The following is a 55,771-nucleotide window of genomic DNA, read 5'->3' on the forward strand; positions in this document are numbered from 1 at the left end:
GGACACGCATATCGTGCCGATCCTCGTCGGCGATCCGGACCTGTGCAAGCGGGCCTCGGACCATCTCCTTGCAAAGCACGGCATCTACATCCAGCCGATCAACTATCCGACCGTGCCGCGCGGCACCGAGCGTCTGCGGGTTACCCCGACGCCGCTGCACGACGATGCGCGGATCGACCATCTCAAGGATGCCCTCATCGAAACCTGGAACGCGATCGGAATTCCGTTCGCATCCCGGCAAGCCGCCTTGCAGGCAGCTGAATAGGACTCCGACGAAATCCGTTCGATCGTGTCGCGATAACGGATTTGAGACCGTGTCTGCGCCGCTTGGAGCTACGATACCGTCTCCGGCTCGATCAGCCGGATATGGTATCATCCCGGCTGACCTTTGATAGTATCGCTTTCGAAGGTCTCTCGCCCTAGCTGGCAGCGCTTGTCCCGAGTGCGGCGCGAAAAACGGCATGCAGCCGAGCTACCTCACGCCACCCTCCGTGCGTGGGAGGAACGATCTTGCCTGCCTATCCTGCTGGAACCAAACGATATTGGCAGCTGTTAATGGCCAAAGATCAACAGGTTCCAACAGGAGACACCCAATGATCCGGGTCCGCCATCTAATGCTTGCCAGTGTCATCCCTCTCACGCTCGGCCTCGCGGCCTGCAGCGACTCCGATGAGGCGAGCGACAACTCCGCGACAGAGACGACCAACACCGACGCTTCGGCAACGAGCCCGGATACCGGGACTTCAACCGACAGCTCGATGAGCAGCAGCGATTCGATGACGAGCGGATCGGCTGACACAACGTCCGGCAGCGCGTCGGATACGAATATGGCGACGGATGTCGGAAGCGGCGATGGTTCGACCGGCGGTCAGGGCTCGTCGAACACGCCCGAGGAAAACGCCACCCAATCTGGCGATACCCAGCAGACCAACCAGTAATCGATCGCTTATCGACGGACTTTCAGCAGCGGCGGCGCGGGCTTTCCCGTTCCGCCACTTTTCTATTGCGCGGGAGGCAGAACAGGGCGCGACATTTTCGCGATACTGCGACGCTCCAAGACGTAGACGACCAGCCCGGACCCGACAACCACGGCCATCCCGAGCCATTTGAGCCCGTCCGGCCAGTCGCCGAAAAACACGTATCCAGCGATGATCGCGAAAACGAGCTCCGTGTAGCCGAACGGGGCGAGGACAGCTGCGGGCGCACGCGCATAGGCTTCGACAACCAGAAGATGGGCGATCGTGCCGACGGCGCCGACGCCCAGAAGCAGAAAGATCGCCATAGATTCCTGAGGCCAGGAAAAGACGAGGATTTCGACATCGAACGGCGTCGCGACCAGCATGATCGCCGCCACGGTTATCGAGCCCCCTATTCCTGCATAGAACATCATCGCAAGCGGCTCGGCGTCACGCGAGGCGAAGCGGCTGAGGATGATATAGAGCGACACGAGAAACGCCGTTGCCAACGGAAGAAGCGAGAGAAACCCGAAAATTGCATAGGTCGGCCGTATGATGATCAGCGCGCCGCAGAAGCCGACGACAATGGCCAGAATTCGCCGCCAGCCGATCGTCTCGCGCAGGATTGGCACCGCCAGCAACACCTGCAGCATCGGTGCGACCATGAAGACGGCAACCGCGTCGGCAAGCGGCATGAAGCCAAGTGCCGCGAAAAACAGGATACCACCCGTTCCAAGCAATGCGCCGCGAAACAGGTTGAGCAAAGGCTGCGAGACCCGGATCATGGCAGCGCCGCCGCGCATCACCATGAACGGTATCATCCACAAGGACTGCTGCACGAGCCGGACGAGCGCGACCTCCGCAGCCGAGACCCCATAGCTGTTGATCAACACCTTGCCACCAGCATCGAGAAGGGGGAAGACAGCCGTCGAGACCAACAGGATCGCGACACCGCGCATCACCCGGACCGGTTCATCCGCGACTTTTGCACTCAGGGTCATGGCGCTCACTCGGAAAAGACTGCGTTCCTCTTGCCATTCAGGGCGGCGGAAAGCCATGCAGGCCATCATTTCATTTCGTGATATGGCCTTCGCATAACGTGATGAATGGCCAGACGAATGGACCCTGCCTCCATGCCCGATACCGATCTCAAGGTTCTGATCGATGCCGATGCCTGTCCGGTGAAGGACGAGGCGATCGACATTGCCTGCCGCTATGGAGCGCAGCCGATCCTGGTGTCGAATGGCGGCATGCGTCCATCGCGATTTCCGGATGCGAGGATCGTGACTGTCGCGTCCGGCCCCGATGCCGCAGATGACTGGATCGTGGAGAGCGCCGACCCTTCGAGCCTCGTCATCACGACCGATATCCCGCTTGCAGCCCGCGCGCTGGAAAAGGGTTCCCACGCCCTGCGTCCCACCGGCCACGCCTTCACCCCGGAATCGATCGGCGAGGCTCTTGCGATGCGCAGTTTCGCCGAGCACCTACGCGAAACAGGCGTGTCCAAGGGTTACAATGCTGCATTCACCGGCGCCGATCGCTCCCGCTTCATGAGCGCAATGGATCTGGTGATGCGGCGCTTGGCGCGCGGTTGAGGCATCGGACCGAAATTACGCGGCGGTTTTCGGAAACGCCGATGCGAAGTCATTAAATCTGAGTATCAGAACCCGTTCCGCTACTGGATCTGTCGCGTTATCGGAACGGTACGCTTCGAGAAGATAACTTGTGGTATGTGTCCGCAAACCCTGCCTTCGCATGCCCGCGACCCTGTTCCGCAGCGGAACAACACAAATACAACAGCTGCCGACTGATCGCTTCTCGCCAATTGCCCCCTTGAGCAGCGCAGCTTAATATCAAGGCACAGTGTCCCGATTGACGTCTGAAGTGGCATTTCCTCCCTAGACTTGAACCGCGCTGGTGTTCCGGTCGCGGTTTCTTTTTGTCATGCAGCCGGGAATGGCCTCCAGACGCGCCTCAGGCCCGATCGTCGCCCCCCCTCTCGCCCAAAGACTCATCCGCCTCGCTGCGCCGAGACTCTGCATTTGGCGCTTTTTGCGGAAGTTCGATCTCGAACCGAGTGCCGGTCGCCCCGGTCTGAGCGAGGCGCAGGTCGCCGCCATGGGCTTCGACGATTTCCATGGCGATGGCGAGCCCCAGCCCGGTGCCGCCCGATCGCGCCGAGCCTCGAAAGGCCTGGAACAGATTATCCTTGGCCTTTTGCGGCACCCCTGGCCCGGTATCCTCGACAAAGATCACGTTTTTTCCGCTTTTGAGCCGCTCAGCGCCAACCGTAAGCCGGCGAACCACCCCAACGCCGGCCATGTCGTCGGAGCCGAGCGCCTGAACCGCGTTTCGACACAGATTGGTCAACAGACGATGGATCTGTTCGGGATCGGCCATCACTTCGAAATGGTCCGGAACGGCGTTGACGAAGTCGATCTCCGAATGATCGGTGCCAAGGCCCAGCAAATCGCAAACGTCGATGACGGTCGCCTTGAGATCGACCTGACGCCATTCAGGCGTGCGTTCCACGGCGCGGCCATAGGCCAAGACGGACTGGGTGTAGTGCAGCGCCCGGTCGAGGCTCTTCATCAGCATCGGCGCCATCCGCTGAACCTTCGGATCGGGCAAAGTGACGAGGCGGTCGGAAATCATCTGGGACGATGCGAGGATATTGCGCATGTCGTGATTGATCTTCGAGACCGCGAGACCGAGATTGGCCAGCCGCCGCTGTTCTTTCAGCGTTTCCGCAAGCTTTGTCTGCATGGCCGCGAGCTCGCGCGATGCGACGCCGATTTCGTCGGCTCTGTCCTCGGGCACGATGATGCGCTTGGGATCGGAGGGGCGTTCGCCGAATTCGACCATGGCACTCGTCATCCGGCGAATCGGCAAAACCATCATCCGGTTGATGGCCGCCCAGAGCAACAGCGCGGTGATGGCCGCGAGGATGGTGGAGAACATAAGAACCCGGCCCGCATAGACGAACATCGCACGGCGCAGATCGCCGTCGGCCAGGACCACTTCCGTGCGGAAGGAACCATTCGCAGGTGATCCGAGAACGCGCAGAGTGCGGCCACCGCCGAAAGCGAACTCCCCGAAGGCTGCCTGCACGCTTTGAAAGAAGGTTTCATCGTCGAGCAGAACCGTCCGGTCGACCGGCGGGATGGTCGGGTCGCGTGCGATCAACCGGTTGCTCACCCCGTCGGAAATCGCAACGAGACGCAGGCCGAGAACATCGAGCAGGGCTGCCTGCTGAATTGACGGAATCGCCCCGGCACCGCTCGCTCCGGGCTGCCCCGGCCCGGCGGTTGCAATTGCCGCGACCGCCGCGCTTTCGAGCTTTTCCTCCAGATAGCTGGATCTGAAGCCGGACAGCAGCGGCACGAAGATGACGAACTCCGCCAGCATCACCGCAATGGCAGCGAGAACGAGCACCTTGGTGGACAGCGAGCGCGCAACGGCGCGGCCGCCCGCGGGCTGCACTCGCTCGAGCTTGACGCTCTCGCTGGTCTGCGGATCGCTCAAATTGCCGAAGGCCTTCCCCTAGCGAGCCGGAAATCACGTTCGATACGATGCCGACCCAACTTCAGTCTTTCCCCAAAGACTGCGACCGTATTTAGCCGAAGCGGCGCAAAAAAGCGACGGCATTCCGCACGACCGGCTTCTTTGTATAGCTCGAATAATAGGATGTCGCGGCTCGTTTGGCGATTTCCGAAAGGGTTGGATAGGGGGAAACGAAACCCTGGAGATCGGACAGTTTCATACCCTTCGAGACGGCAAGGGCGAGGAGATTCGTCATTTCTCCAGCTTTCGCGCCGGCAACGCCCGCACCCAGGATCTTGCCGCGCTTTCCGACGACGATCTTGATCAGGCCCTCGGTCTCGCGTTCGGCCTGTGCGCGATCATTGTCGGCATAGGGCCAGGTTACCGTCGTCACGTCCTGGCCCGCGTCCCGGGCCTCCTGTTCCGTCGGGCCGACCTGACCGAGCTCCGGTTCGGTATAGGTGACATGGGGCATCTCTTCGTGCTTCGTCTTGATCGGCAGGCGAAACAGGAGGGGCCGAAGCACAAGCCCGCCGTGATAACCGGCGACATGGGTGAATTGCGGCCCGCCCGCGACGTCCCCGATCGCATAGACGCGCTTGTTCGTCGTCCTGAGATCCTTGCCGACCTTGACGCCGGATCGCTCATATTCGATGCCGGCTGATTCGAGATCGAGCGCGTCCACATTCGGCTGGCGCCCGACAGCCACGAGAAGATGGCTGCCCGAAACCGTGAAGGTTTCGCCGTCACGCTCCGCTGTCACCTCGATCTTGCCTTCGGTGCCAGCCACCTTCACGACCTTCGCGCCAGCCTCGATCCGGATGCCCTCTTTCGCGAGACGGTCGAGCACGACCGTGACAAGCTCCGGATCATCCTTGCCCATCGGCTTGGCGCCCTCGACCACCGTCACCGTCGCGCCGAGACGCCGATGGGCCTGCGCCATTTCCATACCGATAGGCCCGCCGCCGATCACGATGAGATGCTCGGGACATTCCGTCAGATCGAACAGCGTCTCGTTGGTCAGATGCGGCGTTTCCTTCAGCCCGTCGATCGGTGGCACGAAGGGCCGGGAACCGGTCGCGACGACAAAACGGCGCGCCTTGATTTTCCGCCCATTGACCTCGACCGTCTCGGCGTCGAGAAATCGGGCATCGCCCTTGATCACGGTCACACCCAGCCCCTCGAACCGTTCGACCGAGTCGTTCGGCGCGATGGCGGCGATGACGCCGTGAACATGTCGGTTGACGGCCGAAAAATCGATCTCGGGTTCGCTTGATGCGATGCCGAATCGATCGGCCTTGCGAAAGGTCTGCGCCGTCTTTCCGGCGGCAATCAGCGCCTTGGACGGAACGCATCCGTAATTCAGGCAGTCGCCACCCATCTTGTCGCGCTCGATCAGCGTAACGGAAACCCCGAAGGAGGCAGCAGCCGCCGCCACCGTCAGCCCGCCTGAGCCGGCCCCGATCACGCAGATATCCGGCTTTTCCTGATCCGAAGCCATGTAAAACGCCTTTCTTAAGCCTGCTTCTCGACCGGACCTCGGCCCTTGAGAAACGTCTTCTTGAGAATGAGACCGAGAACCGCCAGCCCGCAAAGTCCGAACAAGGCAATTGTCATTTCCGGTGTTACGAGATCGCCCACCGTTATCGGCCCCTCATGGGTGACATTGGCGACCGCCTGATCGATACCGCTTCCCAGGAACGTATAGACGAACGATCCCGGCACGATGCCGAAAAAGGTCGCAAGGACATAGGTCCTCAGGGAAATGTCCACGAAGGCCGGTGCGATGTTGACCGCGAAGAATGGGAGAACCGGCGTTAGGCGCAGAACAAAGAGGTAGGAGAAGGCATCGTTCTGGAAGCCCTCGGCGAACCGTTTTATGGCTCCGCCCGCTTTCTTGCGCAGGATATCGCCGAAGGCATGGCGCGCGGCGAGGAAAATGCCGGCAGCGCCGATCGTCGCCCCGATCACCGTCAAGACGCCGCCCACAAGCCAGCCGAACAGGAATCCGGCGGCGATCGTGATGATCGAGGCCGCCGGAAACGCGACCGCGACGAGCATGGCGTAGATGATGATATAGCCGAACCCCGCGAGGATGAGATTGTCCGCTACGAAGCTTTTCAGCGCTTCGCGGCTTTCCAGAAAAAACTGCAAGGAGACATAGCGCTGGAGACCGAGCGCATAGGCGAGCCCAAGCACCACGACGATCAGGGCGATCGGCCAAAGCCGTTGGAACCAGGACTTTTTCGCGCCATCGCGCTGCTCTTCGTTCACCGACATCGTCCTCAGTTCCTTTTCCATCGCATCACTTGCTGCTCCCGCCATTTGAAGCCAAGAGCCGAAAACGCCCTCATGATCTACGTTCGATCGAGGGCATTCGGTTCGTTGACTTTCAAGGCGGATCGCTCTTATAAGCGCTCCACGAGCGGGCGGCACCACGTGCGCGGCTTCATTGCGCGCCAAGATCGGCCGATCCGCACCAGTTCAAGAGACTATTCGACACGAAGGGCCCGCATGTTTCGCGACGGCGGGAAAAATCGATGAAGCGCACTTACCAGCCCTCCAAACTCGTCCGCAAACGCCGTCACGGCTTTCGCTCGCGCATGTCGACCGTCGGCGGTCGCAAGGTCATCGCCGCGCGCCGCTCCAAGGGCCGCAAGCGCCTTTCGGCCTGAGGCCAGGTGCCTGCCGACCACCACTTGGACGGAGCGTAACCGCTTTTTCGAAAGCGGTTACCTCGCAGGTGAGAGAGTGACGGTTTGACAGAGGTCGGACGGCTCACGAAACGCTCCGAATTCCTTGCCGCGCGCCGGGGCCGTCGTCTGAACGGCCCTTATTTCTTTGTCGAGACGCGTGTTCGCGACGACGAAGAACAGGCCCGCTTCGGCTTGACGGTAACGAAGAAGGTTGGCAATGCCGTCGTCAGAAACCGGATCAAGCGGCGATTGCGCGAAGCCATTCGCGTCGCGGCAGGATCGGAGATGAAGAACGGCGTGGATTACGTGATCGTCGCCCGTCGAGACGTGCTCGACGTTGCGTTCGAAACCCTGAAAGACGAGTTGTCCCGGCGGTTCAGCCGTATCGATCCAGCCAAATCCGGGCCGTCCAGAAAACAGCGTACAGGCGCGCCGGCGTCAGAGGTCTAGCCCGATGGAAATGAACCGCAACTTTCTGATTGCGATGGCTCTTTCGATCCTTGTCCTGGTCGGATGGCAGTTTCTGGTCATCAGCCCACGCGTGGACGAGCAACAGCGTCAAGCCGAAATCGCGCAGAACGACGGCTCGCTTCAGACGCCGCAGGTGTCAGCGGGAGCAAATCAGCAAAGCCTGACCGCTCCGGCCGGGCGAGAAAGCACGGTCCCGAGCCCGGACCTGCCGCGCGATCAGACGCGCGAACAGGTTATTGCCAGCGAAAACCGCATTTCCATCGATACGCCGGAACTGACAGGTTCCATCAACCTCGTCGGCGCCCGGCTCGACGATCTTCGCCTCAAGCACTATCACGAGACGGTCAACGACTCCTCGCCCACGATCATTCTCCTTTCACCCGAACAGCTGCCGAACGGCTACTTCGCCGAATACGGCCTGATCCAGACGGGCACAGGCCAGATCGTCGGCGCGAATACCCAGTGGCAGGCGGAGGACGGCGCAACGCTCACGCCGGATCAGCCGATCACGCTGACGACGACCACCGAGAACGGTCTCAAGGTGACCCGCACGATCTCGGTCGACGACAACTTCATGTTCACCTATGATGACATGGTCGAGAACACCAGCGGGGAAGCGGTCGAGATCAAGCCTTATGGCCGGATCGCCCGCTATTCCAAGCCCGAGGTCGCATCGGCCTATGTCCTGTTCGAAGGCCTGCTCGGCGTCTTCGGCCAGGAGGGTCTCGACGAGGTTTCCTATTCCACCATCGAGGACGATGGTCAGGTGAAGCAGCCGGTCTCCTCTGGTGGCGGATGGCTGGGCATCACCGACAAATACTGGGCGACGGCGCTCGTCCCGGAGAATGGCCGCGATTTCAATTCCCAGTTCCTGTATGTGAAAAACGGTCGCCCTCATTATCAGACAGAATTCGTCTCCGATCCGATCTCCGTTGCGCCCGGCGCATCGGCCAGCACGGTCAATCGCACCTTTGCCGGCGCGAAAGAGGTCGACAAGATCAACGCCTATGAAGAGACGCTCGATATTCGCCAGTTCGGTCAGCTGATCGACTGGGGCTGGTTCTACTTCATCACCCGGCCGATGTTCACCGCTCTCGACTTCATCTATCGCCTCGTCGGCAATTTCGGCGTCGCGATCCTTGTGGTCACGGTGGTCCTGAAGCTCATCTTCTTCCCGCTCGCCAACAAGTCCTACAAGTCCATGGCGCGGATGAAGAACATCCAGCCCAAGGTCATGGAGCTGCGCGAGCGCTTCAAGGACGACCGGCAGAAGCAACAGCAGGAGATGATGAATCTCTACCGGCAGGAGAAGATCAATCCCGCCGCCGGTTGCTGGCCGATTCTCATTCAGATCCCCGTCTTCTTCGCCCTCTACAAGGTGCTCTATGTGACGATCGAAATGCGTCACGCGCCCTTTTTCGGCTGGATTCAGGATCTGGCGGCGCCGGACCCGACGAGTCTGTTCAACCTCTTCGGCCTCTTGCCCTATGACGTGCCGCACGTCCTGATGATCGGTGTCTGGCCGCTTCTGATGGGCCTCACGATGTTCATCCAGATGCGTCTCAACCCGACGCCGCCGGACCCGACCCAGGCGATGATCTTCACCTGGATGCCGGTGGTGTTCACCTTCATGCTCGCCTCTTTCCCGGCAGGCCTCGTCATCTACTGGACATGGAACAACACCCTGTCGATCATCCAGCAGAGTGTGATCATGAAACGCAATGGCACGAAGATCGAACTGTTCGACAACTTGCGAAACATGTTCAAACGAAAAGAGAAGACATCGTCGTCCTGACGGTGTTCTGACCGGAGCCATGTCATGAACCCGCAGCGCGTGACCCTCATCACCCTCGGCGTTCGCGACATGGCGAAGAGCCGCGCCTTCTACGCGGCACTTGGCTGGCAGCCGGTTCCTCACGAAGGGCCCGGCGTCACCTTCTACCGCATGGACGGCATGGCGCTCAGCCTCTTCGGCCTCGCCGATCTCGCCAAGGATCAGGGCCGCCCCGGTGCGGACCTCGGGGCCGGTGCCGTGACGCTGGCGCAGAATTTTTCCGATGATGCATCTGTAGACCAGGCCTATGAGGCAGCGCTTGCTGCTGGCGCTACCGGTCTCAAGCCGCCGCAAAAGGTATTCTGGGGCGGCTATTCCGGCTATTCCGGCTATTCCGGCTATTACGCGGACCCGGACGGCCATGTATGGGAGCTGGCCCACAATCCATTCTGGCATCTCGACGAGAGCGGACGACTGACCATCCCAGCTGTTTCCTGAAGGCCAAAATAGCAGCCTATCGCGCTTGCGTGTTCGATGTGTGAGCAGCAACGCCTTGGCCTGACGGGCGGCATCAGCTAACAAACGGCTTTGAAAGAGGAGCCTTGGAAATCCGATGAACACCTGAACCGCCTGGACGCAACAGCCTGCCGCTCCTTCGGATACCGGCCCGGCGCGTCCACGATTATCGTTCAGCTGCCACATCGAATTTTGTGAGAGTCGCTCCCATGCACGGACCCGATCCGACCGATCCCAATCCCATGCCCGGCCAAAACCGCGTCGGATTCCTGAAGCCGCTGGTCGACCATCCGCAGATCGAGATCGGCGAGTACACCTATTACGACGACCCGCGCGGGCCTCAGCATTTCGTTCAGACCTGCGTCGGCCATCTGTACGATTTTCTCGGCGATCGCCTGATCATCGGCCGGTTCTGCGCCATCGGCTGCGGCGTCAGCTTTGTCATGAATGGCGCGAACCACGCGATGACCGGGTTTTCGACCTATCCCTTCAATGTCTTCGGCAAGGGCTGGGAGCAGGGCTTCGACCTCACAAGCATCACCGCCGGTCTTCGCGGCGATACCGTCATCGGCAACGATGTCTGGATCGGCGAAAAGGCCGTGATCATGCCGGGCGCCACCATCGGCGACGGCGCGATCGTTGCGGGCCGTTCGGTGGTGACGAAGGACGTTCCGCCCTTTGCGATCGTCGGCGGCAATCCAGCCAAAATCATCCGGCAGCGCTTCGATGATGAGACGATCGCCGCGCTCTGTGATATCGCGTGGTGGCACTGGCCGGCGGACAAGATATCCCGCAACCTCAACGCCATTCGTGGCGCCGATCTTGCCGCCCTGACGAAAGCCTCGGAGACTTCATGAGCGACCAAGCAATCCCGCAAGCCGATTCCGGTCGTAACCGGGGACCGAAACTCTTCGGTCAGCCCTGGGTCTTCGTACGCGGCGTGCCGGCGATGAAGTTCCTGCCGCCGGAAGGACCGCCGGAGGTTGCCTTTGCGGGCCGTTCGAATGTCGGCAAGTCCTCGCTCATCAACGCGCTCCTCGGCCAGAAAGGGCTCGCGCGCACCTCGAACACGCCCGGCCGCACGCAAGAACTCAACTTCTTCGTGCCGGACGGCTTCGGGGGCGAGACCAGCCAATTGCCGCCAATCGCCATCGTCGACATGCCGGGCTATGGCTATGCCCAGGCTCCGAAGGAAAAGGTCGACGAATGGACGGAACTCGTCTTCGACTATCTGCGTGGGCGTTCCACGCTGAAGCGCGTTTTCGTGCTGATCGACTCCCGCCACGGCATCAAGGCGAACGATGCCGAAGTGCTGACCCTTCTGGACAAGACCGCGACCTCCTATCAGATCGTTCTGACGAAGATCGACAAGATCAAGCCGACCGGCGTGCCGAAGCTGATCGCGGCAACGGAGGAAGCGGTCCGCAAGCGGCCAGCGGCCTTTCCGGGCATTCTGGCGACATCGTCCGAGAAGCGGTCTGGCCTCGACGATCTGCAGGCGGCAATCGGGATGCTCGCCGAATAGCGATCGAGCGCCCCCACCGATTGCCAGCCCAATCCATCAGGGCTAACACCATCTGATGTCGCTCAAGCTTGCATTCATGGGAACGCCTGATTTCGCGGTCCCGACGCTCAAGGCCATCCACCAGGCCGGTCACGAGGTGGCTGCTGTCTACAGTCAGCCGCCGCGCAAGGCGGGGCGGCGGGGCCTCAGTGTCACGCCCTCGCCCGTTCACCGCGCAGCCGAAGCGCTTGGCCTTACGGTCCACACGCCTTTGAATTTTCGCGAAGAGGCCGAGCGCTGGGCCTTCGCTGCCTATGAGTTCGATGTCGCGGTCGTCGTCGCCTACGGACTGCTCTTGCCGGAGGCTGTGCTTTCCGCACCCAAGCATGGCTGCCTCAACGGTCACGGCTCGCTTCTGCCGCGCTGGCGTGGAGCGGCGCCCATTCAGCGGGCCATCCAGGCGGGCGATGAAACCACGGGCATGATGATCATGCAGATGGAGACCGGGCTCGACACCGGGCCCGTGGGGCGCACCATGGAAACGGCGATTGGCGAGACGGAGACCGCCGGCGAGCTTCACGACCGGATGTCCGCCATGTGCGCCGACCTGATGGTCGATGCCCTCTCCAAGCTTCAGGCCGGCGTCCTCCATTTCGAGGATCAGGACGCGATCGCCGCGCGCACCGGACGCGATGCATGCTATGCGCGCAAGATCGACAAGGCCGAGGCGCGGATCGACTTCAGTCTGCGCGGCACGGACGTTGCCCGGCAAATCAACGCCTTTTCGCCCTTTCCCGGTGCCTGGACCATGCTGCAGATCGGCGAGAAGAGCGAGCGCATCAAGGTGCTGCGCGCCCGCGCCGAAAATGGCGAAGGCGAACCGGGCGTGGCGCTCGATGACGGGCTTCTGATCGCCTGTCAGTCCGGGGCCGTTCGACTTCTGGAAGTGCAGCGGGCCGGCGGCAAGCCCATGGCGGCGGGCGATCTCTTGCGCGGTGTCGCGGTTCCGGCGGGCACACGTCTCGGCGAAGAGTAATGCCGCGCTACAAGCTGACGATCGAATATGATGGAAGCCCCTATGCCGGTTGGCAGCGGCAGGCGGATGAGCCCTCCGTTCAGGCCGTGATCGAAGAGGCCGCCCACCGGCTTTGCGGCACGAACCCTGTGTTGTTTGGCGCGGGGCGAACCGATTCCGGCGTCCATGCAACGGGCCAGGTGGCCCATATCGACCTGCCGAAGGCCTATGGCGGAGATACGGTGCGCGATGCCCTTAACGCCCATATGCGCGACGAGCCGGTGGTGATCCTGTCAGCCGAAGAGGTGGGCGACGAGTTCGATGCCCGCTTCTCCGCCCGCAAGCGCTGGTATCGCTACCGCATCTTCAATCGCCGCGCGCCGGCTGCGATCCTGCGCGGACAGGTGTGGTGGGTGTCGAAAACGCTCAATGCGGACGCCATGCACGAGGCCGCGCAGATGCTCGCCGGCACCCATGATTTCACGACCTTCCGCTCAACCCATTGTCAGGCGAAGAACCCGATCCGCACACTGGAAAAGCTGGAGGTGACGAGAGCCGGAGACGAGGAGATCCACATCGTCGCGATGGCCCAGTCCTTTCTGCACAACCAGATCCGATCCTTCGCGGGCACGCTGAAACTGGTTGGCGAAGGTCGATGGAGCGCCGAGGATGTGCGGCAGGCTTTGGAGGCAAAGGACCGCAAGGCCTGCGGCCCGGTCGCCCCGCCCGATGGGCTTTATCTCACGGCGGTCGAATATACGAATGAACCCAAGCGCATCCTGCCGCCCTACCCTGGCAAGGTTTGAAAGCCTTTGAAATCCGTTATCGGGAAACGGTCAAACGGATTTCGTATGAGCCCTTGCGGGGATGAACAGCGCTGCGGCGGCGAGGACGATCGAGCCGAAGATCAACCACGAAACCAGATCGCCGAACGCCTGCAAGGTAAGGGCCGAAAACACCAGCCAGATCGCGGGAATCAGCATCAGCGCGGCCATCTGCAACCGGTTCACGATGCCGATCGAAAGAATGCCGAGAAGTGTGATCGCCGTTGGATCTGGCACCGTGCCGAACCACTCTGCGCCCGTCAGCGCGCCCGTTCTAAGATAGCCTATCGCCGGATAGACGATGAGGCCGATGGCCGAGAGCGCGAAGCCGATCCCGATTCGCGGGAAAGCCATGCCGTTCGTATCCGGCGGTTTCGATGCGACGAAGGCGAGAGCGAACGCCTCGATCAGGAAACCGTAATAGCCGGCCTCGGCGATCGGGCTGATCGCCGCATAGCGGGTCTGGAGGAAGGTTGTGGCGACGAAGGCGAGAGCCACCGCTGTCACGACCCAGGCGATGCTTCCGCCACCTTGCACGCCGAAGCGCGCGCGCCGCATGAAAACGGCGACCAGCAGCGCGCCAGCGGTCGCTAGAACGATGGGAAGCGGCCACCAGGCTTCGTTCTGCGCCTCGAACAGGCGGCGATAGGTCCGCTCGGAAAAGAGCAGAAAGTCCTGCAGCCGATAGGTCGTCCAGGTGTCCATGGATCAGACGCCGGCGATCGCCGAGGCGATCTTCTCGCGCATTGCCCCGTCCGGCATCGGCCCCGCGGCCGCACCCACGTTCTCCGTCGCATGACTTGGAATCGTCGTTGCCGGGATCGGCAGCGTCGCTGAGGGATGGGAGAGAATGAACTTCAGGATCAGCTGCGCCCAGCTCGTCGCGCCAAGGTCCGCAGCGAACCCCGGAAGCGGCTCGCCTTCAAGCCGGCGCGTCAGCTGGCCCTGCCGGAAAGGCCGGTTGATGATTGCGACCATGCCACGCTCGCGGGCAAGCGGCAGAAGCCGCTCCTCGGCCTCCCGATCCAACGGATTGTAGGTGAATTGAACGAAATCCAGCGGATGGTCTTCCATGATGCGGGCGAACTCGTCATGGCGCCGTCCGTGCGAGGTGGTGATTCCCACATGGCTCAGATCGCCTGCCTGTTTCATCTCGAACAGCATCGGCAAGTGTTCTTCCCAGGACACCAGATTGTGGACCTGCACGAGAGAAAAGTTCGGCACCCCCCAGAGCGACCGGCTCTCGGCCACCTGCTCTTGTCCCTCCGCACCAAGCGGCGTCCAGACCTTGTCGGCGGAGAACACATCAGGGCGTCCGAGCTTCTCCAGCCCGTAGCCGATCGTGTTCTGGGACGAGCCGTACATGGGAGAGGAATCGATCATCGCTCCACCGGCGGCGAAGAACGCATCCATCACGGCCGCGCATTCGTCGAGGAGCACCGGATCGTTACCCACATTGAAGGTGATCCAGCTGCCGAGACCCACCGCTGGCAGCGCCATATTCGATCCCGGTATCGTGCGGGTCATCGTGTCCGCCGATTGCTGCGCGCGGGCCGGCAGCGCGGATAGAAGCGAGGCCGCCGCAGCCGACTGAAGAAAAAATCGACGGTTCAGATTGCGCATGATTCCATCGCTCCGTGCCGTTTCTGTCATGTCTTCCAGTGCATGAGGAATATGGCGCTCTCACACACGAAAGAAGTCCGCCGCCATCGAAAGGGACATCATGCCTCAACGGACAGGCCGAAAATCGGAACAAAAAGCAGCGCGATCCGGGAACAGGATGGCGGCCAGCGTTGCATGACCGCAACGTGGTTCATCTTGAGTTCACGGCCCGCTGGATAGCCGTATTTGCGACACGCGCCGACGATAGACGCGCGTGCAAGGCCGTCCGAGAAACACGGCCATGAGATAAGAAGCCTGCTGGAGCGCTCATAACATGATCAAGAAGATCGCCGCTGTTCTCTGCCTGTCCGTTTCCCTCGCGGGCTGCACAACCGATCCCTATACGGGTGAGATGAAGATCTCGAACACGTTGGGCGGCGCCGGCCTCGGCACCGGGCTCGGCGCCGCGGGCGGCTATCTCGTCGCACGCGCCACCGGATCGGACGAAGCCACCGCCGCCGCCATCGGCGCCGGAATCGGCGGTCTCGCGGGCGCTGGCATCGGCGCGTATATGGACAATCAGGAAGCCCAGCTGCGCCAGCAACTTCAGGGCACCGGCGTTTCCGTCACCCGCATTGGCGACCGCATCATTCTCAACATGCCGTCCAACGTCACGTTCCCGACCAACCAGTCGCAGATCCTGCCCGCCTTCTATCCGACGCTCGATTCCGTGGCGGTCGTCCTCGAGAAGTTCAACGACACGATCATCAACGTCTATGGTCATACCGACAGCCAGGGCAGCGACGGCTACAATCTCACGCTTTCGCAGCAGCGCGCCGCTTCGGTGAGCCAGTTCCTCGCCAGCCGCGGCGTCAACCCGAACCGCCTCAACACGCAGGGCTACGGCGAGAGCCAGCCGATCGCCGACAACTCCACCGAAGCGGGACGTGCTCGCAACCGCCGCGTCGAAGTTCAGATCTCGCCGCTCTCGACCGGCCGCTAGAGCATGATGCCGAAAAGTTGCATGACTTTTCGGATCACATCATGCGGCAAAACAAAAGCTTAGAGCGAAGTGCCGAGCCAGACTTGTCGCATTTCGCTCTAAATCGAGGGGCGCGTGCCGATCGAACCCGGCACGCGCCCGATTCTGTCCAATCAGCGGGCAATGCCCCTTGTTTTCAAAGCGCTACAGTTCGTCTCCCCGCCGCAAACTCCATCTCGGTCGCGGCGCATCAGACTATGTTGCATTTATGTGACCAAAACCGTGACATTGTCGCAACGATTATAATAAGGTGGCATTACCGGGGGTTAGCGCAAATTCCAGTCCGGCTTCATGATGGTTTGGCGAACTGCATCTGCCCATTCCAACGACCGGATACCTTTCATGAGCAAAAACGCCCTCTCCTCGATGCGCGCCGGCGCCGCCGTGCTCGCGCTCGGAACAGGCCTCGTTCTCGCTGAGAACGGTTTCGCCCAGTCCATCGAAGACAGCCCGTTCGACATCAATCTCACGGTCGATGCGGTCACCGATTACGTCTCCCTTCGCGGCTTTTCCCAGACGGACCGCGAGCCGGCAATTCAGGGCGTTCTCGATGCTTCGCTCTACGACTTTCACGCTGGCTTCTTCACCTCCAACGTTTATTTCGGCACGCCCGAGCCCCATACGGAGTTCGATCCTTACATCGCCTACCGCCCGACCTTCGGTAACTGGTCATTCGACGTCACGGCCTATTACTATTTCTATCTCGACAATGACGACCTGAACTATCCAGAGGTCTTCACGACCGCGTCCTACAATTTCGAGGACATCGCCACGGTCGGCGCGACTTTCGCCGTTGCGCCAAATTATTTCGGTGACGATCGGGAGACCGGCTACTTCTACAAGGCCAATCTTTCGGTTCCTCTGCCGAAGGATTTCACCTTCTCGGGCTCCGTCGGCTATCAGGACTTCGATCGTGGCTTCTTCGATCGGCATCTCGTCTGGGATGCGGGCCTGACCTACACCTTCGAGGATACCTTCTCCTTCGATGTCCGCTATCACGACACCGATCTCAATCCCGACATCCAGTGTACCGGCACTTTCAAATGCGGTGCGACGGTCGTCGGAACACTCAGCTTCACGACCGGCCTGAAGGCCCTGAGCAAGCTGGCGGGCGGCAACTAAATCTCGGCGCGGTTTCGCCGAATATCTTGTGTCCAAACGAAATGCGCCGGAACGGAGGTCATCCGTCCCGGCGCATCGTTCTTTGGATTTCGCTGCTTAAAAGATCAGTAGTTCCGGCCGACATAAGCGCCTGTCGCGCCACCTGCCACGGCACCGACGACCGCGCCGCCGCCACCGCCAATCGCATCGCCGATCACTGCGCCGGAAGCACCCCCGATACCGGCACCAGCGAGCGTGCGTTGCGTCCGGCTACAGCCGACGGATGTGACCAGCGCCATTGCGATTGCGGCGGTGAAAATCATGCGGATCGTCATGGGTGAACTCTCTTCCTCAAGTATGTCATCCAATCTTAGTTTAATACACGAAAATCCTGAAAATACAGCGCGGTCGCAAACCCTGATTTTGTGTCCCGGCTATTCACACTCGCGCAACGACTTGGGACAGCAACCACAACTTACGAGGCCGTCCACGGCACGCTCGAAAGCACAACTGATACCGCCGGATTAATAAATACCCTTCGAGCCAATTCTCGCCCGTCCGAGACTCACACGCCGGCTCGGGCTGCCAGCAAACATCACAAAGCGATGCTTTCAAAAGTCCGCTGGTTATCCCTCATCTTTCAGCGGAAAATTGTGCGCAAGCCGATCCTCGGTGATCGTCACCGCCTTACGAGTGCGCGACGCGGCCCGGATCCTGTTTCATCGAGAAGCCGACGACCCGGTCGAGCGTCTCCGTAAACCGATCGACGGGATAGGGTTTTGCGAAGAAATCCGCATTGATTGGAAGAGTAGCCTTCGTGATTCTGGGGTGGCCGGAGACGATGATGATTCCCATATCCGGAAACTGACGATGAACCCGTTCGGCCAGTTCAATCCCGTTCATGCTCCCCGGCATTTCCACATCGGTGAAAAGAACGCGCACGCTAGGATGCTCGCTCAGCAGCTCGACCGCCTCATCGGCATTCGCCGCCTCATAGGCACGGTAGCCCGCATCTTCCACGATATCGACCGCGTCCATGCGCAGCAGCGGATCGTCTTCGACGACGAGAACTTCAACCATGGATTTCTGAGCGCGGGCGTGATGGGTCATGGTGATATATCGCGTAGCGCGCACAAAGGTTCCAACGCCATCACAAGCCTGTGTTCGCAGCGTATCGGAATTTCCGATTCCCTCCTATGACAAGCGATAAGAATGGATTGGAATCAGGAATGATCAAGGACAGGAGCGATCGTCATCCGAATCATTTCGTTAGCCAGCTACCGGAAGGCCCTGACCATCCAAAGGCTTAATTTTCTGCCTTCGATCATCCCACGCACTCGTAACGGAGTGCCTTGCCTTGCCGCATTCCGGGCGCTATAATTTGGGTTCCCTCCTCTTCACGCTCTGCCAAGAACCAAGGACCGAGTGTGACCCTCATATCATCCGGCCCGTCGAACGACGATCAGAGCCTCGACCGATGTCATCGTGACAAACCGTCAAGTGCCCCGCTTTCGTTCTTCCTCGACATGCAAGTCCGCGCCCGTGCTGCGGATGCCTGTGTCCCGGCCCGACACCCCACCCCGTTCGAAGTCTGACAACACTCATGAAACTCCAAGATCTCAAGAACAAGAGCGCCCCCGAACTGATCGCTTTCGCGGAAGAGAACGAGGTCGAAAACGCCTCCGTCCTTCGCAAGCAAGAGCTGATGTTCGCGATCCTCAAACAACTCGCCTCGCAGGATGAGGAAATCATCGGCGAAGGCGTCGTCGAGATTCTCCAGGATGGCTTCGCTTTCCTGCGCTCGCCGGATGCCAACTATCTTCCGGGCCCGGATGACATCTACGTCTCCCCTTCGCAGATTCGGAAATTCCAGCTGAAGACCGGCGATACCGTCGAGGGCCCGATCCGCTCGCCAAAGGAAGGCGAACGCTATTTCGCACTTCTCAAGGTCAACACGATCAATTTCGACGACCCGGAGAAGATCCGGCACAAGAGCCATTTCGACAATCTGACACCGCTCTATCCGGACCAGCGCTTCAAGATGGAACTTGGTGATCCGACATCGAAGAAGGATCTGTCGGGCCGCGTGATCGATCTCGTCGCTCCGCTCGGCAAAGGCCAGCGCGGTCTCATCGTCGCCCCGCCGCGAACGGGTAAGACGGTTCTGCTCCAGAACATCGCCCACTCGATTACCGCGAACCACCCCGAGTGCTATCTCATCGTTCTCCTCATCGACGAACGTCCCGAGGAGGTGACCGACATGCAGCGCTCGGTGCGCGGCGAGGTGGTCTCCTCCACCTTCGACGAACCGGCGCAGCGCCATGTGGCCGTTGCCGAAATGGTCATCGAGAAGGCCAAGCGCCTCGTCGAGCACGGCCGCGACGTCGTCATCCTGCTCGATTCGATCACCCGTCTCGGCAGGGCCTACAACACCACCGTCCCCTCCTCCGGCAAGGTGCTGACCGGCGGTGTCGATGCCAACGCCCTGCAGCGGCCAAAGCGCTTCTTCGGCGCGGCCCGCAATATCGAGGAAGGCGGCTCCCTGACGATCATCGCGACGGCCCTCATCGATACGGGCAGCCGCATGGACGAGGTGATCTTCGAGGAGTTCAAGGGAACGGGTAACTCGGAAATCGTGCTCGACCGCAAGGTGGCCGACAAGCGCACCTATCCCGCCATGGACATCCTCAAGTCCGGCACGCGTAAGGAAGACCTTCTCATCCAGAAGTCCGATCTCCAGAAGATCTTCGTCCTGCGCCGCATCCTGTCCCAGATGGGCACGACCGATGCGATCGAGTTCCTGAACGACAAGCTGAAACAGACGAAGACCAATGCGGACTTCTTCGATCAGATGAACACCTGACGCGAAATCCGTGAGAGCAGCGCAGGGGCGGGATCCAGAACCCTTTCTTGTGCTGCGAATTCTCCGGGCTGCACTGATTTTCTTGAGAACTGGTCCGCGTTCTCCACTCCCATACTTCGGGCAAGGCTCGCTGAATGCGGGCCCAGCGTCATCTTGTCGGCGAACGTCTTGTCCGAGCCTGATTTCTTGAAACTGCGGAAATACCGGAAAGACGGAGACGCTGCGTGAGCGACAAAGGCTCTTCGGTACCAGGGATCGAACGGCTTTTTGCCGGCGAGAGCTATGGTGCGACAGCCTTCTGCGCGCTCATGGCGCTGGTGCCGTTTCTCATCGTGGAGGGCGCAAAGGCTTTCATCGTCGAAGAGGTCGCGAACAGCCTCGGGACTGACAGGACCTGCATCTCCTTCTCGGGCTATCTCGGAACGGCGGCTTACGCCTTCGGCGCGCTTCTCGGCGGCGATCTCGTGCGCCGCTTTTATCAAAGGCGGCTGTTCCTCACCGTCCACTCGGTTTCCGTTCTCGGCTGGGTTTTCATGTCGGCCTCGCCGTCGCTCGTTCCCTTTGCGGCCGCGCAGGTCGTGACCGGGTTCTGCGGCGGGGCCCTGCTCGTCATCGCGCTGCCGCCGCTTCTTCAAAAATTCCCGGCAAGCAAGATCCCTTACAGCGCTTTCTTCGTGAATTTCGGCCTGTTCGGCGCCGTCGCCGCCGGCCCGCTCGTCGGCGGCCTGGTAACGGCGGCAGGACCCGAGGCTTGGCGCTGGTTCGTGGCGCTGTTTGCCGCCACCGGCACAGTGGTTCTGGTGGCGGCCATGCGGCATCTTCCTGGCGGTCCGCCAAAGGACCCTGAGCGCGATCTCGACCGTACTGCGATCGTCCTTACCTTTTTCGGCACGGTCCTGCCCTTCGTCGCGATTGGCCTGATGCCGGTCTATGGGCTCCTGTCTGTTCCCGTTCTGGCGCTCCTGGTGATCGGGCTTGGCTCTCTCGCAGCCCTCATTCTTGCCCAGTACCGAAGCAGCGAGCCACTTGCGCCGATCCGCAAGGCGCTCAACAGTTTCATGGTGATGGGCCTTGTCATCGCCACCATCGGCGGCGGCGTGTTCATCACCTCGGTTTCGATCCTGTCCACGATACGCCAGCCTCTAACGGCCTCGTCTCTGGAGCTCGGCCTGTCTTTCTGGCCACAGCTTCTCGGCTTGACGATCGCGGCCGCCCTCTTCGGCTTTGTCATACGCACGAAGGCGCTGTTTCCCCTGATCCTCTGCGGCCTCGCCGCCATCCTGATCGGGCCGGCATTACTGCTGACAGGCGCCATGATGGGTGATCTCTGGTTCTCAACCGCCCTGTTCGTCATCGGGTTCGGTGCGGGGGCAACCGTCTCGCCCGGCCTTCTCGTCTCGGCGATCTCGATGCCTGTAAGCCTTCTTGCCGGCGTCATCGCGATTATCGAACTCGCGAGAGCCATCGGCAATTTCATGGCGGCGCCGGTCCTGATCGACGCCTCGCGCATTGTCTACGCGTCAGCGAACCTGCAGGAGCCAGGGGCCATCCTGGCACTGACGATCCTCCTTGCGATTACCGGCGCTGGTGTCCTTTTCTCGCTGGTTCTGTTTTTCACCGCAGGTTCGGGCCTGCCGAAAGCCGCCTTCGAACCCTGGATCGCAGAAGGCAAGCCGGCCTTCGACAGTCCACCACTCTTTGCCAGGCTGCGCCGATAGGCTACGTCCATTCGCAATCCGCCCGAAGCAGAACAGAAGATCACGCCATGGACGAGACAAGCAGAGAGCCCCATCCCGCCGTCAAGCGGGTCGTCGCGGATGCCGCGGAGAAGGGCGTGAAGGTGAAGATCGTCCACACGGAAAAGACTGCCCGCTCGGCCGAAGAGGCGGCCAAGGCACTCTCGGTCTCAGTTGGCGAGATCGTCAAATCGCTGGTTTTCGAGGGCAAGGAAAGCGGCAAGCCCTATCTCCTCCTCGTTTCCGGCGACAACCGGGTCGACGAGGCAGTGGTCGGCGGCATTCTCGGCGAGGCGCTTCAACGCCCGGACGCCGCCTTCGTGCGCGAGGCGACCGGCTTTGCCATCGGCGGTGTTTCGCCCTTCGGTTCGACCGGCAAGATCACGACCTATATGGACGAGGACCTCTTCCGCTTCGCGTCTGTCTGGGCCGCAGCTGGAACACCCAACGACGTCTTCGAGGCGGTCCCGCTCCAGCTGAGAAGCGCGACCGGTGCAAGACTTGGCCCGGTGAAGTAACCGGCGACGCTCCTTTTCACCGAAGGCAGCCGGCGACGGGAGGTTAAGTTCCGTCGCCGGCTGTCATTTCGCGGAGAAACGCAGGCATATACCGCCGGACAAATGAATTGACCCATGGCCAGTTCTCGTCCGGCGCACGGCTCAAGCGCCGCTCGGGCTGCCGACGGACCTTAAAAAGCGGTGCTTTCAAAGGTCCATCGGTATTACATACCCTGGGCGATCTTCATGCGCTCCGATTCTTCCATCATGCGCGTGTTGGCGTCGGAGCCGGGCACGAGACCGGCGGAGGCGGCGCTCGCAAAGATCGAGAGCGTAGCGAGGACAGCGGCAGCAAGAGCGGTTTTCATGGGGTTTCCCTTTCAAAAGACAAAGTCGATCTGCGCGCGGAAAAGACGTTTCCACGTTATCTCAAGTCATTTTTGCGACTTATTCTCCGGACAAGAGCACTAGAGCGACGGACACGAAATGAGAATCGAAGGTTTGCAAGTTTTCTGAGGCGTGATTCACTGAGACAGGAGGTGGATCATGGGCCGCAGCTATTCGATGGATCTTCGTGACCGTGTGGTCGGGCGCATTTCGGATGGCCATTCCCGTCGTTCGACGGCGCGGCATTTCGGTGTGAGTGAGAGCTTCGCGATCAAGCTGATGCAACGTCATGATCGCGAGGGCTCGGCTGCCCCGCCGCGGCAGGGTCGGCCACGGGGCAGCGGCAAATTGGATCCTTTCGAGACCTTTCTGATCGATGAAGTCGAGCGCCAACCGGACATCACGATGCCGGAACTGGCAGCCAAACTTCTGGAGATTCATGGGATGACAGCGGCTCCGGCGGTGCTTTCGCGCTTTCTGTGCAGACGCGGCTTCACATATAAAAAAATCACTGATGGCAGCGGAGTGCGCACGCGCGGACATTCGTGAGGCGCGGCGCGTCTGGGTCGACAAGCGCCAGCCAAGGATGCGGCTGCAGCCTCATCGGCTGGTCTTCATCGACGAAACTTCAGTCAATACGAAGATGACCCCGTTGCGGGGTCGAAGCCGAAAGGGCCAGAGGCTGCGAGCCAAGGCACCCTTTGGCCACTGGGGCACGCAGACCTTCATCGCCGGGCTGCGTTGCGATCGTCTGACAGCGCCTTGGGTGCTCGATCGGGCCATGAACCGATCCGCCTTCGATACCTATATCGAGACCCAGCTCGCCCCCACGCTCAGCAAAGGCGACGTCGTCGTGCTCGACAATCTCGCGGTTCACAAAAGCGCAAGGGCAGCAGCGATCCTGAAGGAAAAGGGCGCCTGGTTCCTCTTTCTCCCACCCTACAGTCCCGACCTCAACCCAATCGAAATGGTCTTCGCCAAGCTCAAAGCGCATTTGCGAAAGGCAGAAGCTCGAACATTCGATGCCCTATGGCGAGCAATCGGCGATATCTGCGGTCTCTATGACCCAGACGAATGCTGGAACTACCTCACAGAAGCAGGGTATGCGTACGGTTAAGTGTCCGGCGCTCTAGTTCTTGCCAGATGTCTTGAAATTCGCCGGGGCGTGAAGAATTGTTTCGCGAGCGACGATCACGAGATCGCGAAATTCTCGTGAATGCGGCGCAGAGGCCTTCTAACGACCCCGATAGTTCGGCTTGGGCTTTCTTGCCGCACATCGCTGGCGAAGCGGGACGCCGTCCATATCTTCGAAGGTATGGGACGCAAACGCCGGATCGAGGGTCCGCCGCCAGCTCGGCACGATGAGACGAGAAACTGCTGGCTCTGCGGCCGGCCGCTTGGGCGCCGCGTCGAGTGGCATCACCCGAAGCCGAAAAGCCGAGGCGGGCGCGAGACCGTGCCGGTTCATCCGATCTGCCACCGGACGATCCATGCGACCTTCGCCAATCATGAGCTTGCCCGCATGATCGACGACGGAGTCTCGCTCACTGGGCAGCCGGAAATCGCGACATTTCTCAAGTTCATCGCGAACAAGCCACCTGACTTCCACGCGCCGACCCGGCGACGGAAGTAATCGGACGATAAAACGGCTTTGTACCCCCGGACAAATGAATTGCCCCTCGGATCAATGCGCGTCCGACGAATGGCTCATGCGCCGCTCGGGCTGCCAGCGGTCGCATGATACCAATGGTTCCAGGAAACCGCTGATATTACGCGCTTCCCTGCGCTTTCGCCTTCAGCTTCGCCGCCATCGTCTCGACGTCGTCGCCGACAACCCGTGGCACGATCCGGTAGCGTGCATTGACGAAGCAGAACAGCGAGAAGCCCAACAGCCCGACGCAGATCGCGCCGACGAGAACACGTCCGTAGATCTGCCCAGTGAGCCAGGAGAAGGCCTTGTCGGTTCCGCCCGCTTGCTCGGCGTTGAACGTCCAGCCGGCGTTGATGAAGAGAATGCCGACGATGCAAATGACCACACCCTGGGCGATCAGGCCGGCCTTGAGTACCGAGTTGAAGTTCAACGTGACAGGATTGGCTTGCAAATGCCTGCGATATTTTCCGGCCCACCCCTTGTACATGTAGTATATCCCGGCGCAGAAGACGCCCGCTCCGATCGCCATCACGATCCATCGTCCACCAGGAAGGCCGAGCACCCAGCGCACGGCCTGGCCAGTCGTCGAGCCGCCGCCGGACCCGGATGAGCCGAGAAACAGGAGCGAGAAGGCGAAAAAGCCGATACCGAGATGAAGAAGGCCGGTGATAATCATGCCGGCTCGTGCACCAAGGCCCTTGGCGTCGTCCCCCCGGCATTCGAGATCATAGAAGGCCGCGATGACCCGCCAGGCAGCATAGGCAAGCATGCCGAGAAAGATTACGAAAAGCACCACCGATCCCCAGGTGGAATTCTCCAACTGGGCAAGCGAGGATTTGGTGCCTTGGGCCTGCCCGCCATGCCAGATGGCAAAGAGCGAGAAGCCGGCAACGGCGAGATAGGTGATCCCACGTCCCGTGTAGCCCGCCCGCATGACCGGGACGGTCCAGGATAGATCTGTCTGCGCCATAAAATTCTCCTGTCCTGGCGAGCGAAACGCCCAGAACCTTGATCGTCCCTTTGGGAAGAACCTGCCAAGGTGACGCGCTTTGTCGAGGGGCGGAGAAAAGATTTCTTGGCGCGGCAAGCAGTTAGCGGTTGCTCCATGGATTTGAGCGGCACTGAAGAATGAGACCCCATACCGAAATCGGGGCTCATGCTCCGGTCTTTCGTCATCCCCTCGGATGATCCGAACACCGATTCCCATTTTGGGTCCTATGCTTCAGCCAAAACGATGAGCGGCTCCGGTGCGACACCGATCTTTGCTTGCACCCAAACCCGCAAGCTGGTTCTGTCGCAGGGAACGAGCAATCCAAGCCGAACCGCGAAGCCGCGAGCTACCCATCATGCATTCCGATACGATCGCCGCCCTCTCCTCCGGCGCAATGCCTTCCGGCGTTGCGGTGGTTCGCGTCAGCGGTGCGAAGGCGAGCACGGTCATGACGACGCTTGCCGGCGCGCTGCCGGGCGGACGCCGCGCCAGCCTTCGCACCTTCCGGTCCCCGGATGGCATCCCGATCGACACGGGCATTGCGCTCTTCTTCGAGGGCCCCGCCACCGCAACCGGCGAGGACATTGCCGAATTTCACCTCCATGGCGGGCGCGCCGTCGTCTCGGCCTTTCTGCAGGCCGCAACAGCGATCGAAGACGTCCGTCTCGCAGAGGCCGGGGAGTTCACGCGCCGTGCCTTCGAGAACGGTCGCATGGACCTGACGGAGGCAGAGGGGCTCGCCGACCTTCTTGCCGCCGAGACCGAAGGGCAGCGCCGCGCGGCCTTCAGCCAGGCGGGCGGAGCGCTGAGCGCGCTCTATGGCGGCTGGATGAAACGGCTCACCCGGGCGCGGGCCATGGTGGAGGCCGGTTTCGACTTCGCCGACGAAGGCGATGTCGGCGAGAACGCCGATGCAGGTGTCCGCGATGCCGTAAGCGCCATTCGGGAAGATATCCAGGACCACCTGAAAAAGGCGGGGCGCGGCGAAATCCTGCGCTCCGGCTTCAAGGTCGCGATCGTCGGCGCTCCGAATGCCGGCAAGTCGAGCCTTCTCAACGCACTGGCCGAACGGGACGCGGCGATCGTCACCGACGTTCCGGGCACGACACGGGACGTCATATCCGTCACCCTCGATCTCGCAGGCATTCCGATCGTCCTGTCGGATACCGCCGGTATTCGCGAGACCAAGGACGCGGTGGAGGCGATCGGCGTCAGCCGGGCCCGCGCGGCGATGAACGAGGCCGATCTCGTGCTGGCCCTCGAAGACCCGCGCGATGCGCCCGGCCCGCTCTCGCGCCTGAAAGGGCTTCTGTCCTACGTCAAGCCTTCGCTTGGGCCTGTCGGGCAGGCGCTGGACGAAGAGGAGGACGGCGAAGAGCCGCGCGTCGAACGCGATATCCTGACCGTCCGCACCAAGGTGGACCTCGCGTCCGGCAAGGACGGGGAAGGCCACCACAGGCATCTGGAAGAAGGCGGCTACGATTTCGCCATCTCGGCAAAGACAGGCGCGGGCCTGTCCGCGCTCGTCGAGGAGATTGCGGTGCGCGCGCGCGCCGCGGCCGGCGATCCCGCATCGGCCGTTCCCCTACGCGTGCGGCAGCGCGAGCTACTTCAAGATACCGTCCGCATCCTCGATGAATTCCTCGACGACCCGAACACACCCGACGAGGTTGCCGCCGAGACCCTGCGCCGGGCCTCCACACGGCTCGGTGCCCTTACGGGCGCGGTAGGCGTGGAAGATCTCCTGGACGTGATCTTCTCCGAATTCTGCATCGGAAAGTAACCACCTTCTCCACGCTTTCCCCGCTCGCCGGGTTATTCGGCGGCGAGTGGCGAGCGCGGTGCCCTCGCCTCGCCTCCTCGGGACGACGCGACCCTCAGATGCGCCACGTCTCCATTGGCTTCCGCTGCATGGGCAAACACCATGCGCTGGCGTGGCAGGCAGGCCGGATGCTCGGCCTGAAGCCATTCGATCAGCTTTTCCCGCATCTCACAGCGAAGATCCCAGGTCTTCGGCGAGGTATTGGCCGAAACCAGAATGCGCACTTCGAGTGTCTCGCCGCTCGCATCCGAGACCTGGACATTGACCACCCGCCGGTCCCAGAGCGGCGAAGCCGCAGCGAGCTCCGCCGCCTTCTCGCGGATCGCGCTAATCGGCGCGGTGAAATCGAGCCGCAGCATGACGGACCCGATGATGGCTCCGTTTTCCCGCGTCCAGTTCTGGAAGGGGTTCTCGATGAAATAGCGAATAGGAAGAACCAGCCGTCGCCAGTCCCACAGGCGAACGACGGCGTAGGTCATGGTAATCTCCTCGACCCAGCCCCACTCCCCTTCGACGACGACCGCGTCCTCGATACGGACCGGCTGCGTGATCGCGATCTGAATGCCCGCCAGGAGGTTCGACAACACTGGCTGGGCCGCGAGCCCGACCACGATACCGGCGGCACCGCCGGCTGCGAGCAGCGACACGCCATATTGCCGCACGCTGTCGAAGGTCATCAGCACCGCCGCCGCCGTGATGACCGTGAGGAGGACGGTCGCAGCCCTCAAAAGGATCCGGATCTGCGTGACGTGCTTGCGGGCAAGGAGATTGTCGTCGTCCTCGATCCGAAAGCGGCGCAGGTGAAGGTCAGCGGCGATCTGCAAGGCCCGCACGAGCGTCCAGCCCACGAGGCAGATGAAACCGACGCCGAGAAACCGCGACATGATCTCCGCATCATAAGCCCGGAACGGCGCCGCCTTGACGGCCGCGGATATGAACAAGATCAGGAAAGCAAGCCGCGTCGGCCCCTTGGTGCGCAACAACATCGCACGCCAGTAATCGCGCCGCCCGAGCGCCTTGCGCACGAGGCGCATGGCGAGCTTGTGCAGGCCGACCGCGATGAAAGCGGCTATGACGATGAGAATGAGGCCATTGATTTCGTCGGGAAGCCAGTTCAGCCAAGCGACGATCTGGTGGAAAAACCGATCCATGGATGTCTCCTTGTCCGCTCCTGCGGCGGGTCGTCTCCGACATCCTTCCCTGCCGTCGTTGTGTTCCAATCATCCTCCCGTCACACCGGAAGGCTAACTCATGTTGCGGCGCAAACAAGACGCTTTCGGGATCATATGATGGCAATGTGACGTGATCCGCGCCATTGACGATGCCGGGTTTGCGCGCCGCGCGTCATTCGAAAAGCCTGTCGACGTTCATGCACAGCGCTCCTCATGGTGCCGCAAGCGGAAATATGGCAGGTCCATTCTGCTCCGCCGGACGGAGCCCGAAAATCGGTGGTCGGCGTCGGGAGACAGGTCATGACACAGGTGAAAGACGCCCCTCCCTATGGCGCTCCGTTGAAACAGCCGGCGGTCTGGGGCTGGATGTCGTTCGATTTCGCGGCCCAGCCCTTCTTCACGGTGGTCATCACCTTTGTCTTCGGGCCCTACTTCGTCTCGCAGCTCGCAGCGAACCCGGCGACCGGACAAACCGCATGGAGCCTTGCCGCGACGATCGCCGGCATCACCGTCGCCCTGCTCTCGCCGCTTCTCGGCTCGATCGCAGATCGGGCGGGACCGCGAAAGCCCTGGATCGCCGTCTTCGCCAGTCTCAAGATCGCGGCACTGATCGGAGTCTGGTTCGTCGCATCGCCCGGCTCCGGGCTGTTTCTCGCGGCCGCTTTCATCGTCATCGCTCAGGTTTCGGCGGAGTTCTCGATCGTCTTCAACGACGCGATGCTGCCGCGCCTCGTGAACAAGGAGAAGATCGGCCGGGTCTCGAACACCGCCTGGGGCCTCGGCTATGCTGGCGGCATCGTCTTTCTGATCTTCGCGCTCGGGTTTCTCGCGGGCTCGCCCGAAACGGGCGTCACTCTCTTCGGCCTCGAACCGCTCTTCGGCCTTGATCCGGCGGAGGGCGAAGGCGCGCGGGCGACAGGGCCGCTGGCGGCGCTCTGGTACCTTATCTTCCTGATACCCCTCTTCCTCCTGACGCCGGATCGCGAGCGCAAGGAGCCGCTGTCGCGGGCCGTTCGCGAGGGTATGAGCGACCTGATGGCAACCGCGCGGGAAATCCGGGCACGGATCGAGCTTCTCAAGTTCATGATCGCGCGGATGCTCTACCAGGACGGCGTCAACGCGCTTCTCGTGCTGGGCGGCGCGTTCGCCGCCGGCATGTTCGGCTGGTCGATCATCGAGATCGGCGTCTTCGGCGTCATTCTCAACCTGACGGCGATCCCCGGCTGCATCTTCGCCGGCACGCTCGCGACACGGCTTGGCTCGAAGCGGCTCGTCGTCCTCTCGGTTACAGCGCTCGCCATCGCCACGATTGGCCTGGTCTCGACAAGTCCGACCACGACGGCCTTCGGCCTCGTCACCTTCCCGGCAACGGAGGCGACAGGCCTTTTCGCGAGCGGCGCCGAAAAGGCCTATATCCTCTGGGGGCTGCTCGTCGGCCTTGCCTTCGGCCCGGTGCAGGCCTCGTCGCGGGCGTGGCTTGCCGAAAGCGTGACGGTGGACGAAGCGGGTCGTTATTTCGGCTTTTACGCGCTGATCGGCCGGGCGACGAGTTTCCTCGCTCCCGCTTCGGTCGCGGGTCTGACGGCGATCGCGGCGGGCCTCACCGATCCGGTCACGGCCTCGCGCATCGGCATGAGCGCCATCGTGTTCTTCTTCCTCGCGGGCCTTGCGATTCTCGCATTTACACGCGGACCGGAACGGCGCGCGATTTAAAGAGCCGGATCAGGCGTCCTTCATCAGCCGCTGCTTCTGCCGGTTCCACTCGCGCTCCTTGATCGTCTGGCGCTTGTCGGGGGCGTTCTTGCCCTTGGCGAGAGCCAGTTCGAGCTTGGCCGTGCCGCGATCGTTGAAATAGATCTTGAGCGGAACGAGGGTCATGCCGTCGCGCTGAACGGCACCGGCCAGCCGGTTCAGCTGGGCGCGGTGGACCAGCAGCTTACGCCGGCGCTTCGGGTTATGGTTGAAGCGGTTGGCCTGAAGATATTCCGGCAGATTGGAATTGATCAGCCAGAGCTCGCCCTCTTCCTCCGTCGCATAGGCTTCCGCGATCGAGGCCTTGCCGCCGCGCAGCGATTTCACCTCGGTGCCGGTCAGCTGGAGACCCGCCTCCAGCGTGTCGATGATCGCATAGTTGAAGCGCGCCTTGCGGTTTTCCGCGGCGACGTTGCTGCCGGAGGATTTCTTCTTTTTCGCCATGCTCGCTCTGAAAGTTCGAAAGGGCCGGATCGGCCCTTTCCGTGCTCGGTGTCAGCTCCTCAAGATTGGGCGCGACCCAGTCTTTTTCAATCAAGCAGTCCCGCATGGCGCAGTGCGGCATCCAGAATCTCGGCCGTCTCGTCCGCCACCGGCACCATGGGCGAGCGCATCACGTTCCGGCACTTGCCGATCTTGGAGAGCGCATATTTCACGCCCGCCGGGCTCGGCTCGATGAATAGCGCTTTGTGCAGTGGGGCGAGCTTGTCCTGATAGTCCAGCGCCTTTACGAAATCCTTCGCGGCACAGGCCGCCTGGAATTCGGCGCACAGCCTGGGCGCGACATTCGCCGTCACCGAAATACAGCCGACGCCGCCATGGGCATTGAAGCCAAGGGCGGTCACGTCCTCGCCGGAAAGCTGAATAAAGTCCGGGCCGCAATGCTGGCGCTGCTCGGAAACGCGGTCCATCTTCGCCGTCGCATCCTTCACACCGACGATGTTAGAAAAATCGTTCGAAAGCCGCGCCATCGTTTCCGGCGTCATGTCGATGATCGACCGGCCTGGAATGTTGTAGACGATGATCGGGATCGAGACCGCCTTTGCAACCGCCGAAAAATGCGCATAGAGCCCGCGCTGGTTCGGCTTGTTGTAATAGGGCGTCACGACGAGGACGCCGTCCGCGCCTGCCTTTTCGGCGAAGGTCGCAAGTTCAATCGCCTCGGCGGTGTTGTTCGATCCCGCGCCCGCGACCACGGGCACCCGGCCCTTGGTGGTGCGGATACAGAGTTCGACGACCTCCTTGTGCTCGGCATGGCTGAGCGTCGGCGTCTCGCCGGTCGTGCCCACCGGCACGAGGCCGGACGAGCCTTCAGCAATCTGCCATTCGACGAAGTCGGCAAATCCGCCCGCGTCGAACGCGCCCTCTTCGGTGAACGGCGTGATCGTCGCCGGCATCGAACCCTTGAACATGGTGGCCTCTCAACTTCTCCCCGCGCGGTCGGGTTTCCTGCAGAAACGCCCGACCCCGTGCGGCTTTCCCCAGCCGCTTTCTGTGTCGCACGCGGATACACCGACATGGCTGAAAATGCCAATCATCATCGGCGATCGGTAAAATCAATCGAAGACAAGGCTCATGAATCTTCTCGCAAGTCGGTTCAAATCTCCCCCGGCGCGCCCTTCACCAGCCGGTGCCGGCTGTAGAAGGCGAAATAGGCGATGAAGAGGGCGTAGACGATCCCGGCACCGAGGACCGCGCGCGGATCGACCAAAAGACCGGCGATCGTCGCGATCAGCGCCAGAACCAGCGCGATACCCGAAGTCACCACGCCGCCCGGCGTACGGTAAGGACGTTCCAATTCCGGTTCGGCGAGCCGCAGCTTGATGTGCGAAGCCATCATCATGACGTAGGAGATCGTCGCGCCGAAGACCGCTACCAGAATGAGCAGATCGCCCTGCCCCGTCAGTGAGAGAACGAATCCGATGATGCCAGGGATGACGAGGGCAAGATAGGGCGACTGGCGCTTGTTCGTCAGCGAAAGAACCTTTGGCAGATAGCCCGCGCGGGACATGGCGAAGACAAGGCGCGAATAGCCGTAGATGATCGAGAAGAAGCTCGCGATCAGCCCGGCGAGGCCGACGAAGTTCACGAAACGCGAGACGAGGGTCGGTTCGCCATAGGCGCTCGGCGCTTCCAGTGCCGCAACCAGCGGATTGCCGCTGTCCTGCAGGATCGACGAGCCGGCACCGCCTGCGCCGAAGACAAGGATGAGACCCGCCGTCAGGAGAAGAATGGAAATACCGCCAATCAGCCCCCGCGGCAGGTCACGTTCGGGATCAGCGGTCTCCTCGGCCGCAAGCGGCACACCTTCGATGGCAAGGAAAAACCAGATTCCATAAGGGATAGCAGCCCATATTCCGACATAGCCGAAAGGCAGGAAGTCGCTCGCGCCAACGGCATCGGTGGCCGCGATGTCGAAGAGATTGTTCGCGTCGAAATAGGGTATCATCGCGACGACGAAGACAATGAGGGCCAGAACCGCAAGCGCTGTAATGACAAAGATCAGCCGCAGCGCCTCGCCAGCGCCATAGATGTGGATGCCAAGGAAGACGGCGTAGAAGGCGAGATAGACCGGCCAGCCATCAATGCCGAACAGCGAGCCGCAATAAGAGCCGATAAACACGGCGATGGCAGCCGGCGCGATGGCATACTCGATCAGGATCGCGATGCCGCACAAAAACCCTCCCCACGGACCGAATGCGCGGCGGGCGAAGCCGTAACCCCCGCCGGCTGTCGGTGCGATCGTCGCAAGCTCCGCGAGCGAGAAGCACATGCAGACATACATCGTCGCCATGAGCAGCGTCGCGATGAGGAGGCCGCCCCAGCCGCCATACTGCAGGCCGAAGTTCCAGCCGGCGAAATCGCCGGAGACGACATAGGCAACGCCCAGACCGACCAAGAGCAACCAGCCTGCAGCACCGCGCTTCAGCTGGCGTTCGGAGAAATAGTCCTTGCCGGACCCGGACGTGTCGGTCTCGTTCGCCATGCTGGTCGCTCCTTGCATTTGGGCCGGCTCATCCGGCCATGCCGGGCGGCGATGGCGTCTGTTTCTGTTAGTCTTCGATCTGCTTCGCCCCGTCCCTCTTCGTCACGCCGGAATAGCCGCGTTCCTCGGCCTTCAGAATGAGATCGGCAATCTTGCGGGCGGCGTCCTGCGGGTTCAGGCCGCCATTGCGGATATTCGAAACGCAGAAGCGTTCGGCGTCCTCGGTGTCCTCGCGCGGCTTGTGGGTGAAATAGGCGCCAAGTGAGTCGGCCGCCGAAAGCCCCGGACGCTCGCCGATGAGAACGAGGACCTTCTCGCAGTTGAGCGCCATCGCGATCTTGTCGCCGAGGGCGACCCGGGCCCCTGTCGCGAGGATGAGTCGCATTTCAAGATCGCAGACTGTCTGAAGCGCCTCCACCGTCGCCACCGCGTTGAGATTGACGGCGGTCGCCGAAAGACCGTCGGCGACGACGATGGCAAGATCGCCGCCGGTTTCGGTCTCGAGTTCGTGACGATCGTCGACATCGAGTTCCCGACCGAGATCGGGACGTGCGAGATAGGTCGTCCGGTCGCCGGCCTGGCTCGTGACGACATGCGGCTCGAATCCAAGCTTTTCGAAAGACGCTTTCAGGTTCTCGATATCGAGTTCGGAATGGACCGCGTCCCGCGCCATTGCATGATCCAATGCGAATTTGAGTTGCGGGGCCGTCGGCAGGCCGGAGCCCGCACGCCCGAGCGCGATCCGCGCATCCGTCCGGTCCTTCAGCTTCGCGAGCTTGTCGGGCGAGGCGACGATCGCCGGTGGGCGCGCATCCTCGGGGTTGTCTGCATCGCTCATGAAGCCTCCAGCAATTTTTCGACGCCTTCGATCGCCCCATCGAGGGCGTCGGGGGCCGGCGTCAACTTGCCGGTCTCGTCCATCATGCCCTGGCCCACCATCCAATCGAGGAATTCGGGCGCTGGTTTCAGCCCCATGGTCTCGCGTGCATAGGCAAGATCGTGATGCGAAAGGCTCTGATAGTTGAGCATGATGTCGTCGGCACCCGGCACGGTGATGACGAAATTGACCCCGGCGGCGGCGAGCAGCGTCAACAGGACGTCCATGTCGTTCTGGTCGGCCTCGGCGTGATTCGTGTAGCAGACGTCGACGCCCATCGGCAGGCCGAGGAGCTTGCCGCAGAAATGGTCCTCCAGCCCCGCTCGGATGATCTGGCGCCCGTCGAAGAGATATTCCGGACCGATGAAGCCGACCACCGTGTTGACGAGCAGGCAGTCGAAGGCACGGGCGATGGCGTAGGTCCGCACCTCCATGGTCTGCTGGTCGACACCGTGATGGCCGTTCGCCGAGAGCGCGGAGCCCTGCCCCGTCTCGAAATAGTAGCAGTCTGCGCCGATCGTGCCGCGCTTTAAACTCTTTGCGGCGTCCTCGGCCTCGCGCAAAACCTCCAGCGAGACGCCGAAGGAAGAGTTCGTCTTCGCCGATCCACCGATCGACTGGAAGACGAGATCGACCGGTGCACCGGCCTCGATCGCCTCGATCGCCGTCGTCACATGGCCGAGGCAGCAGGTCTGGGTGGGGATCTCGTAGCGCGAGCGCACATCGTCGAGAATGCGGCACACACGGGTGTAGTCCTCCACGCTGTCCGTCGCCGGATTGACGCCAAGCACCGCGTCGCCCGATCCCATGAGGAGACCATCGACGAGGCTCGCAGCGATGCCGAAGCTGTCGTCCGTCGGATCGTTCGGCTGGTTGCGGGCGGAAAGCCGGCCCGGCAGCCCGACCGTCGAGCGGAAGCGCTTCACCACCTTGCGACGGGCTGCGATGGCGATGAGGTCCTGATTGCGCATCAGCTTGGACACCGCCGAGACCATTTCCGGCGTCAGCGCAAAGGTGAGCCGCTCCAGCTCTTCGGGCCCGGCGGCCAGCAGATGCTCGCGCAATTCCCCGACGGTGAGAGAGGACACGCGGCGAAAAGCCACCTCGTCGTGCTGGCTGGCGATCAGATCGGACACCCAGTCGTTGACCTCGGGCATCAGTTCGAGCCCGGCGAAGACCTTGAGCGGCATGTCGGCAAGGCAGTGCTGGGCCGCCACACGCTCCAGAGCGCTGGTGGCAGCGATCTCCGCGAGATGATCCCCGGAGCGCTCGGGCGAGGCCTTGGCGAGCAAGGTTCTGAGATCGGCAAAACTCCAGGTCTGCCCTGCCACGGACGTCTTCAGCGCCATTTGGTCGCTCCGTTCGCTTAGCACCAAGCATTTCTCGCCGGAGTGGAAACGCATCGGACTGAAAACACAAGCGCGAAATCAAGCGGCTCTGCCTTTTCGGCAAGCAGGCGCCGCGCTCGCGAACAGTTGAACGACATCGGGCCGCAGGTCTCCAAAGGGCCGTAACCGAGTCTTAAGTCCGTTCGTGAGACATTTCGCAACCATAACAGGGCCGTGCTGCGTCGGACGCCCGCTTTGGGGCGCCCGGATGCGACAGGACGGTCCGAGACGCGAAACCCATCAGGATCGCCCGACCCGCATGACCTTTACCATCCGGTCCCCACGCCTCCTTCTCGCCCTGTCGCTTCTTGCTGCGAGCACGGCCTCGGCCTCTTCGCAGACGGTTCCGATTCCGCTCGACCGGCCCGGCAAGACCGATCGCATCGTCACCGGCTCCACCCAGGCGGCAGCAAGCGCGCTTCGCACATCGAACGAGGCGGTCGACCCGTGGCGCTTCGGGCGCGAGGTGACGGCTCCGGCAAATCCGCTGATGAACCGCACGGCCTCACCTTCGCTGCCCGCCACGACAGGTGCCTTCGCGGCGTCCCTGGCAGCCAGTGGCGCACGCCAGAGCCAGCTCGCACCGATACGCGGCGAGCTGAAGGAAGGGTTGCAAGCCCTCTCCGACCGTGACGAGACCAAGGCGCGGCGTATCCGGGAGGGTCTTCGGCGCGGCTCGCTCGACCACAAGATCCTGACCTGGGCGATCGCGCTTTCGGGCGGCAACAACGTCCCCTCCTACGAAATCGCGGCAGCCTCAAGCGAGCTGGCCGGCTGGCCCGGCATGACGACGCTTCGCAAGAACAGCGAGAAGGCGTTGTGGCGCGAGAAGCAGCCGGCAGCTCAGGTGCTCCGCGCCTTCGCCGGCAGCAAGCCGGAAACCCCGGAGGGCACGATGGCGCTCGCCCGCGCCTATCAGCAGAGCAACCAGGCGGGACAGGCACGGGCCGTCCTTCAGAACCTCTGGCACAACGAGGTTCTGGACAAGAGCACCGAGCGCGAGGTCCTTTCCAATTTCGGATCGCTGCTGACGCGGGACGACCATCGCCACCGCATGGCGATGCTGCTTTATCGCGACCGCATCTCGGATGCCGATCGTGTGCGCAATCTCGCCGAGGCGACGAGCCTCTTCCGCGCGTGGTCCGCGGCCCTTCGCGGCGAGCGCAATGCGGGGGCGCTGCTCGCCCAGGTACCGGCGGACCAGCGTGCGACGAGCTACCAGCTCGCCCTTGTCGAGCACTATCGCAAGCATGACCGGCTGAACGATGCGGCACAGATCCTTCTCAACGCACCGCAGGACCCGCGCGTCCTGATCAACCCCGACGCATGGTGGAACGAGCGCCGTATCGTTGCGCGCGATCTTCTCGACGTCGGCAATCCGAAGCTCGCCTACCAGATCGCCGCCGGACATTCGGCTCAGGACGATGTGGAACGCGCGGAGGCAGAATTTCACGCCGGCTGGATCGCACTGCGCTTCCTGAACGATCCGCGCACCGCCCATCGGCATTTCGAGAATATCCTCAGGGTCTCCTCGAAGCCGATCTCGCTCGGCCGCGGCTATTACTGGCTGGGCCGCGCGGCCGAGGCTGGAGGCGGAGGCAACGCCTCGACCTATTATTCCCAGGCAGCCCGCCACTCGACCACCTATTACGGCCAGCTCGCGCTCGCCAAGCTCGGCCGCAATCCGGGCCAGATCGCCTACCCGAACCCGAGCAATGCCGAGCGCCAGCGCTTTCAATCCCGCGAGGCCGTGCAGGCGATCAACCGGCTCGAACAGATCGGATCGGACTGGCGCGCCGATATCCTCTATCGCGATCTGGCGCGCGAAATCGACAGCCCCGGCGAACTCGCCCTCCTCGCCGTCATGGCCGAGCGGCGCGGCAACCACAATCTGTCGCTCACCGTCGGCAAGCTCGCCAGCTATCGCGGCGTCGACGCTCCGGCGCTCGCCTATCCGATCGGCGTCATTCCGGCGAATGCGAACATATCGGCGGCGGGCAAGGCGCTTGCCTATTCGATCGCGCGGCAGGAAAGCGCGTTCAACCCAAGGGCCCGTTCGGGGGCGGGTGCACTCGGCCTTTTGCAGCTGATGCCCCGCACGGCACGCAGCGTCGCCGGACGTCTGGGTATACCCTATTCCGAAGGCCGGCTGCTGTCCGATCCGGGCTATAACGCAACCCTCGGCGCGCGCTTCCTCGGCGAGCAGATCTCCGATTTCGGCGGCTCCTACGTCCTCACCTTTGCGGCCTACAATGCCGGCCCGCGCCGCGCGAAGGAGTGGATCGACCGGTTCGGCGACCCGCGCGGCAAACCGCTCGACGAAGTGGTGGACTGGGTGGAACGCATCCCGTTCGGCGAAACCCGCTCCTACGTCCAGCGGATCATGGAGAACTACCAGATCTACAAGGTCCGCCTCGGCGCGCCGTTCTCGATCGAGAAGGATCTGCGGTTCGGCCGGAACGGGTAAATTTGTCGAAGAGGCCTGACACCTCATCCCAGCGTCGTCAAACCCCGCGTTTCGTCATCCTCGGGCTCCGTCCCGAGGATCCATAGTGCGATGAAACTTCAACGATTGCACTTAACGATGCGAACGCGACATCTGAAAAATATTGCGCTTAATACTCGGCACGGTGGCCGAGTATGCCGAGGGTTCGCGGCGTATCTAACGCCCGAAAGTCTCCACGAATCGTGGCGCGCACTCCGCCACGGCCGCCAGGGAATAGCCGCCCTCCTGGACGATGACCGTCGGCAGGTTCATGGCGCCAAGGCGTTCGCCGATCCGCTCATAGGCTTCTCCCGTTACCGAAAGCCGGGACAGCGGATCGTCCTTGTGGGCGTCCCAGCCGGCGGAGACGACGAGCGCTTCGGCACCGAAACTGGTCGCTGCTTCGATCAGCAGCTCGACGCCTGAGATGATCCCATCGTCATCGGCCTTGAAGGCGAGCGGGATGTTGCGGTTGCAGCCCTCCCCCTCGCCGCGCCCGGTCTCGTCCGCATAGCCGAAGAAGAACGGATAATATTCCGTCGTATCGGTATGGACCGAGCCGACGAAGACGTCGCCGCGATCGTAGAAGATCGCCTGCGTGCCATCGCCGTGATGGGTGTCGAAATCGATGATCGCCACTTTCCCATGCTTCGAGCGTAGCCGCTGGGCAGCGATCGCCGCGTTGTTGAAGAAGCAGAAGCCGTTCGCGCGGTCGGGATAGGCGTGGTGGCCCGGCGGGCGGCAAAGGGCATAGGCGGCGGGTTCACCCGCAAGCACCCTGTCCGCCGCCGTCGCGGCGGTCATCGCCGAGGCATAGGCCGCCTTGAAGCTGTGCTCGCCCATGGCGCAGGAGAGATCGCCGATATACCACCCAGTCTGGCCGAGAATGCCGGTCGTTCGCGGCGCCGGCCGGGCGCCGAGGGCCGAAGCGCCCGCATAATAGGGATGACTATTCGGCAGAACCTCGGGTCCGGCATTCTTCAGGGCCTGGAAGCGGCTCCAGGCACCGCTGAGATAATCGACATAGTGCCCGGCATGGACCGCCGTGATCGCTTCGCGCCCGACATCCTCCGGCTCCCGGTGCGACAGACCGCACTCCGTCAATCGCTTGAGAAGCGTTTCGGCCCTGTTCGGATTTTCCAGCGGCGTCACCAGACGGCCGTGCACGCCGTATTGCTGCGGCCGGTGAACGAGCTGCTTTTGCGAAAAGACGATATCCATGGCGAGATCCTTACACGGGTCTCGTCATGAACTGTGCGCTTCGGCGGCAAATTCCAGAGCAATCTGCGTTGCGCCTGTCAGGCGTTTTCGGGCGATTCTTCCGAGGTGTAGCCGCCCTGATGCCACGCGGTTCCGGAGACGGAATAGATCAGCGTCGCGGACCAGGTCAGTGCCATGAAGCCGCCGAGCGACTGCAACATGTTGATGATACGGATCGGCCCCGTCACGGTGATGCCCGTATAGCCAAGCGTCACGAAATTCGTGCCGGAGAAATAGATCAGGTCGGCCCAGCTTCCGGTATAGCTGCCGGTGAAAGAGCCGAGAGCCTCGAAGGACAGGAGGCCCGCGAAGATCACCGCGAAGGCGAGGATCTCCGCGAGATGCAGGGCGAACAGGCCGGCGAAGGTCACGAGCACGGCCAGATGCCCCTTCGCTTCGGCATGAGGCGTGATGCGGATGATCGTCAAAACACCGAAATGGTGGGCAAATCCGAGGGTGAGGATCAGGACGATACCGATAAGAAGCGCTATCAGGGTCATGGCTCGCCACATTGCGATGCGAGGCTGGACGGCAAGCTCAAACTACCTTGCCGTCTAAGGATTTACCGCAATGAGAGAGCGCCGGAGATCCAGCTGACGGCCTCAGTCCCTCGGCATGATCGGCCCGGTCTTTTCAATCGTCGTCTGCAAGGCGGGAACGGCCTTCAGGCGTTCCCAATAGGCCATCACACGCGGATATGACTGGAGCACGCCGGCATATTCGGACATCGCGAGCAGATAGGAAATCTGGATATCGGCGAGCATCAGCCTGTCGCCCATCAGGAACGGGCGATCCTCCAGCGTATCGCCAAGATAGGCCATGATGGACGCGAACTCGTCCTTCATCTTCTGTTCGATCTCGGAGCCGTTGCGCTTGGCCCAGAATGCCGCGATCACCGAGCGCGCCATCGAGCCTTCCACGAAGTCCAGCCATTCGTCGTGATGGGCGTGAGCGTTCGTGCCCGGCTCCGGCGAGTGCCGATTATTTCCATAACGCTCGTCGATATAACGCAGTATTGCGGCAGACTCGGCGAGAACGAGATCGCCGTCCTCGATCACCGGTGACTTGCCGAGCGGATGCTTGGCCTTCAGCTCGGGCGGCGCGCGATAGGCCTCGGTGCGCTCGTAGTTTTTCAGCTCAAAGCTCTCACCAAGCTCTTCCAGAAGCCAGACGATGCGCGACCCGCGTGAATACTGAAGACAATGAACGGTGATCATGGGCGGAGCCCTCCAATCGAGCTGATATCAGCGGGTTTCTGTGCGATCGGCCCGGGCAAGGCTCGCGCCAAAAGCAATGCTGGCGAAAATCGCGGAGGCGATCGCGTTCCAGCCGGCGAAGGAGAGCCCCAGGAACCGGCCCGCCGCCGTATCGCACGAGGGCGCGCGGACACGGTCGATCTCGGCGAGAAGGCTGCCGCCGCTCATCAGGTCGCCGCTGCCGCCTGCACATTCAGCAGGTCCGGGCCAGTAGCCCCATTCCACGCCCGCATGAAAGACGCCGAGATAGAGCGACCAGAGCATCAGGAGACCGATGACGACGAGCAGCCCGCGCACAAGGATTGGCTTGGCACGGCCACTGGCGGCGATCATCGTCAGAAGCGCGACCGGAATGGCGATGTAATAAGGCGTTCGCTCCTGCAAACAGAGCGCGCAAGGAATGTAGCCGCCGACATATTGGAACAGCAGCGCCGTCCCGACGGTGATCGACGTTCCAAGAAGCAGCAGGGTTGCGGCAGCGCTCTGGCGAAAGCCGGTCGCACGATTGAGAAATGACATCGCTTAAGGCGTCCTCGCATTCTGACGGCGCCAGGATCCTGCGGTAGCGCGGGACAGGCGCGAGACCGTTATCAAAGACTTCGCTCCCATGCGAGATGGATTGGCGTTAACGGAGCATTAAGAATTTTGCGCAATATTGAACGAACAAGGGGCAAGGGCGCGCCCAAGCGGTTGGGGAACGGCAACGGCGCGTCACAGGAGCGACAAGCTCCCGTCTTGGGGACATGCTTGAACGGACGTGCTGCGAGGGGCGGCGCGTCCGTTCTGCGTTTAAGGGAAGCGTCTGAAGCCGAATGGGAATCGGCGCTCGGCTTTCGCCCGACGCAGGAAAGGATCAACCCTGATTCACGGCGATCTGCGGGTCTTCATCTGTGGGTAACAGTTTCATCCTCCATGGACAGACGGTCTGAAGCCTGTTCAATTGTGGCGAACAGCAGCCGCCTCATGCGGCTGCGATGCCTTGGATTTGAGGACTGCGCCCGATGGAGAGTTACACGCCCGAAGCATTTTTGAACGGCTTCACGTCGACTGTCGATTTCCTGAACACCATTCTCTGGGGCTATGTTCTCGTCTACGGCCTGCTCGCAATCGGCGTGTTCTTCACCCTGCGTCTCGCCTTCATCCAGTTCCGGCATTTCCCGGAATTCTTCCGGGTCATCAAAGGCTCGCGATCGGGCGACAAGTCGGGCATCTCGCCGCTTCAGGCCCTCACCGTGTCGCTCGCCTCGCGCGTTGGCACGGGTAATCTCGCAGGCGTCGCCGTTGCCTTGACGCTGGGCGGTCCGGGCGCGATCTTCTGGATGTGGATGGTCGCTCTCGTTGGCATGGCAACGGCCTATTCCGAATCCACCCTCGCCCAGCTCTACAAGATCCGAAACGAGGACGGACAGTATCGCGGCGGCCCAGCCTTCTACATGGCGCGCGGTCTCGGCCTTCCCTGGATGGGCGCCCTCTTCTCGATCGCATTGATCCTGTCCTTCGGCCTCATCTTCAACGCCGTGCAGGCGAACTCGATCGCCGGCGCGACGGAAGAGGTGTTCGGCTTCGGGCGCCTCTGGATCGGCATCGCGCTGGCCGCGCTCGCGGGCGTCATCGTCTTCGGCGGTATCCGCTCGATCGCCCGGGTGGCGGAGGTGATCGTTCCCTTCATGGCGATCGCCTATCTGCTTGTCGCCCTCTATGTCTGCATAATGCATTATGCCGAGGTTCCCGGCGCCCTCTGGACCATCGTCGCCAGCGCCTTCGGCTTCCAGGAAGCAGCCGGCGGCGTGACAGGCGGCGTCATGGCGGCCCTCCTCAACGGCGTGAAGCGCGGCCTCTTCTCCAACGAGGCCGGCATGGGCTCGGCGCCGAACATCGCGGCGGTCGCAACGCCTCAGCCGCACCATCCGGCGAGCCAGGGGCTCGTCCAGGGTCTCGGCGTCTTCATCGACACCCTCATGATCTGCACCGCGACGGCGCTGATGATCCTCCTGTCGGGCGTCTATACGCCGGGCCAAGAGGTCGACGGCATCACCCTCACCCAGAACGCGCTCGCCGCCCATCTCGGGGACTGGGGCGCGACCTTCATCGCGATCGCCATCTTCTTCTTCGCCTTCACTTCGATCATCGGCAATCTCTCCTATGCCGAGAACGCGATGACCTTCCTTGGGGCTGGCGGCAAGATCGGCATGTCCTTCGTGCGGATCGGCGCGCTTGCCATGGTGATCTGGGGCTCGGTCGAATCGGTCGGGACGGTCTTCAACGCCGCAGACGCCTCCATGGGGCTGATGGCGACGCTTAACCTCATCGCCATCGTGCTTCTGTCCGGCACCGTCGTGAAGCTGACGAAAGACTATTTCGCCCAGAAGAAGACCGGCCTCGAGCCGACCTTCGACAACGACATGTATCCCGAACTGCGCGGCAAGGTCGACGCGACCATCTGGACGATGGAAGGCGATGTCGGCCCGAAGCCCGGCATTCGGTAAGACTTGGAAGAATCGGTTCCATGCATCGAAAAAAGGCCGGTCATCCCGGCCTTTTTCTCGTTCTGGAACGGCGCCCTCGCAGTTCTACCGCGTCTCGCCGTCCGAAAAGGCCTTCGCGATCTTGCCCGGCCGGGTCAGCCAGATCTCGTCACGGTGATCCACGATGTGCCGGAGTGCACGCTTCAGGGCCCTGAGGCGGAAGGGCTGGCCTGAAATATACGGGTGGAGCGCGATGCTCATCACCGCCGGCGCCGTCTCGGAGGCCTCCAGCATCTCGTCGAACTGCGCGACGATCATATCGGCGAATTCGTCAGCGCCCGTATATCTGGCGGTGATCGCCGGAATATCGTTGATCTCGTGGCTGTAGGGCACAGACAGAATGCGTCCGCCGTCGCGCGTCGTCATCCATGTCGGCTGATCGTCGTGGCACCAGTCGAGACAATAGGCATAGCCTTCCTTTTGCAGGAGATCGATCGAGACCTCGCTCTGGGAAATCCAGGGCGCCAGCCAACCGGCTGGAAGCACGCCCTCGCGCGCTCTGAAGATCTCGCTTGCCTCGGAAATCAGCGCCCGTTCCTCGACTTCGCCCATCACACCCTGACGCTCGGCATTGGTGCGCCCATGGGCGACGATCTCGTCGCCGCGCTCGCGAAAGGCCTCGATCAGGCCCGGACAATCCTCGTAGACGCAGGAATTGGGCAGAAGCGCGAGCGGCATATCGAGGGCGTCGAAGAATGCCTTCATACGCCAGACACCCACACGATTTCCCCAGTCGCGCCAGGCATGATTGAGGACGTCGGGATGCTGCTGCCTGGGCGCGAGTGCCGCCCCGTCGCCCTCTCCGAACGAGAAGGTCTCGATGTTGAGCGCCACGTAGACGGCAAGCCGCTTGCCGTTCGGCCAGTCGAAAACCGGGCGGTCTGGCAAGGCCGAATAGGGATAGCGATCGTGGTCGCGGGTCGATGTCATGGGTTCACCGGAACGGATTGGAGGTCTCGTTTCAGGCGAAGTAGGGCACCAGACGAAAAAGTGGGTACGGCGCGTGCGCTTCAGACGCGGCCGAGATAATCCTTCTCGAAATCGGTCGGAAGCAGAAATGCGATGAATGCAAGAAAGGCGGCAATCCCCGCCGGCACATAGAAGGAGATCGTCGGATGTTCGATCTGCAGAAACGAGCCGCCGATCGCGCCGGAGAGCATTCCAATCCAGGGCACCACGTGAAGGAGAAAGGTGAAATCCCCTTTGCCCACGGCCAGACGCCCAAGCCCCTTGCCGAAGCGTGATAGCGCACCCGTCACGTAAGTCAGGCTCACCGGATGGCCCGCAACGCTCTCGACCGCCGAATTGAGCGCGCCCATCGCCAGTACGGCTGGCACCAGGGCGAAGACCATATGCGCGCCGTGGAACAGCATGCCGCTTGCCGCGAGAAGACAACCGACGAAGATGAGAAGCGGCGAGATCCGATAACCCGCAAGATGCACGATACTGGCACCGAGCGCGTTTCCAAGAACGAAGACCCCGAGTATCATTGCAAGGCGCGCCGCATCGACATAACGCGCTTCGGCAAACGCGATCGCGAAGCGCGTCGTGTTTCCGCTCATGAAGGAGATGAAGTCCCCGGCTGAAAGAAAGCCGATCGCGTCGGTCATCCCGGCCAGCAGCGAGACGGCGAAGGCAAAGGCGAAACCGACGAGAGCGCCACGCGCTCCGCGCTTCTCCGACAGCGCCTGCTGAAAATCGCTCTCGGAGACCTTGAACGAGCCCTGGTCCTTTCGCTCCGTCATCGGATCACCCGCCCAGCGCCGTCCTGCAACGGCATCACGCGCCAGGCGAAGATCCGGCGTCCGGGACACATCCAATGCGGTTCGCAGGTGTGGTTTCGGGCGGTCGTCATGGGGTCTCGGCTATTGTCTCGGTGATGCCAGCATAGAGGATAGCCCATAAGCGCAGGTTTCAGAGAGTTGCGGCGGCGCAACGAATGGCAGCGAATCCCATCTGTGCGAAGCCCAGTGAAGACATGCCGCGAACACCTGCGATAGAAAGGCTGAACCTTATCGACCTGACGAAACAGGCCGATGATCAGATTGCGCGGGGTGTGCCCGACAGCTTCGCGACAGGCGGCTGCGAGAGGGAAGCGCCCGTCTTGCGACGCGAACGGATGCGCCAATGTCTGACATGTTTCTTCCCTTGAAGCGCTACTTTCAGTTCTCCGGCCGCTCGCGGCGCCGTGAATACTGGCTCTTCATGCTCTTGCTCATCATCGGCTCGTTCGTTTTCGGTTTTCTCGACATCGCGCTCGGCCTCGGTGGCGATGTGGTGACCTCGACGGGAGACGTCCAAGGTGAGTTCTCCGCAAGCGCGGAGGCCAATGGCGGCGTTCTCACCCTGTTGTGGTCACTCGCGACCCTGATACCCACTCTTTCGGTGGCGGTCCGACGTCTGCACGACACCGATCGACGTGGCTGGTGGCTGCTGATCGGGATCATTCCACTGATCGGCACGATCGTTCTGATCGTCTTCTTCTGTCTCCGTGGCACCAGCGGGCCCAACCGCTTCGGCTCAGATCCGAAAGGCTTGAGCGAGGAAGAGGCGGCGGACGTCTTTTCCTGAGCCGAGCCTTCTTACGCTCCGCGACGGCCCGGCTCTCCGGGTGCCCTTGCCTCGATCGCCAGCGCGTGAACGCCGGCATTCAGTTCGTCGGCAAGCAGCTTGTTGATCGCCCGCTGGCGATTGATCCGGCTTTCGCCCTCGAACTGAGCCGAGACGATCTGAACCCGGAAATGGGTCTCTCCCGAACCATCGAAGGCTTCATGATGCTCGCTGCCGGCATGGTGATGGCCGGCGTGAAGATGGCTTTCGTCGATCACGTTGAGGCTTTCCGGTGAGAACCGGTCGCGCAGCTTCGTTTCGATTGCGGCTTTGACGGTCATGGTCTCGCCTTCCTGTTCTGACTTCTGGTCCCTGATACCGATCCCGCCGCATCCTCCGTCCCGCCTCACTCCAAGTCGAGGCGGTATGGATGGCGGATCGTCGTCGGCAGGTCCGTTCCAACCGTCCTCTCTTCAGGGCATTTTCCGATCTGTCAATTCTTGTTCGTCAGCATTTGAAGCCCCATAATCCCCCGCGATGAAACTCGACTCCAAATATTTCGACACGATCAGGGTGAAGCGCCGCAGTGCCGGCGGCGCCAAGCCCAAACCCCAGACGCCTGAGTGCGCCTGGGAAGGTTGCGACAAGCCGGGCCTGCACAAGGCGCCGATGGGTCGCGATCACGAGGGCGAATACCTCAATTTCTGCGTTGACCATGTCCGGCAGTACAACAAGAGCTACAACTACTTCTCCGGGCTCGGCGACGACGATATTCGCAAATATCTCAAGGACTCGCTGACGGGTCATCGTCCGACCTATCCGATGGGGCACAACTCCTCCTCGCCAAACGCCACGCGCACCCGCCGCCGCAAGCGCGGCGAGCCGTTCGACTGGGCGAGCGCCGAGGCGGATGCGGCTCAGGGACGCACGGAGGCACGCCGGCGCGTCCGTCCGCTGGAGCAAAAGGCGCTCGAAACGCTGAACCTTCAGACGAACGCCACCGGCGAGGATGTGCGCGTGCGCTACAAGGAGCTGGTGAAACAGCTCCATCCGGACGCCAATGGCGGCGATCGCGGCCATGAGGATCGGCTGCGGGACGTCATCCAGGCCTACAAGCTGCTGAAGCAGGCCGGCTTCTGCTGACGGCGCCACTTCCAAACCTCGACCGCCCTTTCACGGGACGAGATCAGCGAATTGGTCGCATCTCGTCCCTGAATGAGGTTCCCTCCGGGCGCATCACGCGGTAATTGCGTTCGGGAAACGGAAAGCGGCGTAGACGGTACCCTGTTCGATCATGAACGGAAAACCAGATACCCAGGCCCGCACCAAACGATCAGACAGGATACAGAACCGGCCGCGTCATCAGGATCGTCACGCCGGTTTTCAGGAGGCAAGATGAGTGCAGTGGAAAAGATGAGCGCGCCGAACGAGGCCGCGGCCCCTCTCCCGGACACCACGATCTCCGTCCGCGATACCTTCGGCTTCGAAAGCGACTTGACCGTGCCGGCCTTCTCCAAGGCCGATTCCCACGTTCCGGAAATCGATCCCGACTATATCTTCGACAAGCCGACGACGCTTGCGATCCTTGCAGGCTTTGCTCGCAATCGCCGCGTCATGGTGTCCGGCTATCACGGCACGGGCAAATCGACCCATATCGAACAGGTGGCGGCCCGGCTGAACTGGCCTTGCGTGCGCGTCAATCTCGACAGCCATGTCAGCCGTATAGATCTCGTCGGCAAGGACGCGATCACCGTGCGCGACGGCATGCAGGTCACCGAATTTCGGGATGGTATTCTGCCCTGGGCCTATCAGAACAATGTCGCGCTGGTTTTCGACGAATATGACGCCGGTCGTCCCGACGTGATGTTCGTCATCCAGCGTGTATTGGAGTCGTCGGGCCGCCTGACGCTGCTAGACCAGAGCCGCGTCATCCGTCCGCACCCAGCCTTCCGCCTCTTCGCGACCGCCAATACCGTCGGCCTTGGCGATACGACGGGCCTTTATCATGGCACCCAGCAGATCAATCAGGCGCAGATGGACCGGTGGTCGATCGTCACGACGCTCAACTATCTGCCGCACGACAACGAGGTCGAAATCGTCCTTTCCAAGGTGAAGGACTGGCAGAACGACGAAGGCCGCCAGACCGTCTCGCGCATGGTGCGTGTTGCCGATCTCACTCGCGCCGCCTTCATCAACGGCGATCTCTCAACCGTCATGAGCCCGCGCACGGTCATCACCTGGGCGGAGAACGCCGAGATCTTCGGCGATATCGGCATGGCGTTCCGCCTCACCTTCCTCAACAAGTGCGACGACCTCGAGCGTTCGCTGGTCGCTGAATTCTATCAGCGCGCCTTCGGCAAGGACCTGCCGGACAGCGCCGCGAATCTCGTGCTGGAATAGGCTTCCGGTTGATCGGTTCGAGGTTCAGATAATCTCGAACCGCTCGACATCGACGAGACCGCAATCCGTGATCTTGAGAGCCGGGATCACGGGAAGCGCCAGGAAAGCGAGCTGCAAGAACGGCTCATCCAGCGTTACGCCGAGGCTCTTGGCTGCCGCGCGGAGCGCAACGAGGCTCTCATGTACCGTTTCGAAGGATTCGAGTGACATGAGGCCCGCGACGGGGAGCGCCAGTTCGGCGAGAATTTTTCCCTCATCCGCAACGACAAATCCCCCCTCGATCTCCGAGAGCCGCCTGGCTGCAAGCGCCATATGCTCATAGTCTGCACCGACGACCGCGATATTGTGGTGGTCGTGGCAGACGGTTGAGGCGATCGCCCCCTTCTTCAGACCAAAGCCGCGCACGAAGCCGGTCGCGATATTTCCGTTCACGCCGTGGCGCTCGACGATCGCGATACGAATGAGATCGCGCGCCGTGTCGGGATGCTTGTCGCCATCGACCGGGACGATCTCCTCGCGCAGATGCTCGGTGATGATCTTGCCTTCGAGAATACCGATGACATGGGTTTCCGCCGTGTTGCCGGACACCCGGAAGTCGGCAGCGGAGACGTCGCGCGCCTTGACCGAGTTGCGCCCGATTGGCGGAACGGTTTCACGGAGTTCAAAGGCCGTATCGTCGACGACCCGCCCGCCGCTCAGCACCAGCTTCGCGTTGCATCCCTCAAGACTGTCGAGTGCGACGATATCAGCCCTGAGGCCCGGCGCGATCAGGCCGCGATCCTTGAGACCGAAGGCTTCGGCGGCCGACAGCGACGCCGCGCGATAGGCGGCAAGCGGCGGCGTTCCGAGCGCAATCAGCTGGCGGATCATATAGTCGAGATGGCCGTGCTCGCCGATATCGAGCGGATTTCGATCGTCGGTGCAGAGGCACATATACGGCGCCGTCAGTTCGGTCAGCACCGGCTGCAACGCGTGGAGGTCCTTGCTCACCGAACCTTCGCGGATGAGAACGCGCATGCCCTTGCGCAGTTTTTCCAGCGCTTCCTCGGCAGTCGTCGCCTCGTGTTCGGTACGGATACCCGCGGCGATATAGGCATTGAGGTCGCGCCCGGACAGCTGCGGGCAGTGTCCGTCGATATGGCCGTTTTCAAAGAGGCGAAGCTTCGCCATCGCGCGTGGATCGCGATGGATCACGCCCGGATAGTTCATGAACTCCGCTAGCCCGATCGCCGAGGGATGCCCCATGACATTCGCCAGCTCCGCCGCCTCGATCCGTGCGCCCGATGTTTCCATGTCGGTGGAGGGCACGCAGCTCGACAACTGCACCTTGAGATCCATCACTAGATGGCGGCTGGCTTCCTGAAAATAGCGAATGCCATCGAGACCGATGACGTTCGCGATTTCGTGCGGATCGCAAATCGCGGTCGTGATACCGCGCGGTGTCACCAGGCGGTCGAACTCGAAGGGCGTAACGAGACTGCTCTCGATATGAAGGTGCGTATCGATGAAGCCGGGCACGAGTGTGAGGCCCGTGACATCAATGACCTCATTCGCCTCGTAGTCGCCGATACCGGCGATGCGGGAACCGCAGATCGCGACATCGCCCTCGATAAACGTCCCGGTAACGAGGTCGAAAATCCGCCCGCCGCTGAGTTTCAGGTCGGCAGGCTCGTCGCCGCGTGCCTGGGCGATCCGCCGTTCGAGTTCGTCACCTGCCATTTTGCTACCTTATCAAACGGCCTTCGCGGCCTCGGCCTTGAGCGGTACACCGTTCTCGATGGCAATGGTACGCCGTAAACGCGCGATTTGAAAAAGCACCACCTGACCAGATGTCAGCCGTAGAGCTTTCTCAGCGCCGTCATGTTGTCCTTGCCATAACCTTCCGAGATCGCCCGCTGTATGCTCTCGCGAACATGGCCGATCAGCGGCGAGTTGCTCTCGCCGGAGACGGATTGAGCGTAACGGAAATCCTTCTCGATCAGCTCGATCGGGAATTTCGGATCGTAATCGCCCTTCATCATCGATCCGGTGAGATACCCGAAATTCGGCGCCCAGATCGCCGTTTCCGAGATCGCGTCCACCGCCGTTTTCGTGTCGGTCTCGGACCGGTCGAGCATGGCGGTGATCTCCGCCCAGGCCGCGACATTGATGCCGAGAAGCGCATTGGTGGCGAGCTTCACGCGGGCACCATCGCCCCATTTGCCCACGCGCGGAAAAGCCTTTCCAAGGGGCTTCAGAGACGGCTCGACCTTGCCGATCCCATCGTCCTCGCCTGCGAGAAAGAAGACCAGACCAGCGTTTTCGGCCTGCGGCAGGGTGCCCGAGACAGGTGCCTCGACGAAATCGACGCCGGCATCTTTCATATGCTGGCCAAGCTCGGCGGCCCAGCCTGGCGTGAGCGTCGAGATTTCGACGGCGGCCTTGCCCTGATCCATGCCGGCGAGCGCGCCATTGTCGGGGTTCAGCCAGATCTCGCGTGAGGCTTCGTCGTCAGCCACCATCGCCATGACGATGTCGGCCATTTTCGCGGCGTCCCGCGGGGTGTCAGCACGTTTCGCGCCGGCCGCGACAAGCGGCTCGGTCTTCTCCGCACTGCGGTTCCAGACGATGATGTCGTTGCCCGCATCAAGAAGGTTCTTCGCGATGCGCGAACCCATCGCGCCAAGACCGAGAAAAGCAATCGTCTTCATAGGATGTCCCTTCATTCCTTAAGCCAGGCCGAACCCAACCCGGCTTTGGTGGCTGAACGCGGACATGATGCCGGAGTTTCCAGACGCGTTTTGTGAACGGTCAGGTCACACTCGATGTGGGAGGATGGGAGCAGTGGTCGAAACCGCGTTACGAGGCGGCCGAGACGACGCGGTTACGTCCCCGGGATTTCGCCTCGTACAGGCGCTTGTCGGCAATGTTCATGATCTTGCGCATATCCCTGCCATCGTCCGGGATTGACGCAACCCCGATGCTGGTCGTGAACCTGATCGTATGGCCGTTCGCGTTCAGCTCGGCCGCCTCGACGATACGGCGCAATTTTTCCGCCGCGCGAACAGCGTCGCCGTGAGAGGTATCGTGCAGCAGCACGCAAAATTCCTCTCCGCCATGGCGAAACGCATCGTCGTTCAAGCGGAGATTCTGGGTCAGGATCGCCGAAACCAGCTGCAGCGCGTCGTCGCCTGCCTCGTGCCCATAGGTATCGTTGATCGTCTTGAAAAAATCGAGGTCGAGAAGAAGGATGCCGCACGGGGTGCCAGATCGCAGATTGCGCGCCAATTCCTCTTCGAGCCGGCCATACAGGTAGGATCGATTGCCGAGCCCGGTCAAAGCGTCGGTATTGGCCCTTTGTCTCAGCGCCTCTTCAGCCTGGGCTCTCGAGGCTTCGTAGACATAGGAAAAACCGAAGATGCACAGCGCGACTCCGGCGACATTGAGAAGCGCGCGGCTGTTCCCGGTATCAGGGTCGTGTCCGAAGCGAAAATAGTAAAGGACCAAGGCGATAAGCAGAAACGTCACGGACATGACGCCGCCCAAAGCCCGTCCGAGCAGCATATGCGACAGGATCGGAATGAGGAGGACCCAGGCAAATACCGAGGGCGATGCCTGCGGCGTCGCGATAATGAACATCATCACGGTATTGAAGAGCGTCAGGTAGACCAGCGCCCATACGATGAGCCGCTTGGTCTTTTTCGTGATCGGAATCAGGCCAATCGCCAGGACGGTCATGGCGAGTTCCGCCGCCACCGCAACAAAGTTCTCATTTTGATAGTTGAGGAAAGAAAAAGTGGCACCGAAAACGGCGGTAAAAACTAAAAGGCCGCGCAATACGACACGACGGGAAAAGTCGATCGAGTCGAACAGACTCGCAGTCCTTGACAGTTTTTGGCGCAATGGGGACCCTCAAACCCAATAGACCGCGCTCATAGCGGCAGGCATGTCTGTTTGTCGACATGACGCTGGGTAGCTTTTCTGAGAAATTTGGGATTATGCGTGATTCGTCTTTTTTCGTACAAACCGGTACGCCTTCGTCAGGCGCCCGACGATGCAGGGTGATCCGGGACAAAACTCGGTCGGATTTGACAGCAGAACGGCCAGCGCGAATGCGGCGTCGCGACACGGGGCATAGGAACCATCCTGATACGGCCCTTGCCCATCGGCGCAGGAACCCCTTATCTCGCTGTCATGAGCAAGATCGGCGACAATAAGCGACCCGCGCCCACCAAGGCGGCCAACCGCGAACCCTTCAGGCGTTCGCTCGCGAACACGCTTCGCGCGATCGCGGGCGACAGCGAATTGGAGGTCACGTTCTCGGCCGATCGGCCGGGACTTGCCGGCAATTCGGCCCGCCTGCCGGAGCTGCCGAAACGGGCCACCTCGAACGATGTTGCCGTCACACGCGGGGTCGCCGATGCGATGGCGCTGCGCCGGGCCCGGCATGACCCGAAGCTCCACGCCAGGCTGTCCCCGGAAGGCCAGAGCGCCCGCGCGATCTATGATTCGGTCGAGCAGGCGCGCTGCGAGGCGATCGGCGCGAATGCGATGCCGGGCGTCGGCGACAATCTGGCCTCCATGCTGGAGGACAAATACGCCCGTTCGAACCTCACCGAAGTCACCGATCGCAACGAAGCGCCGATGGAAGATGCCGTCGCGCTGTTGGTGCGCGAGGCGATGACCGGCCGTCCCGTGCCGCCAAGCGCGCAAGCTCTCGTCGACGTCTGGCGCGAGACGATCACGGAAAAGGTCGGCACGCGGTTCGCCAATCTGGCCGGGCACGCTGAAGATCAGGAAGCTTTCGCCCGCGCGATCCGCGATGTCCTCGTCTCCCTTGAAATGGCCGAAGAACTGGCCGAGCCCGAGCAGTCGGATGAAGACGAGGACGACAACGAGGACGAGAAAGGCGACAATCAGGTTCGCGATCAGGAGGAAGGCGGAGCCGAGAAGGAGGACGGCTCCGAGGACAGCCAGACCGAGGAAACCGAGAACGAGGGCGAGAACGACGAGACCTCCGAGGCCGAGGATTCCGAGGTCACGTCTGACGACGACGTTGCCGAAGGCGAGGAAACCTCCGAGACACCCGGCGAGGCCCGGCGACCCGAGCCGAAGGATCTCGATCCCCTCCAGAAGATCGAATACGAGGTCTATAGCCGGTCCTTCGACGAGGAAATCGGCGCGGAAGAGCTTTGCGACGAGGCCGAACTCGACCGGCTGCGCGGCTTTCTCGACAAACAACTGACCAGCCTTCAGGGCGTGGTCGGTCGGCTCGCAAACCGGCTTCAGCGTCGCCTGATGGCGCAGCAGAATCGCTCCTGGGACTTCGATCTCGAAGAGGGCTATCTCGACACGGCGCGTCTCACGCGCATCGTCATCGATCCCATGCAGTCGCTTTCCTACAAGATGGAGCGCGACACCGAATTCCGCGACACCATCGTTTCTCTGCTGATCGACAATTCCGGCTCCATGCGTGGCCGGCCGATCACCGTCGCCGCCACCTGCGCCGACATTCTCGCCCGCACGCTGGAGCGCTGCGGCGTGAAGGTGGAGGTGCTCGGCTTCACGACACGGGCCTGGAAGGGCGGGCAGTCGCGCGAGGCGTGGCTCAAGGCCGGCAAGCCGCCGCGTCCGGGCCGCCTCAACGATCTTCGCCATATCATCTACAAGAGCGCGGATGCGCCGTGGCGCCGCGCCCGGCGCAATCTCGGCCTGATGATGCGCGAAGGGCTGCTAAAGGAAAACATCGACGGCGAAGCGCTCATCTGGGCTCACTCGCGCCTCAACAAGCGCCCCGAGCAGAGGCGCATCCTAATGGTGATCTCCGACGGCGCGCCGGTCGACGATTCCACGCTGTCGGTGAATTCCGGCAATTTCCTCGAACGGCATTTGCGGGCCGTGATCGACGAGATCGAGCAACGCTCGTCCGTGGAGCTTCTCGCAATCGGCATCGGCCACGACGTAACGCGCTACTATCGCCGCGCCGTGACCATCGTCGATGCCGAGGAACTCGCCGGCGCGATGACCGAGCAGCTCGCCGCGCTCTTCGAGGATGAGGGAACCGGCGTCCAGTCGACCTATCGGCGGCGAGCAGGGTAGGTATGCGTTCGGAACCGGCGGAAACTTGCTATCCTTCGGGAACCCGGCAGGTGCGTCCTGATTGAAGGGATGCCGCTGCCGGCCCACACGTCGGTGCATCGGCGCTGATCGTCTGGATTCGAAAGTCGCCGCCATGCCCCTCCTTCGCATCGACATGCTCGAAGGCCGCTCCGATACGGAACTGAAGACACCTCTCGACACCATTCAGGACTGCGTGGTCGAAGCGTTCGGCGTACCGAAGACCGATCGGTACCAGATCGTCCACGAGCACAAGCCGGGCCGAATGATTTTCCTCGACACCGGTCTCGGTCTCGAGCGATCGGATCGCATGATCTCGATCCAGTTCTTGACCAGCCCGCGCACCCATGTCGAGAAGATCAAGGTCTACGAGCTCCTGTCCCAGAAGCTCAATGAAGCCTGCGGTCTCGATCCGGACGATCTCCTCATCTCCGTCTTCACCAACCGGGAAGAGGACTGGAGTTTTGCGGGTGGCAAAGCCCAGTATGTAACGGGCCGACTGCCCTGATCGCTTCAAATTCGCAGCAAGGCGAGCCATGACGGCTATCATTATCATCCCGCGCAGCCGTCGCAGCTTTTCAAGCCGTGCGACGGCGCTCGTCGCCGCATTTTTCGGACTGGCGCTCTTGTCATCGAGCGCTCTGGCGGAGCCGGTGACGATCACCGCCAAATCCATTCCGGCCTTTCGTGCCGACTCGGACAGAACCCACTTCGGCGATCTGAAATTCGTGGGCGGCTTTTCCTTCACAGGATCGAGCCGCCACGTCGCCGGGCTGTCCGGGCTCGTCGTAGGCGATGGCGGCACGTCGTTTCTGGCCGTCACCGACTACGGCTACTGGATCTCGGGCCGGATCGCGCGGGACGAGAGCGGCGTGCCAAGCGGGCTTGTCGATGTGGACGTTTCGCCCATGAGAGGGCCGGATGGCCGACCGCTGACGGGCAAGATCAAGGCCGATGCGGAAGGGCTTGCCCGGCGCGGCGATCAGGCGGTCGTCTCTTTCGAACGTGCCCCACGTATTCTCGACTATCCCGTTGATCCGTCGATCAGCTTGGCAATTCCCAGAGAACGTCCGCAACCGATCCCGAACCGTGAACTACGGGCCAATCAAGGCCTCGAAGCGCTCGCCGCCTCGCCGCCTGGCTCTCCGCTGCAAGGCGCTCTGGTAACCGTTGCCGAGGGTTCGATCGACAGAAAGGGCAATCTCTTCGCAGCCATCGTCGACGGCCCGCATAGGGGCGTTTTCAAGATCGCAAAGGACGAGAAGTGGAATGTCTCCGACGCGGACTTTCTGCCGGATGGCGACCTTCTTCTTTTGGAACGTCGTTACGAAGGCATCTTCGGCGGGCTCGGCGTCCGTCTGAGACGCATCGATGGTCGGGCGATCAAGCCGGGCGCTCTCTTGGACGGCCCTGTCATCTTCGAAGCGAATCTTTCAGAAGAGATCGATAATATGGAAGGCCTCAGCGTCTGGCAGGACGCGCAAGGGGTGACACGGCTCACCCTCAACTCGGATGACAATGGTTCGTTCTTCCAGAGGAACCTGCTTCTCGAATTCATCCTGACCGACAAAAAAGCCGGGCTCTAAAAACCCGGCTTTTTCTGCTGTAGGCGAGATTGGGTCCGGCTTTAAGCCGTCACCTGCCGGGCAGGCAGGATCTGCCCGATGATGATCCGGTACGGCACAAGCGCGACGGCTGCGATCAACAGTTTCAGCCCCATGTCGCCCAGAGCCCAGGAAATCCAGCGCGGAGCCTCGGTCGCCATGACGCCGAAAAGCGGGCCGGATTCGAGGGCGAAACCATCATTAGGGCCGAAAAAGAAGAAGATCGGCGCGAAGGCGATGCCGAAGAAGACCAGCGTATCGACCACCGAACCCGAAAACGAGGACGCTGCCGGGGCGCGCCACCAGCGATCCTGCCGCAGCTTGTTGAAGACGAAGATGTCGAGCAGCTGGGCGATGAGGAATGCCGACCCCGAAGCCAAGGCAATGCGCGAGATCCGCGCAGCGCCCGTCGAATAGGGAATGAGCCCC

At 61.9% G+C, this 55,771-nt stretch carries 54 protein-coding genes and 1 pseudogene (1 of these 55 cut by a window edge); 28 read left to right on the forward strand and 27 right to left on the reverse strand.

The features are described 5' to 3' along the window. Both ABDX79_RS13200 and ABDX79_RS13205 read left to right on the forward strand, forming a co-directional pair. Positions 1-265, forward strand: a 265-nt coding sequence (locus tag ABDX79_RS13200; RefSeq protein ID WP_346220769.1) for an aminotransferase class I/II-fold pyridoxal phosphate-dependent enzyme, incomplete at its 5' end; no start/stop codon positions are given. A 328-nt stretch (positions 266-593) separates the two neighbouring features. Continuing rightward, positions 594-938, forward strand: a complete 345-nt coding sequence (locus tag ABDX79_RS13205) for a hypothetical protein (protein ID WP_346220770.1) — start codon at positions 594-596, stop codon at positions 936-938. A 62-nt stretch (positions 939-1,000) separates the two neighbouring features. On the opposite strand, the gene ABDX79_RS13210 is transcribed toward ABDX79_RS13205, so the two are convergent. Beyond that, positions 1,001-1,957, reverse strand: a complete 957-nt coding sequence (locus ABDX79_RS13210; protein WP_346220771.1) for a DMT family transporter — start codon at positions 1,955-1,957, stop codon at positions 1,001-1,003. Between the two features lie 117 nt (positions 1,958-2,074). Between ABDX79_RS13210 and ABDX79_RS13215 the strand changes: the two genes are divergently transcribed. After that, entirely contained in the window at positions 2,075-2,551 is a 477-nt protein-coding gene (locus tag ABDX79_RS13215; RefSeq protein WP_346220772.1) for a YaiI/YqxD family protein, read from the forward strand. A 379-nt stretch (positions 2,552-2,930) separates the two neighbouring features. Here the strand turns inward: ABDX79_RS13215 and ABDX79_RS13220 are convergent, their stop codons facing one another. The 3 genes from ABDX79_RS13220 to ABDX79_RS13230 all read right to left on the reverse strand — a co-directional run bounded on the left by ABDX79_RS13220 (position 2,931) and on the right by ABDX79_RS13230 (position 6,800). Next, positions 2,931-4,481 carry a sensor histidine kinase gene (locus ABDX79_RS13220; protein WP_346220773.1) on the reverse strand — a complete coding sequence of 517 codons (1,551 nt, stop codon included), beginning with the start codon at positions 4,479-4,481 and terminating at the stop codon, positions 2,931-2,933. A gap of 91 nt (positions 4,482-4,572) precedes the next feature. Next, entirely contained in the window at positions 4,573-6,000 is a 1,428-nt protein-coding gene (locus ABDX79_RS13225) for a dihydrolipoyl dehydrogenase family protein (protein ID WP_346220774.1), read from the reverse strand. Positions 6,001-6,014: 14 nt separating this feature from the next. Continuing rightward, positions 6,015-6,800 (reverse strand): TVP38/TMEM64 family protein, encoded by a 786-nt coding sequence (locus ABDX79_RS13230; protein ID WP_346220775.1) that lies wholly within the window; start codon positions 6,798-6,800, stop codon positions 6,015-6,017. Positions 6,801-7,039: 239 nt separating this feature from the next. Between ABDX79_RS13230 and rpmH the strand changes: the two genes are divergently transcribed. The 8 genes from rpmH to truA all read left to right on the forward strand — a co-directional run bounded on the left by rpmH (position 7,040) and on the right by truA (position 13,281). Continuing rightward, on the forward strand, positions 7,040-7,174 hold the full coding sequence (gene rpmH, locus ABDX79_RS13235) for a 50S ribosomal protein L34 (protein WP_346220776.1): 135 nt from the start codon (positions 7,040-7,042) through the stop codon (positions 7,172-7,174). An 84-nt stretch (positions 7,175-7,258) separates the two neighbouring features. Continuing rightward, on the forward strand, positions 7,259-7,645 hold the full coding sequence (rnpA, locus tag ABDX79_RS13240) for a ribonuclease P protein component (RefSeq protein ID WP_346220777.1): 387 nt from the start codon (positions 7,259-7,261) through the stop codon (positions 7,643-7,645). Between the two features lie 4 nt (positions 7,646-7,649). After that, a complete protein-coding gene (gene yidC, locus ABDX79_RS13245) occupies positions 7,650-9,461 on the forward strand; it encodes a membrane protein insertase YidC (protein ID WP_346220778.1) in 1,812 nt (603 codons plus the stop codon). Between the two features lie 24 nt (positions 9,462-9,485). Beyond that, complete coding sequence (locus ABDX79_RS13250) at positions 9,486-9,938, forward strand: VOC family protein (protein WP_346220779.1); 453 nt, start codon at positions 9,486-9,488, stop codon at positions 9,936-9,938. Between the two features lie 227 nt (positions 9,939-10,165). Beyond that, positions 10,166-10,813, forward strand: coding sequence for a CatB-related O-acetyltransferase (locus ABDX79_RS13255; RefSeq protein ID WP_346220780.1), 648 nt, complete (start codon positions 10,166-10,168; stop codon positions 10,811-10,813). Next, on the forward strand, positions 10,810-11,481 hold the full coding sequence (yihA, locus tag ABDX79_RS13260; protein WP_346220781.1) for a ribosome biogenesis GTP-binding protein YihA/YsxC: 672 nt from the start codon (positions 10,810-10,812) through the stop codon (positions 11,479-11,481). The genes ABDX79_RS13255 and yihA overlap by 4 nt, the downstream gene beginning before the upstream one ends. A gap of 55 nt (positions 11,482-11,536) precedes the next feature. Then, positions 11,537-12,496 (forward strand): methionyl-tRNA formyltransferase, encoded by a 960-nt coding sequence (fmt, locus tag ABDX79_RS13265; RefSeq protein ID WP_346220782.1) that lies wholly within the window; start codon positions 11,537-11,539, stop codon positions 12,494-12,496. Next, positions 12,496-13,281: a tRNA pseudouridine(38-40) synthase TruA gene (gene truA, locus ABDX79_RS13270; RefSeq protein ID WP_346220783.1), complete on the forward strand. Its 786-nt coding sequence runs from the start codon at positions 12,496-12,498 to the stop codon at positions 13,279-13,281. The genes fmt and truA overlap by 1 nt, the downstream gene beginning before the upstream one ends. A gap of 30 nt (positions 13,282-13,311) precedes the next feature. Here the strand turns inward: truA and ABDX79_RS13275 are convergent, their stop codons facing one another. Further along, positions 13,312-14,004: a hypothetical protein gene (locus ABDX79_RS13275; protein ID WP_346220784.1), complete on the reverse strand. Its 693-nt coding sequence runs from the start codon at positions 14,002-14,004 to the stop codon at positions 13,312-13,314. A gap of 3 nt (positions 14,005-14,007) precedes the next feature. Beyond that, the gene (locus ABDX79_RS13280) at positions 14,008-14,922 is read right to left on the reverse strand and encodes an aldo/keto reductase (RefSeq protein WP_346220785.1); all 915 of its coding nucleotides are present in this window, start codon (positions 14,920-14,922) and stop codon (positions 14,008-14,010) included. 313 nt (positions 14,923-15,235) lie between these two features. Here ABDX79_RS13280 and ABDX79_RS13285 point away from each other — a divergent pair, with 313 nt between their 5' ends. Together ABDX79_RS13285 and ABDX79_RS13290 are read left to right on the forward strand one after the other, a co-directional pair. Continuing rightward, entirely contained in the window at positions 15,236-15,904 is a 669-nt protein-coding gene (locus ABDX79_RS13285) for a YiaD family glycine zipper/OmpA-like lipoprotein (RefSeq protein ID WP_346220786.1), read from the forward strand. Positions 15,905-16,285: 381 nt separating this feature from the next. Further along, the gene (locus ABDX79_RS13290) at positions 16,286-17,065 is read left to right on the forward strand and encodes a TorF family putative porin (protein ID WP_346220787.1); all 780 of its coding nucleotides are present in this window, start codon (positions 16,286-16,288) and stop codon (positions 17,063-17,065) included. A gap of 104 nt (positions 17,066-17,169) precedes the next feature. Here the strand turns inward: ABDX79_RS13290 and ABDX79_RS13295 are convergent, their stop codons facing one another. Both ABDX79_RS13295 and ABDX79_RS13300 read right to left on the reverse strand, forming a co-directional pair. Further along, on the reverse strand, positions 17,170-17,379 hold the full coding sequence (locus ABDX79_RS13295) for a YMGG-like glycine zipper-containing protein (protein ID WP_346220788.1): 210 nt from the start codon (positions 17,377-17,379) through the stop codon (positions 17,170-17,172). Positions 17,380-17,731: 352 nt separating this feature from the next. Beyond that, positions 17,732-18,154, reverse strand: coding sequence for a response regulator (locus ABDX79_RS13300; RefSeq protein ID WP_346220789.1), 423 nt, complete (start codon positions 18,152-18,154; stop codon positions 17,732-17,734). Positions 18,155-18,647: 493 nt separating this feature from the next. Here ABDX79_RS13300 and rho point away from each other — a divergent pair, with 493 nt between their 5' ends. The 3 genes from rho (at position 18,648) to ABDX79_RS13315 (ending at position 22,161) form a co-directional block, all read left to right on the forward strand. After that, a complete protein-coding gene (gene rho / locus ABDX79_RS13305) occupies positions 18,648-19,907 on the forward strand; it encodes a transcription termination factor Rho (RefSeq protein ID WP_346220790.1) in 1,260 nt (419 codons plus the stop codon). Positions 19,908-20,131: 224 nt separating this feature from the next. After that, positions 20,132-21,625 (forward strand): MFS transporter, encoded by a 1,494-nt coding sequence (locus ABDX79_RS13310; RefSeq protein ID WP_346220791.1) that lies wholly within the window; start codon positions 20,132-20,134, stop codon positions 21,623-21,625. A gap of 47 nt (positions 21,626-21,672) precedes the next feature. After that, positions 21,673-22,161: a YbaK/EbsC family protein gene (locus tag ABDX79_RS13315; RefSeq protein WP_346220792.1), complete on the forward strand. Its 489-nt coding sequence runs from the start codon at positions 21,673-21,675 to the stop codon at positions 22,159-22,161. 203 nt (positions 22,162-22,364) lie between these two features. Here the strand turns inward: ABDX79_RS13315 and ABDX79_RS13320 are convergent, their stop codons facing one another. Beyond that, a complete protein-coding gene (locus ABDX79_RS13320; protein ID WP_346220793.1) occupies positions 22,365-22,508 on the reverse strand; it encodes a hypothetical protein in 144 nt (47 codons plus the stop codon). Between the two features lie 178 nt (positions 22,509-22,686). Between ABDX79_RS13320 and ABDX79_RS13325 the strand changes: the two are divergent. Continuing rightward, positions 22,687-23,644 (forward strand): annotated as a pseudogene (locus ABDX79_RS13325) (IS630 family transposase). Positions 23,645-23,842: 198 nt separating this feature from the next. Continuing rightward, positions 23,843-24,160 carry an HNH endonuclease gene (locus tag ABDX79_RS13330; RefSeq protein ID WP_346220794.1) on the forward strand — a complete coding sequence of 106 codons (318 nt, stop codon included), beginning with the start codon at positions 23,843-23,845 and terminating at the stop codon, positions 24,158-24,160. A gap of 136 nt (positions 24,161-24,296) precedes the next feature. Here the strand turns inward: ABDX79_RS13330 and ABDX79_RS13335 are convergent, their stop codons facing one another. Then, entirely contained in the window at positions 24,297-25,148 is an 852-nt protein-coding gene (locus ABDX79_RS13335; RefSeq protein WP_346220795.1) for a DUF1206 domain-containing protein, read from the reverse strand. Positions 25,149-25,524: 376 nt separating this feature from the next. Between ABDX79_RS13335 and mnmE the strand changes: the two genes are divergently transcribed. Next, a complete protein-coding gene (gene mnmE, locus ABDX79_RS13340; protein WP_346220796.1) occupies positions 25,525-26,952 on the forward strand; it encodes a tRNA uridine-5-carboxymethylaminomethyl(34) synthesis GTPase MnmE in 1,428 nt (475 codons plus the stop codon). Between the two features lie 32 nt (positions 26,953-26,984). On the opposite strand, the gene ABDX79_RS13345 is transcribed toward mnmE, so the two are convergent. Continuing rightward, positions 26,985-28,142, reverse strand: a complete 1,158-nt coding sequence (locus ABDX79_RS13345; RefSeq protein ID WP_346220797.1) for a mechanosensitive ion channel family protein — start codon at positions 28,140-28,142, stop codon at positions 26,985-26,987. 321 nt (positions 28,143-28,463) lie between these two features. Here ABDX79_RS13345 and ABDX79_RS13350 point away from each other — a divergent pair, with 321 nt between their 5' ends. After that, entirely contained in the window at positions 28,464-29,876 is a 1,413-nt protein-coding gene (locus tag ABDX79_RS13350) for an MFS transporter (protein WP_346220798.1), read from the forward strand. A gap of 9 nt (positions 29,877-29,885) precedes the next feature. Here ABDX79_RS13350 and smpB read toward each other — a convergent pair whose 3' ends face one another. The 5 genes from smpB to ABDX79_RS13375 form a co-directional block, all read right to left on the reverse strand. Next, positions 29,886-30,359 (reverse strand): SsrA-binding protein SmpB, encoded by a 474-nt coding sequence (gene smpB, locus ABDX79_RS13355; RefSeq protein WP_346220799.1) that lies wholly within the window; start codon positions 30,357-30,359, stop codon positions 29,886-29,888. Between the two features lie 86 nt (positions 30,360-30,445). Further along, positions 30,446-31,327, reverse strand: coding sequence for a 4-hydroxy-tetrahydrodipicolinate synthase (dapA, locus tag ABDX79_RS13360; protein ID WP_346220800.1), 882 nt, complete (start codon positions 31,325-31,327; stop codon positions 30,446-30,448). 185 nt (positions 31,328-31,512) lie between these two features. Further along, positions 31,513-32,901, reverse strand: coding sequence for an ethanolamine permease (eat, locus tag ABDX79_RS13365; protein WP_346220801.1), 1,389 nt, complete (start codon positions 32,899-32,901; stop codon positions 31,513-31,515). A 67-nt stretch (positions 32,902-32,968) separates the two neighbouring features. Then, a complete protein-coding gene (gene eutC / locus ABDX79_RS13370) occupies positions 32,969-33,739 on the reverse strand; it encodes an ethanolamine ammonia-lyase subunit EutC (RefSeq protein WP_346220802.1) in 771 nt (256 codons plus the stop codon). Beyond that, a complete protein-coding gene (locus tag ABDX79_RS13375; protein ID WP_346220803.1) occupies positions 33,736-35,127 on the reverse strand; it encodes an ethanolamine ammonia-lyase subunit EutB in 1,392 nt (463 codons plus the stop codon). The genes eutC and ABDX79_RS13375 overlap by 4 nt, the downstream gene beginning before the upstream one ends. 298 nt (positions 35,128-35,425) lie before the next feature. Between ABDX79_RS13375 and ABDX79_RS13380 the strand changes: the two genes are divergently transcribed. Further along, the gene (locus tag ABDX79_RS13380; RefSeq protein ID WP_346220804.1) at positions 35,426-37,633 is read left to right on the forward strand and encodes a lytic transglycosylase domain-containing protein; all 2,208 of its coding nucleotides are present in this window, start codon (positions 35,426-35,428) and stop codon (positions 37,631-37,633) included. Positions 37,634-37,828: 195 nt separating this feature from the next. On the opposite strand, the gene ABDX79_RS13385 is transcribed toward ABDX79_RS13380, so the two are convergent. The 4 genes from ABDX79_RS13385 to ABDX79_RS13400 all read right to left on the reverse strand — a co-directional run bounded on the left by ABDX79_RS13385 (position 37,829) and on the right by ABDX79_RS13400 (position 40,686). After that, positions 37,829-38,872, reverse strand: coding sequence for a histone deacetylase family protein (locus tag ABDX79_RS13385; protein WP_346220805.1), 1,044 nt, complete (start codon positions 38,870-38,872; stop codon positions 37,829-37,831). 77 nt (positions 38,873-38,949) lie between these two features. Then, entirely contained in the window at positions 38,950-39,411 is a 462-nt protein-coding gene (locus tag ABDX79_RS13390; protein WP_346220806.1) for a hypothetical protein, read from the reverse strand. Between the two features lie 102 nt (positions 39,412-39,513). Next, entirely contained in the window at positions 39,514-40,128 is a 615-nt protein-coding gene (locus ABDX79_RS13395) for a glutathione S-transferase family protein (protein ID WP_346220807.1), read from the reverse strand. Between the two features lie 27 nt (positions 40,129-40,155). Continuing rightward, a complete protein-coding gene (locus tag ABDX79_RS13400) occupies positions 40,156-40,686 on the reverse strand; it encodes a disulfide bond formation protein B (protein WP_346220808.1) in 531 nt (176 codons plus the stop codon). A 482-nt stretch (positions 40,687-41,168) separates the two neighbouring features. On the opposite strand from ABDX79_RS13400, the gene ABDX79_RS13405 reads away from it, so the two are divergent. Then, positions 41,169-42,653, forward strand: a complete 1,485-nt coding sequence (locus tag ABDX79_RS13405) for an alanine/glycine:cation symporter family protein (protein WP_346220809.1) — start codon at positions 41,169-41,171, stop codon at positions 42,651-42,653. A gap of 84 nt (positions 42,654-42,737) precedes the next feature. Here ABDX79_RS13405 and ABDX79_RS13410 read toward each other — a convergent pair whose 3' ends face one another. Further along, positions 42,738-43,622 carry a polysaccharide deacetylase family protein gene (locus ABDX79_RS13410; protein WP_346220810.1) on the reverse strand — a complete coding sequence of 295 codons (885 nt, stop codon included), beginning with the start codon at positions 43,620-43,622 and terminating at the stop codon, positions 42,738-42,740. 80 nt (positions 43,623-43,702) lie between these two features. Beyond that, complete coding sequence (locus tag ABDX79_RS13415) at positions 43,703-44,437, reverse strand: YoaK family protein (protein WP_346220811.1); 735 nt, start codon at positions 44,435-44,437, stop codon at positions 43,703-43,705. 382 nt (positions 44,438-44,819) lie between these two features. Here ABDX79_RS13415 and ABDX79_RS13420 point away from each other — a divergent pair, with 382 nt between their 5' ends. Next, positions 44,820-45,263 carry a DUF805 domain-containing protein gene (locus ABDX79_RS13420; RefSeq protein ID WP_346220812.1) on the forward strand — a complete coding sequence of 148 codons (444 nt, stop codon included), beginning with the start codon at positions 44,820-44,822 and terminating at the stop codon, positions 45,261-45,263. Positions 45,264-45,274: 11 nt separating this feature from the next. Here ABDX79_RS13420 and ABDX79_RS13425 read toward each other — a convergent pair whose 3' ends face one another. Then, the gene (locus ABDX79_RS13425) at positions 45,275-45,583 is read right to left on the reverse strand and encodes a BolA family protein (protein ID WP_346220813.1); all 309 of its coding nucleotides are present in this window, start codon (positions 45,581-45,583) and stop codon (positions 45,275-45,277) included. Between the two features lie 196 nt (positions 45,584-45,779). Between ABDX79_RS13425 and ABDX79_RS13430 the strand changes: the two genes are divergently transcribed. Together ABDX79_RS13430 and cobS are read left to right on the forward strand one after the other, a co-directional pair. After that, complete coding sequence (locus ABDX79_RS13430; protein WP_346220814.1) at positions 45,780-46,385, forward strand: J domain-containing protein; 606 nt, start codon at positions 45,780-45,782, stop codon at positions 46,383-46,385. Between the two features lie 252 nt (positions 46,386-46,637). After that, positions 46,638-47,642 (forward strand): cobaltochelatase subunit CobS, encoded by a 1,005-nt coding sequence (gene cobS / locus ABDX79_RS13435; protein ID WP_346220815.1) that lies wholly within the window; start codon positions 46,638-46,640, stop codon positions 47,640-47,642. Between the two features lie 24 nt (positions 47,643-47,666). Here the strand turns inward: cobS and ade are convergent, their stop codons facing one another. The 3 genes from ade to ABDX79_RS13450 form a co-directional block, all read right to left on the reverse strand. Next, entirely contained in the window at positions 47,667-49,361 is a 1,695-nt protein-coding gene (gene ade / locus ABDX79_RS13440) for an adenine deaminase (protein WP_346220816.1), read from the reverse strand. A gap of 113 nt (positions 49,362-49,474) precedes the next feature. Then, positions 49,475-50,332: an NAD(P)-dependent oxidoreductase gene (locus ABDX79_RS13445; protein ID WP_346220817.1), complete on the reverse strand. Its 858-nt coding sequence runs from the start codon at positions 50,330-50,332 to the stop codon at positions 49,475-49,477. A gap of 148 nt (positions 50,333-50,480) precedes the next feature. Beyond that, positions 50,481-51,524 carry a GGDEF domain-containing protein gene (locus ABDX79_RS13450; RefSeq protein WP_346220818.1) on the reverse strand — a complete coding sequence of 348 codons (1,044 nt, stop codon included), beginning with the start codon at positions 51,522-51,524 and terminating at the stop codon, positions 50,481-50,483. A gap of 291 nt (positions 51,525-51,815) precedes the next feature. On the opposite strand from ABDX79_RS13450, the gene cobT reads away from it, so the two are divergent. The 3 genes from cobT to ABDX79_RS13465 all read left to right on the forward strand — a co-directional run bounded on the left by cobT (position 51,816) and on the right by ABDX79_RS13465 (position 55,324). Beyond that, positions 51,816-53,720, forward strand: coding sequence for a cobaltochelatase subunit CobT (cobT, locus tag ABDX79_RS13455; RefSeq protein WP_346220908.1), 1,905 nt, complete (start codon positions 51,816-51,818; stop codon positions 53,718-53,720). A gap of 133 nt (positions 53,721-53,853) precedes the next feature. Continuing rightward, positions 53,854-54,246, forward strand: coding sequence for a tautomerase family protein (locus ABDX79_RS13460; protein WP_346220819.1), 393 nt, complete (start codon positions 53,854-53,856; stop codon positions 54,244-54,246). Positions 54,247-54,274: 28 nt separating this feature from the next. After that, positions 54,275-55,324, forward strand: a complete 1,050-nt coding sequence (locus tag ABDX79_RS13465) for an esterase-like activity of phytase family protein (protein ID WP_346220820.1) — start codon at positions 54,275-54,277, stop codon at positions 55,322-55,324. Positions 55,325-55,365: 41 nt separating this feature from the next. Here the strand turns inward: ABDX79_RS13465 and ABDX79_RS13470 are convergent, their stop codons facing one another. After that, positions 55,366-55,771, reverse strand: partial view of a queuosine precursor transporter gene (locus ABDX79_RS13470; RefSeq protein ID WP_346220821.1) — the 3' portion only. 278 nt of this gene lie beyond the right edge of the window; only the last 406 of its 684 coding nucleotides appear in the window; its start codon lies off the right edge, out of view; it ends in the stop codon at positions 55,366-55,368.

It is taken from the genome of Fulvimarina fulva (assembly GCF_039652615.1).
In the GTDB taxonomy this organism is placed as follows: Bacteria; Pseudomonadota; Alphaproteobacteria; order Rhizobiales; family Rhizobiaceae; genus Fulvimarina.

What these genes read in the sequence shown, in the direction of transcription:
- ABDX79_RS13205 (WP_346220770.1), top strand. Translation starts at nt 594, where the DNA reads ATGATCCGGGTCCGCCATCTAATGCTTGCCAGTGTCATCCCTCTCACG.
- ABDX79_RS13210 (WP_346220771.1), bottom strand. Translation starts at nt 1,957, where the DNA reads ATGACCCTGAGTGCAAAAGTCGCGGATGAACCGGTCCGGGTGATGCGC.
- ABDX79_RS13215 (WP_346220772.1), top strand. Translation starts at nt 2,075, where the DNA reads ATGGACCCTGCCTCCATGCCCGATACCGATCTCAAGGTTCTGATCGAT.
- ABDX79_RS13225 (WP_346220774.1), bottom strand. Translation starts at nt 6,000, where the DNA reads ATGGCTTCGGATCAGGAAAAGCCGGATATCTGCGTGATCGGGGCCGGC.
- ABDX79_RS13230 (WP_346220775.1), bottom strand. Translation starts at nt 6,800, where the DNA reads ATGGAAAAGGAACTGAGGACGATGTCGGTGAACGAAGAGCAGCGCGAT.
- rpmH (WP_346220776.1), top strand. Translation starts at nt 7,040, where the DNA reads ATGAAGCGCACTTACCAGCCCTCCAAACTCGTCCGCAAACGCCGTCAC.
- yidC (WP_346220778.1), top strand. Translation starts at nt 7,650, where the DNA reads ATGGAAATGAACCGCAACTTTCTGATTGCGATGGCTCTTTCGATCCTT.
- ABDX79_RS13250 (WP_346220779.1), top strand. Translation starts at nt 9,486, where the DNA reads ATGAACCCGCAGCGCGTGACCCTCATCACCCTCGGCGTTCGCGACATG.
- ABDX79_RS13255 (WP_346220780.1), top strand. Translation starts at nt 10,166, where the DNA reads ATGCACGGACCCGATCCGACCGATCCCAATCCCATGCCCGGCCAAAAC.
- yihA (WP_346220781.1), top strand. Translation starts at nt 10,810, where the DNA reads ATGAGCGACCAAGCAATCCCGCAAGCCGATTCCGGTCGTAACCGGGGA.
- fmt (WP_346220782.1), top strand. Translation starts at nt 11,537, where the DNA reads ATGTCGCTCAAGCTTGCATTCATGGGAACGCCTGATTTCGCGGTCCCG.
- truA (WP_346220783.1), top strand. Translation starts at nt 12,496, where the DNA reads ATGCCGCGCTACAAGCTGACGATCGAATATGATGGAAGCCCCTATGCC.
- ABDX79_RS13275 (WP_346220784.1), bottom strand. Translation starts at nt 14,004, where the DNA reads ATGGACACCTGGACGACCTATCGGCTGCAGGACTTTCTGCTCTTTTCC.
- ABDX79_RS13280 (WP_346220785.1), bottom strand. Translation starts at nt 14,922, where the DNA reads ATGCGCAATCTGAACCGTCGATTTTTTCTTCAGTCGGCTGCGGCGGCC.
- ABDX79_RS13285 (WP_346220786.1), top strand. Translation starts at nt 15,236, where the DNA reads ATGATCAAGAAGATCGCCGCTGTTCTCTGCCTGTCCGTTTCCCTCGCG.
- ABDX79_RS13290 (WP_346220787.1), top strand. Translation starts at nt 16,286, where the DNA reads ATGAGCAAAAACGCCCTCTCCTCGATGCGCGCCGGCGCCGCCGTGCTC.
- ABDX79_RS13295 (WP_346220788.1), bottom strand. Translation starts at nt 17,379, where the DNA reads ATGACGATCCGCATGATTTTCACCGCCGCAATCGCAATGGCGCTGGTC.
- ABDX79_RS13300 (WP_346220789.1), bottom strand. Translation starts at nt 18,154, where the DNA reads ATGACCCATCACGCCCGCGCTCAGAAATCCATGGTTGAAGTTCTCGTC.
- rho (WP_346220790.1), top strand. Translation starts at nt 18,648, where the DNA reads ATGAAACTCCAAGATCTCAAGAACAAGAGCGCCCCCGAACTGATCGCT.
- ABDX79_RS13315 (WP_346220792.1), top strand. Translation starts at nt 21,673, where the DNA reads ATGGACGAGACAAGCAGAGAGCCCCATCCCGCCGTCAAGCGGGTCGTC.
- ABDX79_RS13320 (WP_346220793.1), bottom strand. Translation starts at nt 22,508, where the DNA reads ATGAAAACCGCTCTTGCTGCCGCTGTCCTCGCTACGCTCTCGATCTTT.
- ABDX79_RS13330 (WP_346220794.1), top strand. Translation starts at nt 23,843, where the DNA reads ATGGGACGCAAACGCCGGATCGAGGGTCCGCCGCCAGCTCGGCACGAT.
- ABDX79_RS13335 (WP_346220795.1), bottom strand. Translation starts at nt 25,148, where the DNA reads ATGGCGCAGACAGATCTATCCTGGACCGTCCCGGTCATGCGGGCGGGC.
- mnmE (WP_346220796.1), top strand. Translation starts at nt 25,525, where the DNA reads ATGCATTCCGATACGATCGCCGCCCTCTCCTCCGGCGCAATGCCTTCC.
- ABDX79_RS13345 (WP_346220797.1), bottom strand. Translation starts at nt 28,142, where the DNA reads ATGGATCGGTTTTTCCACCAGATCGTCGCTTGGCTGAACTGGCTTCCC.
- ABDX79_RS13350 (WP_346220798.1), top strand. Translation starts at nt 28,464, where the DNA reads ATGACACAGGTGAAAGACGCCCCTCCCTATGGCGCTCCGTTGAAACAG.
- smpB (WP_346220799.1), bottom strand. Translation starts at nt 30,359, where the DNA reads ATGGCGAAAAAGAAGAAATCCTCCGGCAGCAACGTCGCCGCGGAAAAC.
- dapA (WP_346220800.1), bottom strand. Translation starts at nt 31,327, where the DNA reads ATGTTCAAGGGTTCGATGCCGGCGACGATCACGCCGTTCACCGAAGAG.
- eat (WP_346220801.1), bottom strand. Translation starts at nt 32,901, where the DNA reads ATGGCGAACGAGACCGACACGTCCGGGTCCGGCAAGGACTATTTCTCC.
- eutC (WP_346220802.1), bottom strand. Translation starts at nt 33,739, where the DNA reads ATGAGCGATGCAGACAACCCCGAGGATGCGCGCCCACCGGCGATCGTC.
- ABDX79_RS13375 (WP_346220803.1), bottom strand. Translation starts at nt 35,127, where the DNA reads ATGGCGCTGAAGACGTCCGTGGCAGGGCAGACCTGGAGTTTTGCCGAT.
- ABDX79_RS13380 (WP_346220804.1), top strand. Translation starts at nt 35,426, where the DNA reads ATGACCTTTACCATCCGGTCCCCACGCCTCCTTCTCGCCCTGTCGCTT.
- ABDX79_RS13385 (WP_346220805.1), bottom strand. Translation starts at nt 38,872, where the DNA reads ATGGATATCGTCTTTTCGCAAAAGCAGCTCGTTCACCGGCCGCAGCAA.
- ABDX79_RS13390 (WP_346220806.1), bottom strand. Translation starts at nt 39,411, where the DNA reads ATGACCCTGATAGCGCTTCTTATCGGTATCGTCCTGATCCTCACCCTC.
- ABDX79_RS13395 (WP_346220807.1), bottom strand. Translation starts at nt 40,128, where the DNA reads ATGATCACCGTTCATTGTCTTCAGTATTCACGCGGGTCGCGCATCGTC.
- ABDX79_RS13400 (WP_346220808.1), bottom strand. Translation starts at nt 40,686, where the DNA reads ATGTCATTTCTCAATCGTGCGACCGGCTTTCGCCAGAGCGCTGCCGCA.
- ABDX79_RS13405 (WP_346220809.1), top strand. Translation starts at nt 41,169, where the DNA reads ATGGAGAGTTACACGCCCGAAGCATTTTTGAACGGCTTCACGTCGACT.
- ABDX79_RS13410 (WP_346220810.1), bottom strand. Translation starts at nt 43,622, where the DNA reads ATGACATCGACCCGCGACCACGATCGCTATCCCTATTCGGCCTTGCCA.
- ABDX79_RS13415 (WP_346220811.1), bottom strand. Translation starts at nt 44,437, where the DNA reads ATGACGGAGCGAAAGGACCAGGGCTCGTTCAAGGTCTCCGAGAGCGAT.
- ABDX79_RS13420 (WP_346220812.1), top strand. Translation starts at nt 44,820, where the DNA reads ATGTCTGACATGTTTCTTCCCTTGAAGCGCTACTTTCAGTTCTCCGGC.
- ABDX79_RS13425 (WP_346220813.1), bottom strand. Translation starts at nt 45,583, where the DNA reads ATGACCGTCAAAGCCGCAATCGAAACGAAGCTGCGCGACCGGTTCTCA.
- ABDX79_RS13430 (WP_346220814.1), top strand. Translation starts at nt 45,780, where the DNA reads ATGAAACTCGACTCCAAATATTTCGACACGATCAGGGTGAAGCGCCGC.
- cobS (WP_346220815.1), top strand. Translation starts at nt 46,638, where the DNA reads ATGAGTGCAGTGGAAAAGATGAGCGCGCCGAACGAGGCCGCGGCCCCT.
- ade (WP_346220816.1), bottom strand. Translation starts at nt 49,361, where the DNA reads ATGGCAGGTGACGAACTCGAACGGCGGATCGCCCAGGCACGCGGCGAC.
- ABDX79_RS13445 (WP_346220817.1), bottom strand. Translation starts at nt 50,332, where the DNA reads ATGAAGACGATTGCTTTTCTCGGTCTTGGCGCGATGGGTTCGCGCATC.
- cobT (WP_346220908.1), top strand. Translation starts at nt 51,816, where the DNA reads ATGAGCAAGATCGGCGACAATAAGCGACCCGCGCCCACCAAGGCGGCC.
- ABDX79_RS13460 (WP_346220819.1), top strand. Translation starts at nt 53,854, where the DNA reads ATGCCCCTCCTTCGCATCGACATGCTCGAAGGCCGCTCCGATACGGAA.
- ABDX79_RS13465 (WP_346220820.1), top strand. Translation starts at nt 54,275, where the DNA reads ATGACGGCTATCATTATCATCCCGCGCAGCCGTCGCAGCTTTTCAAGC.